51 protein-coding genes and 1 rRNA gene (1 of these 52 only partly in view) are annotated in these 56295 nt (G+C 66.1%); 19 read left to right on the forward strand and 33 right to left on the reverse strand.

What is annotated here, in order from left to right; translation table 11 throughout:
• Window positions 1-140: 140 nt before the first annotated feature.
• Window positions 141-254, forward strand: a 5S ribosomal RNA gene (gene rrf / locus BFD71_RS34470).
• A gap of 142 nt (window positions 255-396) precedes the next feature.
• Here rrf and BFD71_RS34475 read toward each other — a convergent pair.
• A complete protein-coding gene (locus tag BFD71_RS34475; protein WP_069268705.1) occupies window positions 397-1410 on the reverse strand; it encodes a LysR family transcriptional regulator in 1014 nt (337 codons plus the stop codon).
• A gap of 167 nt (window positions 1411-1577) precedes the next feature.
• On the opposite strand from BFD71_RS34475, the gene BFD71_RS34480 reads away from it, so the two are divergent.
• The 3 genes from BFD71_RS34480 (at window position 1578) to BFD71_RS34490 (ending at window position 5872) form a co-directional block, all read left to right on the forward strand.
• On the forward strand, window positions 1578-3797 hold the full coding sequence (locus tag BFD71_RS34480; protein ID WP_069268706.1) for an FUSC family protein: 2220 nt from the start codon (window positions 1578-1580) through the stop codon (window positions 3795-3797).
• Between the two features lie 130 nt (window positions 3798-3927).
• Window positions 3928-4149 carry a hypothetical protein gene (locus BFD71_RS34485; protein ID WP_028205643.1) on the forward strand — a complete coding sequence of 74 codons (222 nt, stop codon included), beginning with the start codon at window positions 3928-3930 and terminating at the stop codon, window positions 4147-4149.
• A 196-nt stretch (window positions 4150-4345) separates the two neighbouring features.
• Window positions 4346-5872: an acetyl-CoA hydrolase/transferase family protein gene (locus BFD71_RS34490; protein ID WP_069268707.1), complete on the forward strand. Its 1527-nt coding sequence runs from the start codon at window positions 4346-4348 to the stop codon at window positions 5870-5872.
• Between the two features lie 90 nt (window positions 5873-5962).
• On the opposite strand, the gene BFD71_RS34495 is transcribed toward BFD71_RS34490, so the two are convergent.
• Both BFD71_RS34495 and BFD71_RS34500 read right to left on the reverse strand, forming a co-directional pair.
• On the reverse strand, window positions 5963-6214 hold the full coding sequence (locus BFD71_RS34495) for a GlsB/YeaQ/YmgE family stress response membrane protein (protein ID WP_042265070.1): 252 nt from the start codon (window positions 6212-6214) through the stop codon (window positions 5963-5965).
• Window positions 6215-6400: 186 nt separating this feature from the next.
• Entirely contained in the window at window positions 6401-7108 is a 708-nt protein-coding gene (locus BFD71_RS34500; protein ID WP_069268708.1) for an MgtC/SapB family protein, read from the reverse strand.
• 229 nt (window positions 7109-7337) lie between these two features.
• On the opposite strand from BFD71_RS34500, the gene BFD71_RS34505 reads away from it, so the two are divergent.
• The 6 genes from BFD71_RS34505 (at window position 7338) to BFD71_RS34530 (ending at window position 16892) form a co-directional block, all read left to right on the forward strand.
• Complete coding sequence (locus tag BFD71_RS34505; RefSeq protein ID WP_083245630.1) at window positions 7338-8381, forward strand: LysR family transcriptional regulator; 1044 nt, start codon at window positions 7338-7340, stop codon at window positions 8379-8381.
• Window positions 8382-8634: 253 nt separating this feature from the next.
• Window positions 8635-11844: an efflux RND transporter permease subunit gene (locus tag BFD71_RS34510; RefSeq protein ID WP_069268709.1), complete on the forward strand. Its 3210-nt coding sequence runs from the start codon at window positions 8635-8637 to the stop codon at window positions 11842-11844.
• Between the two features lie 18 nt (window positions 11845-11862).
• The gene (locus BFD71_RS34515; protein WP_083245631.1) at window positions 11863-13110 is read left to right on the forward strand and encodes an efflux RND transporter periplasmic adaptor subunit; all 1248 of its coding nucleotides are present in this window, start codon (window positions 11863-11865) and stop codon (window positions 13108-13110) included.
• A gap of 2 nt (window positions 13111-13112) precedes the next feature.
• The gene (locus BFD71_RS34520) at window positions 13113-14618 is read left to right on the forward strand and encodes an efflux transporter outer membrane subunit (RefSeq protein WP_083245632.1); all 1506 of its coding nucleotides are present in this window, start codon (window positions 13113-13115) and stop codon (window positions 14616-14618) included.
• Window positions 14619-14766: 148 nt separating this feature from the next.
• Window positions 14767-15456, forward strand: coding sequence for a heavy metal response regulator transcription factor (locus BFD71_RS34525; protein ID WP_042265081.1), 690 nt, complete (start codon window positions 14767-14769; stop codon window positions 15454-15456).
• Window positions 15453-16892: a heavy metal sensor histidine kinase gene (locus BFD71_RS34530; RefSeq protein WP_069268710.1), complete on the forward strand. Its 1440-nt coding sequence runs from the start codon at window positions 15453-15455 to the stop codon at window positions 16890-16892. The genes BFD71_RS34525 and BFD71_RS34530 overlap by 4 nt, the downstream gene beginning before the upstream one ends.
• A 30-nt stretch (window positions 16893-16922) precedes the next feature.
• Here the strand turns inward: BFD71_RS34530 and BFD71_RS34535 are convergent, their stop codons facing one another.
• Both BFD71_RS34535 and BFD71_RS34540 read right to left on the reverse strand, forming a co-directional pair.
• Window positions 16923-18014 (reverse strand): AI-2E family transporter, encoded by a 1092-nt coding sequence (locus BFD71_RS34535; RefSeq protein ID WP_069268711.1) that lies wholly within the window; start codon window positions 18012-18014, stop codon window positions 16923-16925.
• Window positions 18015-18116: 102 nt separating this feature from the next.
• Window positions 18117-19274 carry a metallophosphoesterase gene (locus tag BFD71_RS34540; protein WP_069268712.1) on the reverse strand — a complete coding sequence of 386 codons (1158 nt, stop codon included), beginning with the start codon at window positions 19272-19274 and terminating at the stop codon, window positions 18117-18119.
• Between the two features lie 445 nt (window positions 19275-19719).
• On the opposite strand from BFD71_RS34540, the gene BFD71_RS34545 reads away from it, so the two are divergent.
• Window positions 19720-20055, forward strand: a complete 336-nt coding sequence (locus tag BFD71_RS34545) for a hypothetical protein (protein ID WP_069268713.1) — start codon at window positions 19720-19722, stop codon at window positions 20053-20055.
• A gap of 115 nt (window positions 20056-20170) precedes the next feature.
• Window positions 20171-20767: an alpha-ketoglutarate-dependent dioxygenase AlkB family protein gene (locus tag BFD71_RS34550; protein WP_069268714.1), complete on the forward strand. Its 597-nt coding sequence runs from the start codon at window positions 20171-20173 to the stop codon at window positions 20765-20767.
• Window positions 20768-20902: 135 nt separating this feature from the next.
• Here BFD71_RS34550 and mdcH read toward each other — a convergent pair whose 3' ends face one another.
• Genes mdcH through BFD71_RS34590 form a run of 8 tightly spaced genes read right to left on the reverse strand, consistent with a single transcriptional unit; the run spans window position 20903 to window position 27905 of the window.
• Window positions 20903-21841, reverse strand: a complete 939-nt coding sequence (mdcH, locus tag BFD71_RS34555; RefSeq protein WP_069268715.1) for a malonate decarboxylase subunit epsilon — start codon at window positions 21839-21841, stop codon at window positions 20903-20905.
• Complete coding sequence (locus BFD71_RS34560) at window positions 21838-22530, reverse strand: malonate decarboxylase holo-ACP synthase (RefSeq protein ID WP_370684336.1); 693 nt, start codon at window positions 22528-22530, stop codon at window positions 21838-21840. Before BFD71_RS34560 ends, mdcH begins: the two co-directional genes overlap by 4 nt.
• Window positions 22515-23330 carry a biotin-independent malonate decarboxylase subunit gamma gene (gene mdcE / locus BFD71_RS34565; RefSeq protein ID WP_069268716.1) on the reverse strand — a complete coding sequence of 272 codons (816 nt, stop codon included), beginning with the start codon at window positions 23328-23330 and terminating at the stop codon, window positions 22515-22517. Before mdcE ends, BFD71_RS34560 begins: the two co-directional genes overlap by 16 nt.
• On the reverse strand, window positions 23327-24208 hold the full coding sequence (locus tag BFD71_RS34570) for a biotin-independent malonate decarboxylase subunit beta (RefSeq protein ID WP_069268717.1): 882 nt from the start codon (window positions 24206-24208) through the stop codon (window positions 23327-23329). Before BFD71_RS34570 ends, mdcE begins: the two co-directional genes overlap by 4 nt.
• Window positions 24205-24507: a malonate decarboxylase subunit delta gene (locus BFD71_RS34575; RefSeq protein ID WP_042265098.1), complete on the reverse strand. Its 303-nt coding sequence runs from the start codon at window positions 24505-24507 to the stop codon at window positions 24205-24207. Before BFD71_RS34575 ends, BFD71_RS34570 begins: the two co-directional genes overlap by 4 nt.
• Window positions 24495-25451, reverse strand: a complete 957-nt coding sequence (locus BFD71_RS34580; RefSeq protein ID WP_069268718.1) for a triphosphoribosyl-dephospho-CoA synthase — start codon at window positions 25449-25451, stop codon at window positions 24495-24497. Before BFD71_RS34580 ends, BFD71_RS34575 begins: the two co-directional genes overlap by 13 nt.
• 5 nt (window positions 25452-25456) lie before the next feature.
• Window positions 25457-27130 carry a malonate decarboxylase subunit alpha gene (gene mdcA / locus BFD71_RS34585; RefSeq protein ID WP_069268719.1) on the reverse strand — a complete coding sequence of 558 codons (1674 nt, stop codon included), beginning with the start codon at window positions 27128-27130 and terminating at the stop codon, window positions 25457-25459.
• The gene (locus BFD71_RS34590; RefSeq protein ID WP_083245633.1) at window positions 27114-27905 is read right to left on the reverse strand and encodes a GntR family transcriptional regulator; all 792 of its coding nucleotides are present in this window, start codon (window positions 27903-27905) and stop codon (window positions 27114-27116) included. Before BFD71_RS34590 ends, mdcA begins: the two co-directional genes overlap by 17 nt.
• A 217-nt stretch (window positions 27906-28122) precedes the next feature.
• Here BFD71_RS34590 and BFD71_RS34595 point away from each other — a divergent pair, with 217 nt between their 5' ends.
• Window positions 28123-29424, forward strand: a complete 1302-nt coding sequence (locus BFD71_RS34595; RefSeq protein ID WP_069268720.1) for an MFS transporter — start codon at window positions 28123-28125, stop codon at window positions 29422-29424.
• Between the two features lie 21 nt (window positions 29425-29445).
• Here the strand turns inward: BFD71_RS34595 and BFD71_RS34600 are convergent, their stop codons facing one another.
• Window positions 29446-30372, reverse strand: coding sequence for a DMT family transporter (locus BFD71_RS34600; RefSeq protein WP_069268721.1), 927 nt, complete (start codon window positions 30370-30372; stop codon window positions 29446-29448).
• Window positions 30373-30506: 134 nt separating this feature from the next.
• Here BFD71_RS34600 and BFD71_RS34605 point away from each other — a divergent pair, with 134 nt between their 5' ends.
• Window positions 30507-31376 (forward strand): LysR family transcriptional regulator, encoded by an 870-nt coding sequence (locus BFD71_RS34605; protein WP_069268722.1) that lies wholly within the window; start codon window positions 30507-30509, stop codon window positions 31374-31376.
• On the opposite strand, the gene BFD71_RS34610 is transcribed toward BFD71_RS34605, so the two are convergent.
• From BFD71_RS34610 to BFD71_RS34635, 6 genes are all read right to left on the reverse strand, one after another.
• Entirely contained in the window at window positions 31364-32413 is a 1050-nt protein-coding gene (locus tag BFD71_RS34610) for an ABC transporter ATP-binding protein (RefSeq protein ID WP_069268723.1), read from the reverse strand. The two genes, BFD71_RS34605 and BFD71_RS34610, sit on opposite strands and share 13 nt — an antisense overlap.
• A 37-nt stretch (window positions 32414-32450) precedes the next feature.
• On the reverse strand, window positions 32451-34094 hold the full coding sequence (locus tag BFD71_RS34615) for an ABC transporter permease (RefSeq protein WP_069268751.1): 1644 nt from the start codon (window positions 34092-34094) through the stop codon (window positions 32451-32453).
• Between the two features lie 55 nt (window positions 34095-34149).
• Complete coding sequence (locus BFD71_RS34620) at window positions 34150-35169, reverse strand: iron ABC transporter substrate-binding protein (RefSeq protein ID WP_069268724.1); 1020 nt, start codon at window positions 35167-35169, stop codon at window positions 34150-34152.
• A gap of 42 nt (window positions 35170-35211) precedes the next feature.
• A complete protein-coding gene (gene efeB / locus BFD71_RS34625; RefSeq protein WP_069268725.1) occupies window positions 35212-36519 on the reverse strand; it encodes an iron uptake transporter deferrochelatase/peroxidase subunit in 1308 nt (435 codons plus the stop codon).
• A 2-nt stretch (window positions 36520-36521) separates the two neighbouring features.
• Window positions 36522-37682 carry a hypothetical protein gene (locus BFD71_RS34630; RefSeq protein ID WP_069268726.1) on the reverse strand — a complete coding sequence of 387 codons (1161 nt, stop codon included), beginning with the start codon at window positions 37680-37682 and terminating at the stop codon, window positions 36522-36524.
• A 94-nt stretch (window positions 37683-37776) separates the two neighbouring features.
• Entirely contained in the window at window positions 37777-39291 is a 1515-nt protein-coding gene (locus tag BFD71_RS34635) for a carbohydrate porin (protein ID WP_069268727.1), read from the reverse strand.
• A 321-nt stretch (window positions 39292-39612) separates the two neighbouring features.
• Between BFD71_RS34635 and BFD71_RS34640 the strand changes: the two genes are divergently transcribed.
• On the forward strand, window positions 39613-40479 hold the full coding sequence (locus BFD71_RS34640; protein ID WP_069268728.1) for an arylamine N-acetyltransferase family protein: 867 nt from the start codon (window positions 39613-39615) through the stop codon (window positions 40477-40479).
• Between the two features lie 46 nt (window positions 40480-40525).
• On the forward strand, window positions 40526-41230 hold the full coding sequence (locus tag BFD71_RS34645; RefSeq protein ID WP_083245634.1) for a methyltransferase family protein: 705 nt from the start codon (window positions 40526-40528) through the stop codon (window positions 41228-41230).
• 7 nt (window positions 41231-41237) lie between these two features.
• Here the strand turns inward: BFD71_RS34645 and BFD71_RS34650 are convergent, their stop codons facing one another.
• The 7 genes from BFD71_RS34650 to BFD71_RS34675 all read right to left on the reverse strand — a co-directional run bounded on the left by BFD71_RS34650 (window position 41238) and on the right by BFD71_RS34675 (window position 46826).
• Window positions 41238-42017 (reverse strand): hypothetical protein, encoded by a 780-nt coding sequence (locus BFD71_RS34650; protein WP_141710897.1) that lies wholly within the window; start codon window positions 42015-42017, stop codon window positions 41238-41240.
• A gap of 86 nt (window positions 42018-42103) precedes the next feature.
• Complete coding sequence (locus BFD71_RS41680) at window positions 42104-42259, reverse strand: hypothetical protein (protein WP_176732999.1); 156 nt, start codon at window positions 42257-42259, stop codon at window positions 42104-42106.
• Window positions 42234-43238 (reverse strand): cytochrome d ubiquinol oxidase subunit II, encoded by a 1005-nt coding sequence (gene cydB / locus BFD71_RS34655; protein ID WP_069268730.1) that lies wholly within the window; start codon window positions 43236-43238, stop codon window positions 42234-42236. Before cydB ends, BFD71_RS41680 begins: the two co-directional genes overlap by 26 nt.
• A gap of 37 nt (window positions 43239-43275) precedes the next feature.
• Window positions 43276-44715 (reverse strand): cytochrome ubiquinol oxidase subunit I, encoded by a 1440-nt coding sequence (locus BFD71_RS34660; RefSeq protein WP_069268731.1) that lies wholly within the window; start codon window positions 44713-44715, stop codon window positions 43276-43278.
• Window positions 44716-45120: 405 nt separating this feature from the next.
• Window positions 45121-45309, reverse strand: coding sequence for a 4-oxalocrotonate tautomerase (locus tag BFD71_RS34665; RefSeq protein ID WP_028205614.1), 189 nt, complete (start codon window positions 45307-45309; stop codon window positions 45121-45123).
• A 42-nt stretch (window positions 45310-45351) separates the two neighbouring features.
• Window positions 45352-45861 carry a class II aldolase/adducin family protein gene (locus tag BFD71_RS34670; protein ID WP_069268732.1) on the reverse strand — a complete coding sequence of 170 codons (510 nt, stop codon included), beginning with the start codon at window positions 45859-45861 and terminating at the stop codon, window positions 45352-45354.
• A gap of 29 nt (window positions 45862-45890) precedes the next feature.
• Window positions 45891-46826 carry an urea transporter gene (locus BFD71_RS34675; protein ID WP_069268753.1) on the reverse strand — a complete coding sequence of 312 codons (936 nt, stop codon included), beginning with the start codon at window positions 46824-46826 and terminating at the stop codon, window positions 45891-45893.
• A gap of 196 nt (window positions 46827-47022) precedes the next feature.
• Here BFD71_RS34675 and BFD71_RS34680 point away from each other — a divergent pair, with 196 nt between their 5' ends.
• A complete protein-coding gene (locus BFD71_RS34680; RefSeq protein WP_069268733.1) occupies window positions 47023-47604 on the forward strand; it encodes a putative glycolipid-binding domain-containing protein in 582 nt (193 codons plus the stop codon).
• 18 nt (window positions 47605-47622) lie between these two features.
• Here the strand turns inward: BFD71_RS34680 and kch are convergent, their stop codons facing one another.
• The 4 genes from kch to BFD71_RS34700 all read right to left on the reverse strand — a co-directional run bounded on the left by kch (window position 47623) and on the right by BFD71_RS34700 (window position 51366).
• Window positions 47623-48804: a voltage-gated potassium channel protein gene (kch, locus tag BFD71_RS34685; RefSeq protein WP_069268734.1), complete on the reverse strand. Its 1182-nt coding sequence runs from the start codon at window positions 48802-48804 to the stop codon at window positions 47623-47625.
• Complete coding sequence (locus BFD71_RS34690; RefSeq protein WP_069268735.1) at window positions 48801-49685, reverse strand: mechanosensitive ion channel family protein; 885 nt, start codon at window positions 49683-49685, stop codon at window positions 48801-48803. The genes kch and BFD71_RS34690 overlap by 4 nt, the downstream gene beginning before the upstream one ends.
• A gap of 123 nt (window positions 49686-49808) precedes the next feature.
• Window positions 49809-50345 (reverse strand): GNAT family N-acetyltransferase, encoded by a 537-nt coding sequence (locus tag BFD71_RS34695; protein WP_069268736.1) that lies wholly within the window; start codon window positions 50343-50345, stop codon window positions 49809-49811.
• Between the two features lie 97 nt (window positions 50346-50442).
• On the reverse strand, window positions 50443-51366 hold the full coding sequence (locus BFD71_RS34700) for a DMT family transporter (RefSeq protein ID WP_069268737.1): 924 nt from the start codon (window positions 51364-51366) through the stop codon (window positions 50443-50445).
• A 124-nt stretch (window positions 51367-51490) separates the two neighbouring features.
• On the opposite strand from BFD71_RS34700, the gene BFD71_RS34705 reads away from it, so the two are divergent.
• Window positions 51491-52909: an aminotransferase-like domain-containing protein gene (locus tag BFD71_RS34705; protein WP_069268738.1), complete on the forward strand. Its 1419-nt coding sequence runs from the start codon at window positions 51491-51493 to the stop codon at window positions 52907-52909.
• 18 nt (window positions 52910-52927) lie between these two features.
• Here the strand turns inward: BFD71_RS34705 and BFD71_RS34710 are convergent, their stop codons facing one another.
• Together BFD71_RS34710 and BFD71_RS34715 are read right to left on the reverse strand one after the other, a co-directional pair.
• Window positions 52928-54232 carry an MFS family transporter gene (locus tag BFD71_RS34710; RefSeq protein WP_069268739.1) on the reverse strand — a complete coding sequence of 435 codons (1305 nt, stop codon included), beginning with the start codon at window positions 54230-54232 and terminating at the stop codon, window positions 52928-52930.
• 259 nt (window positions 54233-54491) lie between these two features.
• Window positions 54492-56057 (reverse strand): MDR family MFS transporter, encoded by a 1566-nt coding sequence (locus tag BFD71_RS34715; RefSeq protein WP_083245635.1) that lies wholly within the window; start codon window positions 56055-56057, stop codon window positions 54492-54494.
• A gap of 97 nt (window positions 56058-56154) precedes the next feature.
• On the opposite strand from BFD71_RS34715, the gene BFD71_RS34720 reads away from it, so the two are divergent.
• Window positions 56155-56295, forward strand: partial view of a TetR/AcrR family transcriptional regulator gene (locus tag BFD71_RS34720; RefSeq protein ID WP_069268741.1) — the 5' end (the start) only. It continues 588 nt past the right edge of the window; only the first 141 of its 729 coding nucleotides appear in the window; the start codon lies at window positions 56155-56157; the stop codon falls past the right edge of the window.

Consider the following 56295-nt stretch of genomic DNA (forward strand, 5'->3'; position numbering starts at 1 on the left):
ATGCTTCAGCATTTACGCAGAACCCACACTATGTGTGTTGTGCCTGAAACAACACAACCCCAATTCAGCAGCACCCTCTTTACGCTTCTTCCCGATTGGCTGTGGCGCGAACACAAAGCGCGACGCAGCAACCCGTCATGCCTGATGACCATAGCGAGCTGGTCCCACCCCTTCCCATCCCGAACAGGACCGTGAAACAGCTCCACGCCGATGATAGTGCGGATTGCCCGTGTGAAAGTAGGTAATCGTCAGGCTCCTTATGCTGTAACGTCCAGAACCCCGGTGTCTCCGAAAGAGAGCCGGGGTTCTGGCGTTTGCGCTTCTTCAGATGCAGGAAAACAAAAAAGCCGTCCAATGGACGGCTTTTTGCGTTAACCCGCTTTCGCAAGCGCAGGCTTACTGCGCCGCTTTCTGCACAGCTGCTGCGACCCCAGCGTCCTTCGCCAAGGCCACCTCTTCTGCGACGTCCGTCAGCTGCTCTTGAGTCAGTTCTTCAAGCAGCGCCAGGTCGCGCTCGATGACTTGCGGGAGATGCGCGCGCAAGAATTCCACCCACGTCTTCGTCTTCGCATCGACGAACTTGCGCGACGGATAGAGCGCGTACACGTTCGTCTTTTGCAGCTTGTGCTGTGGCAGCACGCGCACGAGCGTCCCGTTACGCAATCCTTCTATTGCGGCGTAGACCGGCAACATCCCGATCCCCATCCCCTCGCGTATCGCCACGGCGAGCGATTCCGCGATGTTCACCTGCACCGGCCCGTCCACTTGCATCTCGACGCTGCCCTCAGGCCCCTCGAGCGTCCACTCATGCGCCGGGAACGCTGGCGATTTGAGAATCAGACAGTCGTGATGCGAGAGGTCGGCGGGAGTGCGTGGCGCACCGTGCGTATGCACATACCCAGGCGAGGCGCACAGAATGCTGTACGTCGAACCCAGCTGATGCGAAACGAGATCGGAATTCGGCAGCGATGACGCCGTGACCACCGAGACGTCGCTGCTGCCCTCGAAGAGATCCGGCATGCGTTGCGAGAGCGTCAGTTCGACGGTGACTTCGGGATGCAGCGCGCGATAGCGCGAGATCGCCGGCAGCACGTACTGCTGACCAATACTTGCGAAGCTGTGCATGCGCAGCGCCCCGACCGGGCGTTCGTGCGCGCAGCTCGCTTCTTCTTCCGCGCTATCGACGTCCGCGAGAATCTGCGAGCAACGCTTGAGATACCGCTCGCCGGCGGGCGTGAGCGCGAGCCGGCGTGTCGAGCGGTTGAGCAGACGGGTGCGCAAGTGCGCTTCGAGTTCCGATACCGCGCGCGACATCGCGCCGGTGGTCGAATCCAGCGACTGAGCCGCGGCCGTGAAGCTGCCCGCTTCCACGACGCGCACGAACACCCGCATGTTTTGTAACGTATCCATCAGACCTTCTTGACCTTCTTGTTCGGTACAGAAACGATATTGTCCGCCTGTATGGGCGCGCCATTGTTGAGTGATCTGGAACGGAGGTTCCCCGCGCGTCCCATTAATGCGGCGCAATGACGCTCCTACAATCGGCCCCTGTCTTTGAAACAGCCCGAGCGTTTGTCATGAGCCGCCAGCCTGCGATACATCGAGCGTTCGACTCGCGTCGGCGCGCGGAGATCATATGGCGCGCGGTCAGACGGGCGTTGCGCGACTGGCAGGGCAGCGACGGCGCGATCTGGCTCCATCTGCTGAAAACGGTCGCGGCTTGCTTGCTTGCCATGGGCATCTCCATGCTGCTGGACCTGCCGCAGCCGCGCATCGCGATGACGACGGTGTTCGTCCTGATGCAGCCGCTCTCGGGCATGGTGTTCGCCAAGAGCTTTTATCGCATCGTCGGCACTGCGGTGGGAATGGTCGCGGCGGTAGTACTGGGCGCCGTGTTCGTCCAGCAGCCCGAACTCTACATCCTCGGGATGACGGGGTGGGTGGCCGCATGTACGGCTGCCGCCATGAGGAATCGCCATTTTCGCTGGTACGGTTTCGTGCTTGCCGGCTACACGGCAGCGTTGATCGGCATTCCGCTCGTGATGCAGCCCAACGGTCTCTTTCTCGCCGCACTCGGCCGAGGCGCCGAAGTGGCCATTGGCATTCTCTGCTCGGGCATGGTCAGCGCGGTGATCGTGCCCCGGCAGTCGGGCTCGTTGCTCGGTCGAACCCTGCGCTCACGCTATCTCAATTTTACTGCGTTCGCTGCGGCGGTGTTGGCTGGGCGGCTCGAAAGGGGCGCATTCGAAGGGCGATTTGCGAGTCTCGTCGACGATGTCGTCGGCTTCGAGGCCACGCGTGCTTTCTCGTCTTTCGAAGATCCGACGATGCGCTCGCGCAGCGGCCTGCTTTCGCGTCTGAATTCCGAATTCATGGATGCCTGCGCGCGGCTGCATGCGTTGCGCCAGTTGCTCAAAAGACTGCACTGGCGCGACGCGGCGATCGCACCGCTCGCGCCGTATTTTGACGAACTCGCGGCGCTGCTCGCACAACGGCCTGGGCGCGACGAAAGCGATCGCGCCTATGCGCGGAGGCTCGCCGATGGGCTTGAGGCCTTCCAGCGCACGCTGCCGCGTCATGTGCGCGAGACGCGGCGGCCGCTCGAACATGCGCTGCCCGAAGCGCTGCCCGACTTCGACACCTCGGCCGAACTCATCTATCGCTTCACGACCGAGATCGTGCGCTACAGCCGCACCTGGGCAGCGCTCATGGAAGCGAGTCGTGCGCAGGCGCCGCGCGCCGCGCGCTACGTGCCTCGCACGAGCTGGTACGTGGTGGCGTTCACCTTCGTGCGTACCGCCGTGGTGGTGGCGGCGCTGGGCTGGTTCTGGGTCGAGACCGACTGGCCGAGCGGCGGCCTTGCGATGATCGCAGCCGCGCTCACGTGCGCGCTCACCTCGTCGGCGCCGAACGCGTCGCGCATGGCCGTGCAGATGGCGGTTGGCGCGGCCTTTGCCGCCGTGACGGGCTATCTCTTCACCTGCTATGTCTATCCCAATGTCGACGGCTTTCCGTTGCTCTGCGCGACACTCGTTCCGGTGCTAGCCATCGGCGCCTTTCTCGCCACCCGCTCGCGCATAGCGGGCTATGGCGTCGGCTTCTCGGTGTTCTTCTGTCTGCTGGCTGGTCCGGACAACGTGATCGTGTACACGCCGGATCTGCTGGTCAACAACGGCATCGCCGTCGTCGCCGCGATGCTGGTCGCCTCGCTCGCGTTCGCGGTGGTGTTTCCACCGCACATGAACTGGCTCGTCGAGCGCATGTGCGTGTCGTTGCGCGGCCAGGTCGTGCTGGCCAGCCATGGGGAACTCGATGGCCTCGGCCAGCGCTTCCAGTCCGGTACGCACGATCTGATGCACCAGTTGAGGCTCTTGCTGAACGGGCGCCGCCAGGCGCACCGGCGCGCGTTGCGCTGGATGCTCGTCACGCTCGAAGTCGGGCACGCCGTGGTCGATCTGCGCAACGAGGCGCACGCGGCAGCCTGGCTCGACCGTCATGACGCGCGCTGGCCTGCGGCTCTCGCGCGCGTTCAGGAGGACATCGCGCACCTTTTCGAGAGCCCGGACGGGATTGCGCTCGAACACGCGCTCAGCGCCGTGCGCGCGGCGACCTGGATCGCCCAGGAGGCGCTCGCCACCGTGCATCACGAGCGGGAAAGGCGGCACGAGGCGCAACGGCTGCTGAGTCATCTGCACTTCATCCGCAGCGCGCTGCTCGACCGCGACGCGCCGCTCGGGCCGCTGGCGCGCCGTGCACGCCGTACGCTTGCGCCGCGCAGATCGTTGAAAACACAATGAAAATGCGGGCCCCGCGCGATCTTGCTGCAGTCTGGAAAAATGCCTTCCACCCCGACTCCTTAATCTATTCGACCCTGAGTCATATAGTCACATCACTGCTTCGCAGTAACCGTTAGCACTGGAGAGTAAAATGAAGTCCCTGAAGATCGCTGTTGTTGCCTGTTCGCTGTTTGCCGCCGCCGCTGCTTATGCACAGAACGAAGCACCGGCAGCGAGCGTCCCTCAGCAGGTTGCGCAGTCCGCTGCCCCGCAGGTAGCGCAAGCGCCCGCCCACCGCGAAATCGTAAAGCCGGCAAAGAAGGATGAATGCGTCGGCCCGGTCAGCTTCTGCAATATTTATTTCGGTAGCTGAAATCGAGAGCACGCCAGCCATGTGCAGGCGCACGCTGAAATCTTGTGCCGCGACGCCTTCAAAAGGGCGCCGCGGCTTTGCGCATTGTGGCTGCTCAAAACACTGCAACAGTGTTTTGTGAAACTCACAGTGCACGACCGCCGATGCAAGACCTGAAAATAGGCACCAGGCGATCAGAGAGTTTGTGGAGACTTTGATGTACGAAGACCGTATTCGTTGTGCCGCCTTGCGCGGGAAAATCACTTCGGCCGCCGAGGCGGCCCAACTCGTGCGCAACGGCATGCGCGTTGGCGCAAGCGGCTTTACGCGCGCGGGCGACACGAAGGCCGTGCCGCTCGAACTGGCGCGCCGTGCGCGCGAAGAGAAAGAGCCGCTGCGCATTACGCTGATGACGGGCGCCTCGCTCGGCCACGACGTCGATCGCATGCTGACCGAAGCGGGTGTGCTCGAGCGCCGTCTGCCGTTCCAGGTGGACGCCACGCTGCGCAAGGCGATCAACCGCGGCGAAGTGATGTTCGTCGACCAGCATCTTTCGGAAACCGTGGAGATGCTGCGCGCGAACCTGCTCGGGAAACTCGATCTCGCGATCATCGAAGCCGCCGCGATCACGGAAACCGGCGCGATCGTGCCGACCACGTCGGTCGGCAATTCGGCGAGCTTCGCGATTCTCGCGGAGAAGGTGATCGTCGAGATCAATCTCGCACAGCCGCTCGCGCTCGAAGGCCTCCACGACGTGTGGATTCCTGGCCGTCGCCCGCATCGCGATCCGTTGCCGATCGTGCGTCCGCAGGACCGTGTGGGTACGACCGCCATCGAGATTCCGCCGGAGAAGATCGCCGCCATCGTCATCACGAACGAAGCGGACAGCCCCTCGACCGTGCTGCCCGCCGACGAAGAAACCGCGCGTATTGCCGGCCACCTCATCGAATTCCTGCAGCACGAAGTGAAGCACGGCCGCATGAGCGCGCAACTGCCGCCGCTGCAGGCCGGCATCGGCACGATTGCGAACGCGGTGCTTTCGGGCTTCGTGGATTCGCCGTTCGAAGCGCTTACGATGTACTCCGAAGTATTGCAGGACTCGACGTTCGATCTGATCGATTCCGGCAAGATGGTATTCGCCTCGGGCGCATCGATGACGCTCTCCGCGCAACGCCAGGCTCAGGTGCTCGCCGAACTCGACCGCTATCGCGACAAGCTCGTGCTGCGTCCGCAGGAAGTGAGCAACCATCCCGAAGTGATTCGGCGCCTCGGCTTGATTGCGCTGAACACCGCGCTCGAATGCGACATCTACGGCAACGTCAATTCCACGCACGTGGGCGGCACGCACATGATGAACGGCATTGGCGGCTCGGGCGACTTCGCGCGCAATGCGTCGTGCGCGATCTTCGCGACCAAGGCGATTGCGAAGGACGGCCGCATTTCCAGCATCGTGCCGATGGTGCCGCACGTCGATCACAACGAGCACGACGTGGACGTGATCGTCACCGAGCAAGGCCTGGCGGATCTGCGCGGACTTGCGCCGCGCGAACGTGCGAACCTCGTGATCGAGCGTTGTGCGCATCCGCTTTATCGCGACCTGCTGCGCGACTACTATCGCGACGCACTCCAGTTCGGCGGCCAGACGCCGCACGATCTCGCACGCGCGTATGAAATGCATCTGCGTTTCAATCAAACGGGTTCGATGCTGCCTGAAGCGACGGGCGGACTCGTCGCGAACGCCTAAGGTCCACGGCGCTCGCTATTTAGAAGCACACAAGACAAAGCGGGAGCACCGGCAACGGTGCTCCCGCTTTTCATTGATAGCGCAAATTCGCTACGCTCGTCGCACGAGGCGGATGATGAAGAGCAGAATGACCGCGCCGACAATGGCGGTAATGATAGAACTGATGATGCCGGCGCCGATATGAATGCCGAGCACCCCGGCAAGCCAACCGCCGATGAACGCGCCGACAATGCCGACAATGATATCGACGAACAATCCGAAGCCGCCGCCTTTGACGAGAACGCCAGCGAGCCAGCCTGCGATTGCGCCGATGATGAGCCAGGCAATGATGCCGTGTTGCATATGAGTAGACTCCCCTTGTTGGCGTGAACGAATCACGGTGAATGGAGCTTAGTCCAAGGGCGGATACGCGTCCATGAAACGCGGCCAGAATTGACAGTTCTTGAAAACCGCCGCCGATAGTTTCAAAAAAAGCAACGAATTAGAAATGCATTCGTAAGAAATGCCGGCCGATGCAATGCGCAAGGCTCATTCGGGCGCGATTTCGGGTTCCGCGGCGGTCCAGCTTATGCTCGAGACGCCTTTCTCCATGCTCAGGCGGTTCGCCAGGAGCTCCAGCTTCGACTGGTACTTCGGGTGCAGGCGCATCGTCGCCGTCACGCGCAGGCGCGGCGGATCGCCGGCCAGGTCCTCGCTCGTGAGGCTCTGGAACGAAAGCGGCGTGGAGTACAGAGAGTTCGAAAGCAACGTGCGGATATGGATTTCATCCTCTTCGCGGCAAACCACCGTAAGCACATAAGCGCGCACGAGATCCGCATTCGAAACAGGCGACGCGTTGATGATGCGGCTCACCTCGCGCAGCACGGTATTCGTGAGCAGCACGACAGCGGTGCCGGCCACCGCCGGGCCGTAATGGCCCGCTCCGCACAGCACGCCCACGGCCGCTGAGCACCATAGCGTCGCCGCGGTATTGATGCCCTGAATCGAGCCCTTCTCGCGCATGATGACGCCGCCGCCCAGAAAGCCCACGCCGGAGACGACATAGGCCGCGATCTGCGTCACGCCGGTCGAGCCATTGCCGGTCAGCACGCCGAGCGTGACGAACAAACATGCGCCGCTGGCGACGAGCGTGATCGTGCGCAGACCGGCCGTGCGTTGGCGAATCTGGCGTTCGAGGCCGATGGCGACGCCGCAGGCGAACGCCGCGAGAAGGCGCAGGGCGAATTCGAGAGTCATCGTTTTGTCATCAAAGCGCAGGGCGGCCGCACGCCAGGCGGCTCTCGCGCGAGGCGTCGGGATGCATCGCAGCACGCCCCGGGGGCCCGTGGATCATACGCGCGACGGGGCTTTGCGCCAAGCTGTCCGCGCTGTCATGTTCGAGTCAGGATCAGGCCACGGCTCGTCGGCGAAACTACCCTCATTCGTATGGAGATGGGAAGGCAGGTCGAATGAACGGGAGTTTCTGATGGATACGCTGCGCAATATGCGGGTCTTCGTGCGAGTGGTGGAGTCCGGCAGCTTCACGCGCGCCGCGGCGAGCGAAACGATGACGACGGCGCAGGTCTCGCGCGCGGTCACCGACCTGGAGTCACGGCTACGCACACGGCTTCTCAACCGGACCACGCGGCGCATGTCGCTGACCGAAGCGGGCGAGCGTTACTTCCAGAGCTGCAAGCGCATTCTTGCCGACATCGAGCAGGCCGAAGCGGAAGCCGCCGCTGCGCACGCGAACCCCGCGGGCAAGCTGCGCGTGTACGGCGGCACGAGTTTCGGGCAGCACTATGTGATGCCGCTCATCGCGCGCTATCAGCAGCATTTGCCGGAGGTCTCGGTCGATCTCACCATCGCGCAGCAGATGCCGGACATCATCGAGGAGGGCTTCGATGTCGCGGTCGTGGTGGCCGCCGAACTCGAGGACTCCGCGCTGATCTCCCAGCATCTGGGCAGCACCGCTGCCATTCTCTGCGCTTCGCCTGCGTACTTGCGCACGCGCGGCGAGCCGCAATCGTTCGATGACCTCGAAGCGCATACCTGTCTGCACCTGACCGATGCGAGCCTGCCCGCCGGCCAATGGGTTTCCGAGGGACCGCTTGGCGAGACCTTCCGGCATACGGGCGTGACGCCGTTCCAGGTGAACAATCCCGAAGCGCTTGCGCTCGCCATACGCGAAGGCATGGGCATCGGCCCGCTGCCGGTGCCGGTTGCGCTGCCCGGTCTCGCCGACGGCACGCTGGTGCGCGTGCTGCCCACGCACACCCTGCAAAAGCTCGACATCTACGCGCTGTACGCTTCGCGTCGCTATCTGGATGCGAAGATCCGCACCTTCGTCGAGTTTCTGCGCGAGAAGGTGCCGCTCGTCCTTGCCGAGCAGGAGGCCGCGCTCGCCACCTGCGACGAGCCGCTTCGCGAAATGGATGCACACGCGGGCCCGCGAGGCACGCGTGCGCGCAGCGGTCGGGGCCGCGGTCACAACACGCACGACCTGGAGCGCCTGCGTCTTGTGAACTGAAGCAGTTAAAGAAGTCTTCGCGAAGCGCGAGGGTGTTACGGCGCGTTTCGCGGCTGCGGATTTCCGGCGCTTCGCGACGCTACAGCGCCGATCTATCTGCGTTCCCGCGCGCTTTCGCGCGTCTCGCGCATTGCCTGTCAATTTCGCCATATTGGCGACAGCGACCTGCCACCGCCATTGCCTATGATGCGGCACCCGCTGGATGAATGCGTCGCCGTCTCAACCCCTCGCCTGAGTTGTCCGAAACACTGACATGTGGATTGTCAATCTCGCGCTGAAGCGACCGTACACGTTCATCGTGATGGCCATCCTGATCGTGCTGGCCACGCCGTTCGTGCTCATGTCGATGGCCACCGACGTGCTGCCGAACATCAACATCCCGGTCATCAGCATCATCTGGTCGTACAACGGCTTCTCCGCGAAAGACATGGCCGATCGCATCACCTCGGTCAACGAGCGCAGCTTGACGACCACGGTGAGCAATATCGAGCACATCGAGTCGCAGTCGCTGCCCGGCATCGCGATCATCAAGCTGTTCCTGCAGCCTGGTGCGAGCCTGCAAACCGCGATCGCGCAGGCCGTTGCATCGGAACAGGCGCAGGTGAAGCAGATGCCGCCCGGTGCGACGCCCCCGCTCGTCATCAGCTATTCGGCCTCGAGCATTCCGGTGATCCAGCTCGGCCTGTCCAGCAAGTCGATGAGCGAGCAGGCGCTCGCCGACGTCGCGATGAACTTCCTGCGCCCGCAGCTCATTACGATTCCCGGCGCGCAGGTGCCTTACCCGTATGGCGGCAAGACGCGCGTGATTTCCGTGGACCTCGATACGCGCGCACTCATTTCGAAGGGCCTCACGCCCGCCGATATCGTCAATGCCGTCAACGCGCAGAACCTGATTTTGCCGACGGGCACGGCCAAGCTCGGGCAAACCGAATATCGTGTGGACACCAATGCATCGCCCGATACGCTTGCCGGACTCAACCGCATTCCCGTGCAGACGGTAAACGGCGCGACCACCTATCTCGGCGACGTGGCGCACGTGCGCGACGGCTTCACGCCGCAGACCAACGTGGTGCGCCAGGACGGCCAGCGCGGCGTGCTGATGTCGATCCTCAAGAGCGGCGACGCCTCGACGCTGCAGGTGGTGGGCGCCCTCAAGGACCTGCTGCCGAAGGCACGCGACACGCTGCCCGCCGACCTCGTCGTCAAGCCGCTCTTCGACCAGTCCGTCTTCGTTTCCGCCGCCGTGCAGGGCGTGGTGCGCGAAGCGCTCATTGCGGCCGCGCTCACCGCGGCGATGATCCTGCTCTTTCTCGGCAACTGGCGCAGCACGCTCATCATCGCGGTGTCGATCCCGCTGTCGATTCTCTCGTCGATCATCGCCCTCTATGCGCTTGGCGAGACCATCAACATCATGACGCTCGGCGGCCTTGCGCTCGCTGTCGGCATATTGGTGGACGACGCCACGGTTACGATCGAAAACATCGAGCGGCACCTGCATCTGGGCGCGAAACTGCACGACGGCATTCTCGAAGGCGCGGGCGAAATCGCGGTGCCCGCACTCGTCTCGACGCTGTGCATCTGTATCGTGTTCGTGCCGATGTTCTTCCTCACCGGTGTAGCGCGCTTTCTGTTCGTGCCGCTCGCGCAAGCCGTGGTGTTCGCGATGATCGCGTCGTACATCCTCTCGCGCACGCTGGTGCCGACGCTCGCCATGCTGCTCTTCGAGGGCCACGATCCCACCGCGCATGCACAGCGCGCCCAAGGCTCGCTCTTCGCGCGCATACACTGGCGCTTCAATCATGCGTTCGAGCGCTTGCGCGCCAATTACATCGCGCTGTTGAGCCTGCTGCTCGCGCGCCGCAAATTCTTTGGCGGCACCTTCCTCGCGTTTTGCCTGCTTTCGCTCGTCCTCGTGTTTTTTCTTGGCCGCGACTTCTTTCCTTCGGTCGATGCGGGCAATATTCGTTTGCACATGCGCGCGCCAACGGGTTTTCGCATCGAGGAAACCGCGCGCCTGGCCGACCAGGTGGAGCAGGTGGTTCGCGAAGTCGTGCCGGCCGATCAACTCGAAACGATCGTCGACAATCTCGGCCTGCCCTATAGCGGCATCAACCTCTCGTATAGCAATGCGGGGACGATTGGCACGCTCGACGGTGAAATCCAGATCGCGCTGAAGCCCGATCACGATCCCTCGCGCATTTATATCGACAAGCTGCGGACCTTGCTGCCGCAACGCTTCCCGGGCGTCGAGTTCTTCTTCCAGCCCGCCGACATCATCACGCAGATTCTGAACTTCGGTCAGCCCGCGGCGATCGACGTGCAGGTCGTGGGCGCGAACCTGAATCAGGACATGGCGCTTGCGAGCACGCTGCTCAAGCAGGTGCGGCAACTGCCGGGCGCTGTCGATGCGCACATCGAGCAGCGTAACGACGAGCCCGCACTCACGCTCGCCATGGACCGCACGCGTATGCAGCAGTTGAACCTGAGTCCGCAAAACGTTGCGCAGGACGTGCTGATCGCGCTTTCGGGCAGCACGCAGACGTCGCCTGCGTTCTGGGTGAGCCCGCAAAACGGCGTGGAATATCCGCTCACGGTGCAAACGCCGCAGTATCGCGAGACCTCGATGAACGAGGTGATGGGCACGCCCGTTTCCGCACGCGCGACGAATCCCAATGCGCCGCTGCAACTCGTGAGCAACCTCGTGCAGCTCAATCCGCATAGCGGGCCGGCCATCGTCACGCACTACAACATCCGTCCTGTGATCGACCTGCTCGTGAGCGTGGAGGGCAGCGACCTGGGGTCCGTGGGCGTGAACATCAACGACATCATCCGGCATGTGCAGGCGCACGCGCCGCGCGGCACGACCATCACCATGCGTGGGCAGATTGGCACGATGCGTTCGTCGTACGTGGGTCTGGGCGTCGGCATTGCGATGGCGGTGGTGCTCGTGTATTTGCTGATCGTCGTGAACTTCCAGTCGTGGGCCGATCCGCTCATCATCATCAGCGCGCTGCCCGCCGCGCTCGCGGGCATTGCGTGGATGCTCTTCATCACCGGCACGCACTTGAGCGTGCCCGCGCTCACCGGCGCGATCATGACCGTGGGCGTCGCGACCGCAAACAGCATTCTCGTGGTCTCGTTCGCACGGCAGCGTCTTGCCGCCGGCGCGTCGCCGCTTGCCGCCGCGCTCGAAGCCGGCGCCACCCGCATACGCCCGGTGCTGATGACGGCGTTCGCCATGATGATCGGCATGGTCCCGATGGCGCTCGGCCTCGGCGAAGGCGCGGAGCAGAATGCGCCGCTCGGACGCGCGGTGATCGGCGGCCTGCTGTTCGCTACGGTCTCCACACTATTGTTCGTACCCCTGATGTTTGCGACCGTGCATACCCGGCTCGCCCACCGCGCCGCCACGAAACGCGAGCGCGAGGCGCAGCGCCGGGCTACGCGAGGCGATACCCATTAAGTCAAATTGGCCGAAGACATGAACGAACCTCACCACCATTCATCTCTCGACATCACCGTGGGCAGCGAGCAGGGCATGGACCTGCCGGCGCGCGGCCAGGCGGGCAAGCGCGCACGCTTTGCGCTGATCGTGGTCGCGCTGCTGCTGGCCGCGGGCGCCACGCGCACGATCGTGTCGAACCTCATGAACGGCCACCATCTCGCAGATGTCACGAAGCAGAACGCGAAGCAGTATGTGAGCGTCGTCCAACCGGTAGCGGCGGGCGCGGACGGCCGCATCGTGCTGCCGGGAACGCTGCGCGGCTTTGTCGAAGCGCCGATCTACTCGCGTGCGAACGGCTACGTGCGGCGCTGGTACGCCGATATCGGCGCGCACGTGCAACAAGGGCAGTTGCTCGCGGAGATCGATACGCCCGAGATCGATCAGGAACTCGCGCAGGCGCAGGCGCAGCGCGATCAGGCCGCCTCGACGCTCGCTCTCGCAAAGACATCGTTCGATCGGGCGCAGCAATTGCGCCAGCGCGATGCGGTCTCGCAGCAGGAACTCGACGACCGCCAGGGCGCCTTCAACACCGACCAGGCGAATCTCGCCGCCGCCGATGCGAACGTGCGCCGCCTCACGGAGATGAAGTCGTTCCAGCGCATCGTCGCACCGATCACGGGCATCATCACGCAGCGCAACGTCGATATCGGCGACCTCGTGAACGCGGGCAACGGCGGGGCGGGTCATGCGCTCTTTTCGATTGCGCAGTCCGACCCGCTGCGCCTCTACCTCGACGTGCCGCAGACCTATGCGCAGCAGGTGGCGGTCGGCCAGCACGTGAGCGTGACCGAACAGGAGCTGCCGGGCCTGACGTTCGCCGGCACCGTCACGCGCACGGCGCAGGCCATCAACGTGGCCACGCGCACGCTGCAGGCCGAAATCTCGCTGCCCAACCATGACGGCAAGCTGCTGCCCGGCGCGTACGTGCAGGCCGCCTTGCAGACCGACGCGAAGGGCCTGCTCACGGTGCCGGGCAACACGCTGCTGTTCCGCTCGGAAGGTCCGCGTCTTGCAGTCGTCGATGCGGATGGCAAGATCAAGCTCAAGCCGGTGGAAATCGCGCAGGACCTCGGGCAGACGCTCGAAATCAGCCACGGGCTCGCGCCGACCGATCGCGTCGTGCTCAACCCGAGTGACTCGATCGCGGATGGCGACAGCGTCGTCGTGGTCGCGCCGAACAAGACCGAAGCGGCGCACGAGGCCGCCAGGCGGAGCGCGACGTGACGATGCGGAATAACACGCGGCAACGGCCGCTCGCTTGCGTCACGGCGCTGGGCGCGCTCGGTCTCGCGGCTTGCACCGTAGGCCCCGACTATCACGCGCCGCAAACGCAAAGCCCCTCGGCCTGGCGCGTCGATTCCGCCGATTCATACTGGCACGCGGCGCAGCCCTCGCATGCGCCGCTCGATCCGCAGTGGTGGAAGGCATTCGACAACGCCGAACTCGACACTCTGGAAACCGCGGCGCTCGCCGAGAACCAGACGCTGCGCGTGGCCGCCGCGCACTACGCGCAGGCACGCGCGACGCTCGCTTCGGTGTCCTCGCAGCAAAGCCCGCAGGTCGGGCTCGACGCGGGCCTCGCGCGCGAGCGCATTTCGGCGAACCGGCCGCTCACGAACTACGCGACGCCCAACACGTCGACCGTGCAGAACCAGGTCACCGTCGGCGCGACCGTGAGTTACGAGCTGGATCTGTTCGGACGCATCCGGCGCATGGTGGAGTCGGCGCAGGCGTCGACGCAGCAGGCCGGCGACGATCTCGCCAACGCGCGCCTCGTGCTCAGCGCCGAACTCGCCACCGACTATTTCGCCATGCGCGAACTCGACAACGAGATCGACGTGGTGAATCGCTCGGCGCAACTGCAGCAAAAGGCGCTCGATTTCGTGACCGCGCAGCACGATCTCGGCGCGGTTTCGGGTCTCGAACTGCTGCAGCAAAAGGCCCAGCTTGCGGCGACGCAAACTCAGGTGCATCTGCTCGAAAACCAGCGACAGCAGGAGCAGAACGCCATTGCCGTGCTGGTCGGCAAGCCCGCGCCCGAATTCACGATCGCGCAGAAGGTGACGCCGCTGCCGGTGCCGGCGCTTCCCGCCGGGCTGCCGAGCGAGCTGTTGCAGCGGCGGCCCGACGTGGCCTCGGCCGAGCGGGCGATGGCCGCGGCCAATGCGCAGATCGGCGTGGCACGTTCCGCGTACTTTCCGGACATCACGCTTTCGCCCACTTTCGGCTGGGAATCGACGCGTTTTGGCGGCCTTTTCTCCGTGCCGAGCCTGATGTGGTCGGTGGGCGCGACGGCCAGCGAGGTGCTGTTCGACGGCGGCAAGCGCGCGGCGGGCGTGGATTTCGCGCAGGCGGGCTACGAGTCGGCGCAGGCGTCTTATCGTCAGACCGTGCTCACCGCGTTCCAGGAGGTGCAAAATGCGGTAACGGGCCTTTCGGTGCTGGAACGTGCTTCGACCGACGGCCAGTCGGCCGTGGACGACGCACGCAAGTCCTTCGAACTCGCCAACGACCGCTATCAGGGCGGCCTCGTCGCGTTCATCGACGTGCTCAACGCGGAGCAGCAGTTGCTTGCCAGCGAGCGCCAGGAAGTGCAGATTCACGGCCAGCAGGTCGCCACGGTGGTCTTTCTCGCGAAGGCGCTGGGCGGTGGCTGGAGCGCCGACGACCGCGAGCTGGCCTGCAGCGCGGGCACGTGCCGCGAAGTGCCGAAGGCCGAGGGCAGAAGCTGAGTCGCACGCAAGGGCTGAAAACGGGGCATACGAGAGCTACAAGAGGGCTTGAGCGGGCCCGGCACCAGGGTATATAAAAGCGCGCAACGGCGGTCGCGGGCCGCGTCGGCCGGCACCGCCAGGGCAGCGCGCGAAGAGGAGGGCGGGCATGAAAGTATTGGTAATCGAAGACGAGCGCAAGGTCGTCGACTACTTGCGGAGCGGACTCACGGAGCAGGGCTGGGTCGTGGATGTCGCCATGGACGGCGAGGAAGGCGCGTGGATGGCCACGGAGTACGACTTCGACGTGATCGTGCTCGACGTCATGCTGCCGAAGCTCGACGGCTTCGGCGTACTGCGCGCCGTGCGCACGAAGAAGGACACGCCGGTCATCATGCTGACGGCGCGCGACCGCGTGGACGACCGTGTGCACGGTCTGCGCGACGGCGCCGACGACTATCTCACCAAGCCGTTCTCCTTCCTCGAGCTCGTCGAGCGGCTGCGCGCGCTCACGCGGCGCGCACGCACGCAGGAATCCACGCTGATTTCGGTGGGCGATCTGCAGGTGGATCTCATCAGCCGCCGCGCGACGCGTGACGGTGTGCGCCTCGATCTCACGGCGAAGGAATTCCAGTTGCTTTCGGTGCTCGCGCGTCGGCGCGGCGAGATTCTTTCCAAGACGCTCATCACCGAGCTGGTCTGGGACGTGAATTTCGAAAGCAATGCGAACGTGGTGGAAACGGCGATCAAGCGGCTGCGTGCCAAGCTCGACGGCCCGCACGCGGCAAAGCTGCTGCACACGATACGCGGCATGGGCTACGTGCTCGAAGTGCGCGAGGAAGGAGGCCAGACGTCATGAAACGCTCGATCTCGCTGCGGCTTTCGGCGATGTTCGCAGCGGTGTCGCTCATCGTGTTCACGCTCACGGGCGCGGGCCTCTTCTTCCTGATGCAGCGTCAACTCTTCAACGAGTTGCGCGAAACGCTCGACACGCGTGCGCGCATTGCGAGCCTGATCGTTTCGCACGCACCGGACGTGCAGAAGTGGGCCTTCGTGCAGGAAAAGCTGCGCGACCTCTCGCCTGCTGATAGCCGCATGCATTACTACGTCGAAGGCCCCGATCCGCGCTTTCGTTTCGGTACGCCCATCGTCGGCAAGGTCACCGGCGACGTCGGCCCGAATCATCTGCTCGTGCGCCCGCCCGGCTGCAGCTACGACATCATCACGACGACCTTTATCGTACCCGCGAGCGGCGACCGGCCTCAGGTGAAACTCGTGGTCGGCAGCGACTGCGTGCGCACCGAAGGCATGCTGCGGCGCTTCGGCATTGCGCTCGGCGTGCTGATCGCGCTGTCCACCATTGCAGTCGCGCTGCTGAGCCGCGCGGTGACGCGCTTCGGACTCGCCCCGCTCACGCGCCTCTCGCGCGAGGCCTCGCAGTTGAGCCCATCGAACCGGCGCCAGCGTCTGCACTCGGACGAACTGCCCGAGGAGTTGCACGAACTCGCCACATCGTTCAATGGCGCGCTGGAGCGTCTCGACAAGGCCTACGAGCGGCTCGAATCATTCAACGCCGATGTGGCGCACGAGCTGCGCACGCCGGTGAGCATCCTGATTGGCCAGACCCAGGTGGCACTCACGCGCGACCGTTCGGTCGAACAGCTGCAACAGACGCTGCAATCGAATCTTGAGGAATTCGAACGATTGCGCGTGATCGTGAACGACATGCTGTTCCTCTCGCGCAGCGATCGCGGCGAACGCGCGACCGACCTCACGGAAGTGTCGTTGCGCTCGGAGATCGAACGCATGCTCGATTTTCTGGAGATGCCGCTGGAAGAGGCACAGCTGCGCGTGGAAGTGCAGGGCGATGCGCGGGCTTGGGTGAATACATCGCTGATCGGCCGCGCCGTGAGCAATCTGTTCGTCAACGCGATCCAGCATTCGCAGCCTGGCACGACGCTGCGCGCCACGGTCGCGCCGCAGAACGGTCACGTCGAGATCGCCGTGTCGAACCCCGGCGAGCCGCTCGATCCGGTCACGCGCGAGCATATTTTCGACCGCTTCTACCGCATTCAGGAGGCGCGCTCGAACAGCCACGAAAATCACGGGCTCGGGCTGTCGATCGTCAAGGCCGTGGCGGAAATGCACGGCGGCACGGTGTTCGTGCGCAGCGCGGACGGCATCAACACGTTCGGTTTTTCGGTGGCCGTGGACGGCGCCGAAGCGCCCGAAGCGCCTGTTGCCGGTATTGCACGCCAGGGCCGCGCCGGCGTGCCGCTGCACGTTTCGCCATAGCGCAGCCCTAATGCTGCCCGAAAGCCGCGCTTAGACGGGCTCGTCTTCCACGGGCGTGCTTTCGTTTTCGATGTTGTGCTGGTCCTTGCGCAGCAGGTCCCAGCAGCTGATGAAAAGCGCGGCGACGAGCGGCCCGATCACGAAGCCGTTGATGCCGATGAGCGAAATGCCGCCGAGCGTCGAGATCAGCACGACCCAGTCGGGCAGGCGCGTGTCCTTGCCCACGAGCACGGGGCGCAGCACGTTGTCGACGGTGCCGATCACGACGGAGCCGAAGACGATCAGCCCGACGCCCTTCGCCACCGCGCCCGTGGAAAGGAAGTAGATCGCAATGGGCCCCCACACGAGCGCCGCGCCCACGGCGGGCAACAGCGAGAGCAGCATCATCACGAAGCCCCACAGCAGCGCCCCCTGAATGCCGAGCACCCAGAGCGCGATACCGCCCAGGCCGCCCTGCACGACCGCCACGGCCACGTTGCCCTTCACCGTTGCGCGGATCACCGTCGTGAACTTGCGCATGAGATGCAGCTTGTGCTGCTCGTCGAGCGGAATGGCGTCGCGCACGAGCCGCGAAATTTCGCGGCCGTCGCGCACGAGGAAAAAGAACAGATAGAGCATCACGCCGAAACTCACCAGAAATTGCAGCGTGTTCTGCCCGAAGGAGAAAGCACGCGTGGCGACGAACTGGCTGATCTCCGCGGCGCCCGCCGAAAGGCGCTGCTGCAGCCCCGGCAGATCCATGAGGTCGTAGCGCGCTAGCAGGTTCTGAATCGACTCGGGCATGGCATGGACGATCTGCGTGAAGTAGGCGCCGAAGTCGAGGCTGCCGCTTCGCACCCCCTGATAGGCCAAGGCGACCTGCTGCACCAGCGTGGCCGTCACCAGCGTGAGCGGAAAGATCACGATGACGAGGCAGATGGTGAGCGTAATGAGCGCGGCGATATTGCGCCGCCGCCCGAGCCGGGCGACGAGCCGGCGCTGCACGGGCTGGAAGATCAATGCAAGTATGGCGCCCCAGAGCACCGTGCTGAAGAACGGCGCGAGGATGAAGCAAAGCGCGATGGACACCGTGAACAACAGCAAATAGAACGATGTCTGGTGAAGCTGCTTGTTGCCTTCCATGTGCGATGGATTCCAGTTAAAGCGGCAGGCGGACGAACGGCGGCATCGTCCGATGATACCGGCAAGGCCGCGCGGGCCGTCGGGCGCAGCGCGCCCAGGGGTTCACTGTGCGCCCACCAGCCGCACGCGCGTGATTTCCGAAGGCGCGCCAAGGCGCTTGGGCGGCCCCCAGTAGCCCGTGCCGCGGCTCGTGTAGACCCACAGGCTGCCGAGTTTTTCGAGGCCCGCAGTGAACGGCTGCTGCAGCCGCACGAGAAAATTCCACGGGAAAATCTGGCCGCCGTGCGTGTGGCCGGAGAGTTGCAGCGTGAAGCCCGCATCGACGGCGGCGTGGGCCGTGCGCGGCTGGTGCGCGAGCAGCACGCGCGTGTTGACGTCGGCGGGCGCGCCGCGCAGCGCTTCGGCCGGATCGCTGCGGTGCGCGGGATCGAACTGGCCGCCCGTGTAGTCGGTCACGCCGGCCAGCACGAGCCGCGCGCCGCCATGCTCGATCACCACATGCTGGTTCATCAGCACCGTGAGGCCGATGCGGCGGAACTCGGCAATCCAGGCGTCCGCGCCCGAGTAGTACTCGTGGTTGCCGGTCACGAGATACACGCCGTGATGCGCGTTGAGCTTGCCGAGCGGCGCGGTGTGCGCGGCGAGATGCGCCACGCTGCCGTCCACCACGTCGCCCGTGATAGCGACCACGTCGGCGTCGAGCTGGTTCACGGCGCGCACGATGGCGTCGACGTAGCCGTGCTTGATCGTCGGGCCGACGTGGATGTCGCTCAGTTGCACGATCGTGAAGCCGTCGAGCGCGGCGGGCAGGCCGCGAATCGGCACCTCGACGTTGCGCACGCGCGCGCGCCGCCGCGCGTTGAAGAAGCCGAACCCGGAGGAGAGGAACGCAAGCGCGATCACCGCGGCGGCGCTCACGGTGCGCCAGCCGGCGAGATCGATGGCTTTGGGCCACAGTGCCTCCACGGTCATGGCCGAGGCGAGCACGATGTCGCGCGCGATCGTCAGCATGAGCAGCGACGAGAAGAAGCCCATGGCGAGCATGCCGATCCAGGCGAGGCGGTCGCCGAGCGGCTGGCGCTTGAAGCGCCGCGCGAGCATGCCGGGCGGGATGAACAGCACCGAGAGCACGAGCCACAGCACGGCGAGCCACTTGCCGGCGGCTGGCACGCTCAGGTCGGGAATCAGGCGAAAGCCGACATAAACATGCAGCAGCACGCCGATGGCGATGAAGCGGACCAGAAAGGAGAGTCGGGGCATGGCGGCGCGAACGGATGGGAGCGGACCGGCGTGGGCTGGCGTGCCGGGCTCGGCGCGCTGCAGCAAAGCCCAACCATCGAGGCCCGGTCGAAACCCGGCCGACCGGGCAGTAGAGGTAGGCTGCGTTGCATTTTACCGGCGCAGCAGACTTCGTGCCGATAGATGGCGGCGGATTGGGGTTTGCGCGCTGCGATGCATCATCGACGGCTTTACCTCTCGTGCATCGACATACATGCATGCGTGTATGCGTGGGCCTTGACGCTTTCTCGCCTCCGACTGTGGCAGTGCGGCATTTCCCTGGATTGCCAGCGCGATCTCACCCGTCGCACTATGTTCCCGTTGGGGCCGAGCGCACTCTATTAAACGTCCATTGAATCGGCCCTTGCGATGGACTATGCTCGAAATGAGGCCCGCGTGGTTTCGGGCGCTCTGGGGGAGACGGATCATGAAAGGAATCCGGCCGGTCGCACATGGGCTGCATGAGGGTTTGCATGGTCGTCACGTCGGGCACGAGGGCAGCCATGTCATGCTGCCGATGGTCGTTCTGTCGATCATGGCCATCGCGCTGTATATCGCGGTCAAGAACATCGACATTCTCGAAATTGGCCGAAGCGCGTTGTTCGATGTCGTGATGGTGTTCGTCGCGCTCGGTATTGCGGGTATGTTTGGCGTGCTGGGCGCCTGGCTGCGATCCCGCACCACCGACGAACCCGCCGAAGGCTTCTGCTTCGTCGGCGCGCTCATCGGCGCGGCGGTGTTCTACATCGCACTGCTCACCTGATTCGCCTGTTTGTCGTTTCTGTTGATTCGCAATCCTGCGGGAGGCGAGGGCGGGCGGCGGCCGGGTCCGCGCCATGCGAAACTGTGTGCTTTCCCGCTCGATAGAAGCACTCCCGATGTTCGATCTTTTCGACGATACGCCTGCCCCTGACGTGGCATGGCATCCGGCATGGCTCGCACCAGAGCCGGCTGCCGAGGCGCTCGCGCGCATCATCGCCGAGGCCGACTGGCGCCAGGAACGTATTCGCACGCCCGGCGGCTGGGTGGACCAGCCGCGCCTCACGGCCTGGCAGGGCGACGAAGGCGCGGTGTACGTCTATTCAGGCATCCGAAACATCCCGCAGCCGTGGACGAGCCAGGTAGCCGAGCTGCGCGACGCCATCTCTGCGCTTTGCGGCGTTCGCTTCAACAGCGTGCTGCTCAACCGTTACCGCACGGGAACGGACAGCATGGGCTGGCACGCGGACCACGAACCCGAACTCGGCCCCGAGCCGGTGATTGCCTCGCTGAGCCTCGGTGCGACGCGGCGCTTCGACTTGCGCCACAACGCGACGGGCGTGGTGCGTTCTTTTCAGCTGACGAGTGGCAGCCTGCTCGTGATGCAGGGCAAGACCCAGGCGCAATGGCGGCATCGCGTGCCGAAGGAGCCCGCCGTGAGCGGCGAACGCGTGAACCTCACGTTTCGCGTGATCACGCCGGGTTTGCGGAAATAGACGTCTAGATCGCTGTGGAAGGGCATTAAATCGCCGATGTTCATTGCGCGGATTACGCTCGCGCGAGTAGCTGGGCGCTAAAAATAAAATAAGAATTTATGCGCATAAACGCCAAACTCGGCATTTGCGCAGCGATCAGAGGTCCTGGCCGAGCCGGCGCCGCACGATTGCGACGAGACGCTCTAGCGGCAAACTCGAGCCCGCGAGCGCGGTCACCTCGGGATACTGCTCGCGCGCGATGTCCGTGAGCACCGGGCCGGGCGGCGCTTCGACCAGCACGCTCGCGCCGGACTCGATCATGACGGTGAGCGCGTCGTACCAGCGCACCGTGTAGCGCATATTGGTGGCAAGATCGGCGCGAACGGCGTCGGCGGTGTAGAGGGGCCTGCCGCCGCGATTGTCGACGTAGACGCTGCGCGGCGTACGAAACGGTATGTCGCGCGCCCACTCGGTGAGCGCATCGGCGGCATCGGCCAATAGTTCGCAATGCGAAGGAACGGCCACCGCGAGCCGTTGCGCCTTGCGCGCACCAGCTTCGAGCGCGCGGGCCGCGAAGGCTTCGAGCGCGCCGTCGGCGCCGGCCACGACGATCTGGCGCGGCGCGTTGACGTTCGCCACATACACTCGCTCGCCGCCTTCGCGCGCATGCGCATCGGCGAGCGTTTCGACCTGCGTCTCGCTCAGCCCCGCGACGGCCGTGAGGCCGTAGCCCGAGGGCCACGCGTTTTCCATCAACTCGGCGCGTTTGCGCACCATCCGCAGTGCGTCGCCAAACGCCAGGGCCTCGCAGCTTACCGCGGCCGCATAGGCGCCCACGGAAAGCCCTGCGCTGAATTGCGGCGCGAGTCCTTCGTGCGCGAGCGCACGCGCCACGGCCACGCCCGCGACCACGAGGCCGATCTGAACGGCAATCGTGGAGCGCAAGGCGTCGCCGCTATCGAGCGTGATGACGTCGAAGCCGAGTGCCGCCGACGCCTCGTCGAGCGTGGCCCGCACGGCGTCGTGTTGCGGCAGCCTGTGGAGGAAGCCGGCGTTTTGCGCGCCCTGGCCCGGAAAGAGCAGGGCGAGCGTCATGCTGCTTGCCACGGGTCGGCGACAAGTTGCGCACCGCTGGAAGCGCGCGCGAGCACGCGCGGCTTGTGGGCAGCGAGTTCGGCGAGCGCGACACCGCCTGCGGGCGTTTCGAGTTGCGCGTCGATGCGTGTGCCTGCGCGGCTGGCGGCCTGCGCGAGCGACTGCGCAAGCGACTCGATCGCCGCGCGTGAGACGCGTTGCGGCAGGCGAATCAGGATGTCGAGATCGCTCGATGCGGTGAGGGTGGGTACGCCCGTGGCGAGTTCGAAGCCGGCGCTGCCCGTTGGGCCCCAAACGTAACTGCGCAATGGCGAGGCGCCCGTGCGCAGGGTAGCAAGCGCGATGAACGCAGGCAATGCGCGGCGTGCGCGAAGCGGCTCAACGCCGAGCAGATCCTCCGGACTGGCGGATGATTCGATATCCTCAGTATTGAGCCAGGTGCCGAAGCGCTCCGAACGTACGCTGCCGCGCACGCCCACAGCCACGAAACCCGACGCCGCGCACGTGCGCCGCACGACCACCCAGGGCGCGCGCGCAAGCGCGCCGCGTACCCAATCCGGCTCGTCGCCTGATGGGGTATGGCGCGCGATGCGCAGCAGGTCGTGCGCGCGCCAGCGCGTGTCGTCCACGCGCGGCGCGTCGGCAGCGAACGGCGGGGCGGCGCACACGCGCATCAGCTGGCGCCCCACTGTTGCGCGAGGCGCTTGCGCACCTCGATCGATGCCGCACGCGTACGCTGCGCCGACGCGCCTTGCAGACGATGCGCGAGGCCGCTCTTGTCGCCGCGTGCTTCCCGCACCCTCTGTGCGAGCACATCACGCACGCGTGCAATCTGCGCATCGCTCGGCGCGTCGGCATCGACGCCTTCGATCAACTCGTCGAGCAGACCGAGCTTCGCGAACGAAGCCATCGAATACGACATCGGCACGATCTTTTCGCCCAACTCGTCGAGGTCCTCGACGCTGCGCCGCGTGACCCGCGCCGCCGCTTCCTTGCCCATGGCGTGGACCATCGTGCCGGGCGCGTCGAGCGCGACGATGCGGTTGGCCTGATAGCCGTGCGCGAGGAACGCGCCGGACATGGCGGGCCCGACGATCAGCGCCACTACGGGATGCCCCGCGAGCCGCGCGCTCGCGTAGGCGTCCACGGCCGAGGCGCAGGCGAGGTGAATGCCGAGCATCTCCTCGCGATAGCCGTAGGCCTGGCTCTTCACATCGACGATCGCAATGATGGGGCGGCGCTTGCCGCTCGCGGCGTCCTCGGCAATCGCTTCGCGCACCGCCTTCGCGAGACGCCAGCCCTGTTCGAGGCCCACCACGTTGTCGCGCGCACGCGGAAAGCGGTTCGCGGGATCGGGTGCGACGGTGATGAAGCGCGCGGTCTCGTCGTCGAGCGGCGCGTCGGCGTATTGCACGCACGCGCCTTGTGTGTCTACGCCCGCGAGGGCGCGCAGCCAGCGTGAACCGCGGCTCGTCGTCGTGTCGTTCATGCGTTTTCTCCGCGCAGGTTCAGGGGCGAAGCGGTGAACACCGCACGCATCGTTTCTGGGGTGACGCTGGCGGGATCGATCTGCGCGAGTTTCGCGAGCGTGGCGTCTACATCCGCCGAGCGCGGCGTGTGCGGCGCGCCTTGTGCAAACGCCGCGCGCACGGCGGCGCGCACGTCGTCCACGGCGTCTTCGACGAGCGCATCGGCGAAACCGGTTTGCGCGCGCTGCTCGCCGCCGATCAATTGCCACACCTGACGGCGATCGCTCGAATCGAGTTCCTCGATGCCGGCTTCCTGCTCGATCACCTCAGGGCCATTCATGCCGAGGCGCCCTTGCTTCGTCATCACGAGCGTCGAACACAGGGCCGCCGCGAGCGACATGCCGCCAAAACAACCCACCATGCCCGCGATCACGCCGACCACGGGCACATGCGCGCGCAACGCGACGATGGCCGACTGGATCTCCGCAATCACAGCGAGGCCGAGATTGGCCTCCTGCAAACGCACGCCACCGGTTTCGAACAGGATGACGGGCCGCACGATCTTGCCGCGCTCGCAGTCGGCGAGCGCCAGTTCGAGTGCGGCGGCGATCTTGCTGCCCGACACTTCGCCGATGCTGCCGCCCTGGAATGCCGATTCGATCGCGGCTACGACAGCGGGCTGCCCGTCGATGGTGCCGCGCGCGATCACTGCGCCGTCGTCGGCCTGGCAGACGATGCCCTGCAACGGCAGCCACGGCGATTCGATACGGTCGAAGGGCCCAAGAAGTTCTCGGAACGTGCCCGCGTCCAGCACGGCGGCCGCGCGTTCGCGCGCGCTCAATTCGATGAAGCTCTCGCGCAGCAGCGCGCCGGGCGTCAGTTGATTCGTGCTGCTCATGACTGCGCCTCCTGCGCGGCTTCCACGGCTTCCGCGAGACGGAGCGCCACCACGCCGGGCGTGGCGCCGAAGTCGTTGATCTCGATGAGCGCCGCGCCGTCGTAGCGCGTGAAGAAGCGGTCGAGCACGCTCTTCCAGATGTGGCTATAGCCGTCCACGCTCGTATGCACGACCACGCGTGCCTGCATGTCGCTCGCGGGCTGCAGCAGCACTTCGAGATCGCCCGAGCCCACCACGCCCACGTGGGCGCGCGTCGTCACGGCGCGTTGCGCCGGATAGTCGAATGTCAGTTGTTCCATGAAACCGTCCTCCCGCCCATGCGGTGCTGAACCAGTCTGTCGATGAAAAGCGTCGCGGCAAGCAGATCGGCCGCGCCACCCGGCGATGCGTTGAGTGCGAGCAACGCGCGTTCGAGCGCATCGAACGCGGCGCGGCCGGCTTGCGTGGCAAGGCCGCCCGCGTCCCGTACGCGCTGCGCGCCCGCTCGAGCGGCCTCGCGCCCGGCGAGCCCCGAGCGATGCAGCACGCAGGTGTCGTCGAGCGAGGCCATGATCGCGAGCAAGGCGTCCACGCGCGCGTGGGCTTCGTCGTGGCCTCGCGCGCGCGCGGCGTGCAGTGCGGGCAGGCCCACGCGCACGACATGCGGAAAACCCTCTTGCGCTTCGCTGCGCGCACCGCCTACGTTGTAGCGCTGACGCACGCGCTCGCCGTTGCTTTGCACGGGCTGCGCGAGCAGGTCGTCGAAGCGCGCGATCTGTGCAGCCGTTTCGCAGATGTGCGCCGCGTGGGCAAATTCGCTGTCGCTGCTTTGCGGCGTATGCACGATCGCCGCGCCCGCCACCAGCAGACCGACAATCCAGATCGCGCCGCGATGCGCGTTGCTGCCTTGCGTCGCGCGCATCATCGCGGCTTCGCCGGCACGGCCGATGCGTGCGAGATCGGTGCGCAGCGCGGTGCCGGGCGCGGCCCGGCGCGAAGCGCGCGCGAGCGCTTCGAACGTGGGCTCGAGCGCATGCGCCGAGCGCAGCATCGTCGCGAGATCGAGATCGCTGTGCGCGCCGCTACCGCGTGCGTCCACGAGCGCGGGCTTGGGCGTGAGGCGCGCCTCTTCGATCAGCGCGTCGCGGGCGAAGCGGGCGAGCTGCGCGTCGCAGGAGGACGGCCGCGAGTCGCTGGCGCACGGGAGCCGCCGCGCGAGACCCGCCGAGCCCTCGGCAAGCACCGTAAGAGGAAGCGTACGCATCGCGCTTACCAGCTACGGAATCGGGCCGGCGGCGTATAGAGCCCGCCCGACCACGTCACCAGATCGTCGATGCTGCGTGCCGCGAGCAGCGAGCGCTTGGCTTCGCCGCGCAAAATGCCGAGATCCTCGGGGAACTGCACGATGCCGCGGCGGCGCAGTTCGTCGGTTTTCTGCTGCTGGGCGCGCAGGCCGATCGGCGTCACGCCCGCCACGGCCGCGAGCGCGGCGCGGCGCTCGTCGATGCCCTCTGCGCGATGCAGGTGCGCAATGCCTTCTTCGGTCACGACATGGCTCACGTCGTCGCCATAGATCATCACGGGCGCGACAGGCATGCCGCTCTTCTGGCCCACGGCGATGGCGTCGAGTTCGTCGACGAAGGTCGGCTCGCCGCCTTTCTTCCACGTTTCCGCCAGTTGCACAACGAGCTTGTGGCCGCGCGAAACCGGGCCGTTGTCCTTGAGCAGCTTGAGCCATGCTTCGCTCGCATGGCGCCGACCACGCGGATCGTGGCCCATGTTCGGCGCGCCGCCAAAGCCCGCGAGCCGGCCGCGCGTGACGGTGGACGAATTCGCGTCCGCGTCGATCTGCAGCGTCGAGCCGATGAAGAGATCCACTGCGTATTGCCCCGCGAGCTGGCACAGCACGCGGTTCGAGCGCAGGCTGCCGTCGCTGCCCGTGAAGAACACATCGGGCCGCGCGGCGATATAGGCTTCCATGCCCACTTCGCTGCCGAAGCAATGCACACTCTCCACCCAGCCCGATTCGATGGCGGGAATCAGCGTGGGGTGCGGATTGAGCGTCCAGTTGCGGCAGATCTTGCCCCTGAGGCCCAGCGATTCGCCGTACGTGGGGAGCAGCAATTCGATCGCGGCGGTGTCGAAGCCGATACCGTGATTCAGCGCGGCGATGCCATAGGGCGCGTAAATGCCCTTGATGACCATCATCGCGGTGAGCACCTGCAAGTCGCCGATGTGGCGCGGATCGCGCGTAAAGAGCGGCTCGACCGCGAACGGGCGGTCGGCCTGCACGACCACGTCGACCCACGAGCCGGGAATGTCCACGCGCGGCAGTTCATCGACAATTTCGTTGACCTGAACGATCACGATGCCCTGGCTGAACGCGGCGGCCTCGGCGATGGTCGGCGTGTCTTCGGTGTTCGGGCCGGTGTAGAGATTGCCGTGGCGGTCGGCTTTCTCGGCGCACAGCAGCGCGACCTGGGGAATCAGGTCGACGAACATGCGTGCGTACAGCTCGACATAGGTATGGATCGCGCCCACTTCGAGCTGGCCGTCTTCGAGCAGTTGCGCGACGCGCAGGCTCTGCGGCCCCGCGAACGCGAAGTCCACGCGGTGCGCGATGCCGCGCTCGAACAGCGTCAGATGCTCGGGGCGGCTGATGCTCGAAATGAGCAGGTGAACGTTGTTGACCTTGGCCGGATCGGCCTTGGCCAGCGAGCGCGAGAGGAAGTCGGCCTGCTTCTGGTTGTCGCCTTCGAGCGCGACGCGGTCGCCCGGGCGGATCAGCAGTTCGAGCGCATCGGTCATGCGCGAGGCGGGCAGGACGCCGTCCTCGAGCCAGCCCGACACGGCGGCGAGGCGGCGGGCCTTGTCGTCGCGGCGTGTGGTCCACGAACGCGGCGCGAGGTCAGGCGAGGTTGGCGTATCAGCTTGAGGCTTCATCGGCAGTTCGGCTCCGTGAGCGGGAAGAGGCGGTGCGCGGTTTTGCGGCGGCAGTTTGCACCGAAGGTGGCACTGAAGTTGCCACTGCAGGCAGCGCGGCGCGCTCGGTCAGGAAACGGTAGATGAGTTCGCCCGTGCCGAGCAGGTGCTTGGCCACGAGCTTTTGCGCGGTGGGCACGTCGCCGCGCTTCACGGCGGCGAGAATTTCGGCGTGCTCACTATCGGATTCGCCCTTGTATTCGGGAAAGCCGAATTTCAGGCGCAGATAGCGTTCGCCGCGGCGATGCAGGGCGGTGAGCATCTCCATGAGCTGCGGGCGGCCGGCGGGCGCGTAGAGGTTCATGTGAAAAGCCTCGTTGCGCGCGACATAGAGCGACGGATCGCGTTCGCGTTTCGCGGCGGCGGCCAGCGCGGTCACTTCGCGCAGCGTGGCGCTCGTGTGATTCGGAATGGCGAGGCCGAGCGCGAGGCTTTCGAGCGCGGAGCGGATCTCGTAGATCTCGCGCGCTTCGTCGGCGGAGAGCGAGGCCACGCTCGCGCCCTTGTTTACCTCGATCTTCGCCCAGCCTTCGCTCGCGAGCTGGCGCAGCGCCTCGCGCACGGGGATCGCGCTGACCGAGAAATGCCGCGCGATCGCGTCCTGGCGCAGCGGCGCATTGGGCGCGAGCTTGCCCTCGACGATCGCGCTGCGCAGGGCGTCGGCGATCATGCGCGAGGTGCTGGTGCGAGGCGCTGCCGCGCCTTCCAGGGGAAAACCATTCGTTGCGTCGCTCATGAGATCAAATATTATATATAAAACGACCAAGGCGAAAGCCTCGAAAACCCGCAACGCAGAAACACCAGATTCACTATAGACGGGTAAGAAGAACGGGGGCTTACAGGGAGTTCCTGAAGAGGGCCGGCACTGCCGCGGCCTGCATTTCCGCGTTTCGCGGCGTGCGTGCGCATCTTGCTGCGTGGGCTGGCGAGGCATTAATGGAGAGAGGAGCATCATGAATTCGATCACCGAGTCCGCACGGCGAACTCGCACCAAGACACCGCTCAACCGGTCGCAGATCGCCGGTTTCTGGGGCGCCTGGGCAGGCTGGACGCTCGACGGGATGGACTCGTTCATCTACGCACTCGTGCTCACGCCCGCGCTCACGGAGCTGCTGCCGCGCTCGGGCTATGAGGCGAGTGCGGCGAACATCGGGCTTGCCGGCTCGATCCTGTTCGCGCTCTTCCTCGTGGGCTGGGGGCTGTCCTTCATCTGGGGGCCGCTTGCGGACCGCTTCGGGCGCACGCGCGTGCTGGCCGGCACTATCTTCATGTTTGCGATCTTCACGGGACTTTCGGCTACCGCGCAGAGCGTCTGGTCGCTCGGCATCTATCGCTTTCTCGCGGGCGTGGGCATCGGCGGGGAGTGGGCGCTCGCGGGCACTTACGTGGCCGAATCGTGGCCCGAAGACCGTCGCAAGATGGGCGCGGGCTATCTGCAGACGGGGTACTACGCGGGCTTCTTCATTGCGGCCGCGCTCAATTACACGGTCGGCGTGCACTTCGGCTGGCGCGCCATGTTCCTCACGGGTGCGGTGCCGGTGGTGGTGGCCATTCTCGTGCTCACGCGTGTGGAGGAGCCGGCCAAGTGGCAGAAGTCGGAGGCGAGCCATGTGCACCGCGGCCACCCGCTGCGTGAAATCTTCGGCGATGTCTACCGCCTGCGCACCGTGGTGGCGTGCGCGCTGCTGACCATCGCGATCATCGGGTTGTGGGCAGGCGCGGTTTATGAGCCGTCCGCCGTGATCCAGCTGGCGACGAAGGCGGGCGCGAACAAGTCCGAGGCGATCCGCACGGCTTCTATCGCCACGGGCATCCTGTCGATCGGCACGATTCTGGGTTGTCTCGCACTGCCGCCCATGGCCGAGCGCATCGGCCGCAGGTGGACGCTCGCCGTCTATTTCGCTGGCATGGCCGTGACGATCGCGGCGAGCTTCGGCTGGGCGTTCTACCTGCAGAACGGGCTCGTGCCGTTCATCGCGCTGCTCTTCGTGCTGGGCTTCTTCGGCGGCAACTTCGCGCTGTTCAGCCTGTGGCTGCCCGAACAGTTCGAAACGCGTGTGCGCGCAACGGCGTTCGCGTTCTGCACGTCGTTTGGCCGCTTCGTGGGCGCGGGCGTGAACTTCCTGCTTGGCGCGGCCGTCCTGCGTATGCATACGCTCGGCGTGCCGGTGGCGCTCACGGCGCTGGCCTTCGTTCTCGGGCTTCTGATCATTCCGTTCGCGCCGGAAACGAAGGGTCAAACGCTGCCTTCATGAGCCCGATATGCGGCGCGTTGGTTAGCGCCGCGCCTTCACGAGCCTCGGCGGCAACAGGCGCCAGCCGAGATTGACCCCGAGGCTCGCCGCCACGATCAGCGCCATGCCCGCAAGCTGCGGCACACTCAGTGCGCGACCGTAGACGATCGCATCGACGGCGATCGCAGTGAGCGGATACACGAACAGCAGCACGGCGATCACGGGCGTGGTCAACATCGGCAGCGCGCCGTAGATCAGCACGTACGATAGCCCCGTGTGCAGCACCCCCATGCCCACGAGCCAGCCCCATTGCGTGGCCGAGATATGCACGAGTTCGAGCGGCGCAAAAAATGGCGCGATGAGCGGCAGGCACACGGAGCCCACCACGCATTGCGTCAGCGTGAGCAGATGCGGGCGAAAGTTGCGCAGGCTCTTGGCGATCAGTGTGACGCTCGCATAGAGCACCGAACCGCCCAGCGACTCGCCAATGCCGATCATGTAGCTCGTGCGATCGGCCACATGGGCTTCGGCGAGCACGCCGGAAGCGAGCACGAGCCCCACGAACGCGATGCCGATCCAGCCCAGCCGGTCGGCGCCGAGCCGCTCATGAAAGATCGCCGCGCCCATCAGCACGACCCAGAACGGCTGCACATGGAACACGACCGTCGAAACGGCAATGCTCGTGCGATGGATCGCGTCGAAGAAAGCCACCCACTGCGTGACCATCAGCACGCCTGAAATCACCGCGAGCGCGAGCGTGCGGCGCGTGAACTGCCGCGGCGAGAGCCAGCCCTTGTACGCGCAGTACCCGGCGAGCGCGAGCATGCCGAAAAAGCAGCGGAAGAACACGAGCGTGAGGGCGCCGAGACGCGCCTCCTCGACGAACACGCCGATCGTGCCCATCAGGAGGCCGCCGCCCGCGAGCATGAAGACGCCTTGCTGACGGTTGCCGTGATGTTCGGATTGCATGGCCGGAGCGGGGGATCGAAAGGGGTTGGAGACAGGTTAAGTATTCGCCGGTTGCGGGGCGCGGGCAAACGAATTAAATTGAAGAATTCCATCAACGCAGCTTATGAATAGGCCGCTACCCGGCCACCCAGCGTATGAACCCCGAATTCGACATCGATTTGCTGCGCACCTTCGCCGCCGTCGCGGACGCGGGCAGCTTCACGAAGGGTGCCGTGGCCGTGCATCGATCGCAGGCGGCGGTGAGCATGCAGGTCAAGCGGCTCGAGCAGATGCTCGGCACCACGCTATTTACGCGCGATACGCGCAATCTCGCGCTCACGCGCCCGGGCAACACGCTGCTCGAATATGCGCGGCGCGCGCTCGATCTGCAGGAGGAGGCGTGGGCGGCGCTGGTGCGGCCCGAGGTGACGGGGCGCGTGGTGCTCGGCGCGCCCGACGACTATATGGCGTCGCTGCTGTCACCGGTGTTGCGGCGCTTCTCGACGCTCTATCCGCATGTGGAGATCGAGATCGTCTGTGCGCAGAGCGTCGCGCTCGGGCCGATGCTGGCGGACAACAAGATCGACATCGCGTTCGTCACGCGTGACCGCAAGATGCGCGGCGAGTTCGTGCGCGCCGAGGAGATGGTCTGGGTGGGGTCCGCCACCGACCCCGCGCCGCTTGCCATGTCGCCGTTGCCGGTGGGGCTCTACGAGCATGGCAGCGTGGCGCGCGCGCATACCGTGGCGGCGCTCGACGGCGCGCACATCCGCTACCGCGCTGCATATAGCAGTGCGAGCTTGATGGGTTTGACGGCGACGGTGGAGGCGGGCATTGCGATCGTCGCGCTCACGCGCTGCAGCGTGCCGGCGCGCTTCGCGATCCTCGGCGAGGCGCAGGGTCTGCCGAAGATCGAGCCACTGGAAATCGTGGTGGCGCGCAGCGTCAAATCGAACCGGCCGACTTGCGACTACCTCGCGCAGCAGATGGTGCAGGACCTTTCGGTGCCGCGTCAGCGCGGATAGACGCTCACTTCGCCGCCCACCGCGAGCCGCACGCGCTCGCCTTCGCGCGGCGTGCGATAGCCGGGCACCCGCGCTCGGATCGTTGCGTGCGCATCGATCAATTGCAGCGTGAGCGCGGCATCCTGGCCCTCGAAGGTGATGGCCTGCACCACCGCTTCGAGCGCGCCGTCGCGCTGGTCGGTTTCGGGGAGCACGTCGATCTGCTCGGGGCGCAGCATCACATCCACGGCGCCTTCTGCCGCATGCTGGTCTGGCTGGATCGGCAGCGCGCCGAGCACGCAATGCGCCCGCCCGTTGGCCACCGTTCCCCGTAGTAGCACCGCCTCGCCGATGAAGGCCGCGAGTTCGCGCGTGGCCGGGCGGCGATACAGCGTTTGCGGCGGCCCGCTCTGCAGCAGCTTGCCGCGCCACAGCACGGCGACCTCGTGGCCGAGCGAGAGCGCCTCGGCCTGGTCGTGCGTGACGAGCACGGCGGTCGCGCCGGCGGCGGCGAGCGCGCGCGCCACGGCTTCGCGCGTTTCGACGCGCAGCGCGGCGTCGAGCGACGAGAATGGTTCGTCAAGCATCACGAGGCCGGGCGAGGGCGCGAGCGCGCGAGCGAGCGCCACGCGCTGCTGCTGGCCACCCGAGAGCTGTTGCGGCGCGCGCAAAGCATAGGATTCCGGAAGACCGACGAGTTCGAGCAATTCGGCCACGCGATGCTGCGTGCGCCGCTGCGCACGCGGCAGGCCGAACACGATGTTCTCGGCAACCGTGAGGTGCGGAAAGAGCGCACCCTCTTGCGGCACGTAGCCGATATGACGTTGCTCGGTCGGCAGATGCAGCCGGTCTGCGGCGACGCGGCGGCCGTCGATCTCGATCGTGCCGGCGTCGGCGCGTTCGAAGCCGCACAGCACGCGCAGCAGCGTGGTCTTGCCGCTGCCCGACGGCCCGAGTAGCGCGACGAGCGAACCCGAGCGCACGGAAAGATCGATGCCGTGCAGGACCGGATGGCCGTCGAAGGCCTTTTTCAGGCCGGAAATGCGAAGTGTGCTCATGGGCTAACTTGGGGCTAACTTTCGGGCTAACTGAGGCTCAGGCGTCGTCGGGCGGCGCGTTGATCGTATCGACCGGCATATTGACCGTTGCATGGCCCGCGAGCGCGGAGCGGCCCGCAAACGCGAACAGCAGACCCGAAGCGGCGAGCGAAAGTGCGGTGAGGAGCGCGGCATAGGGCGCGGCGGCCGCGAAGGCGAGCGTCGAGGTGTCGGTCCAGACCTGCGTGGCGAGCGTGTGCGTGCCGATGGGCGCGAGCAGCAGCGTGGCGTTCAGTTCGGTGACCACCGAGATGAATACCATCGAGGCCGCCGCGCCGAGGCCCGGACCCGCGAGCGGCAGCACGACGCGGCGCAACGTTGCGAACCATCCCAGGCCGAGCGCGCGCGCCGTATCTTCGAGGCGCTGCTGTGCTTGCAGGAGCGCCGCGCGCACACTAACGAGAGCCAGCGGCAGACAGAGGATCGCGTACGCCGTAATCAGCAGTGTGGTGCCCTGGTAGAGCGGTTCGAGCGCGCGCACCGCGAGGGAAACGATGGCAAGCGCAATGACGAGACTGGGCACGCCCTGCGCGATGAAGGCCGTGCGTTCGAGAAACGTGGCGGCGCGGCCGGGATGGCGCGCGAGCAAATACGCGAGCGGCAGCGCGAGCAGCGTGGTGAAAAACGCGGCCGTGAGTCCGAGGCGCAGCGAGGCGAACGTGGTCGAAACCAGCAACTCAGGCGAGACATCGGCGGGCGTGATCGCGGCTGCGCCGGGCTGCGTGAGCCAGTAGCCGATCATCGCGAGCGGCACGCCTAGCGTCGCCACATTGAGCGCGACGAAACCCGCCGCCATAGGCCAGCGCCAGCGGCCGAGCGCATGGCGCACGCTCACGCGGCGCGCGCCGCGATCCACGCGCTCGTAGCGCGCGCGTCCGCGCACGCGGAACTCGAGCACGAGGCACACGAGGCAGAGCAGGATCAGCACGCAGGCCAGCAGCGAGGCGCCGCCGCCATCGAAGCTCGTGCGGTATTCCGCGTAGATTTCGGTGGTGAACGTGCGAAAGCGCAGCAGCGTGAATGCGCCGAATTCGGAGAGCACGCCAAGCGCGACGAGCAGCATCGAGCCGAACAGCGCGGGACGCAGTTGCGGCAGCACGACGCGCACGAAAACAGCCCAGCGGTTGCAGCCGAGCGCGCGCGCCGATTCTTCGAGTGCGGGATCGAGGCCGCGCAGCGCGGCGGCCACGGGCAAATAGACGAGCGGGAAGTAGGCCGTCGTGATGACGATGAACGCGCCGAGGAAGTCCTGCAAATCGAGGCTCAGCGAGACCCACGCGAAGCTGGTGACGAACGCGGGCATGGCGAGCGGCGCGGCGGCGAGGAGCGCCCAGGCGCGCCGCCCCGGCACGTCAGTACGCTCGACGAGCCACGCCACCGCGGTGCCGAGCACAGCACAGGCGAGCGTGGCCGAAACGGTAATCGAGAGCGTGTTGACGAGCAACTCGCCAACCAGCGGCCGGAAGATCAGTTCGGCGGCGTCGGCCAGACCAAAGGACAGCGCGCGCCAGAACGTCAGCGCGAGCGGCAGCAGCACCAGCAGCGGGCCGAGCGCGGCGGCGGCGAAGAGCGCGCGCGGCGCACGCCGCCGCGCGCGCAGGGGCGGGACCCCCGCGACATCGACTTGATGAGACTTTGGCACGGCTTGTGCCGTCGTCACTGCTTCGCTCACGATATTGCTTCGTACTCCATGCCGATTACAGCAGGCCAGCCTGACGCAGCAGCTTGCCCGGCTGGCTGTCGTCGCCGAGCTGCTGGATGGTCAGCGCGGGCGGCTTCAGCTGCTCGAACGGCTTGTTGATGGGGTCGCTCGCCACGCCGGGACGCAGCGGGTACTCGTAGCTGATGTGGTCCTGCGCCATCAGCTTCTGCGCGCGTTCGCTCACGAGATAGGCGAGGAACTTCTGTGCCCCGTCCACATTGTGCGCGGACTTCATCACGGCGGCACCCGAAACATTGACGAGCGCGCCCACGTCGCCATCGGCGAAGTGCGCGACGGCGCTTTGCGTCTTCTTGTCGCCGATCTGCGCGTGCAGGCGGTCCCAGTAGTAGTTGTTGATGATGCCGGTGGCGACCGCGCCGCGATTCACGGCAGCGACCACGCCTTCGTCGTCGTCGAAGATCTGCGAGTTGGTCTTGAGACCCTTGAGCCATTCGAGCGTGACGGCCTCGCCCTTCACGGCGAGCACGGCGTCGACGAGCGGCAGGAAGTCGGCGTCGCTCGGCGCGATGCCGACCTTGCCCTTCCATTCGGGTTTGGCGAGATCGAAAATCGACTTCGGCAATTGCGCGGGCTGCACCTTGGCCGTGTTGTACGCAAGCACGTTCTCGCGCGCGGTCACGCCCACCCATTGCCCTTGCGGTGAGTTGAAGCGTTCGGGCACGACCGCCAGCGTCGCTTTCTGCACGGGGGCGAGCAGACCCTTTTCTTCCAGCAGCATCAGTTCAGGCGAGTTCTCCGTGAAGTAGACGTCAGCGGGCGTCTTTTCGCCTTCGGCGACGAGCTGGGCCGCGAGCGCCGGGCCTTCGCCGCTGCGGATCTTCACGTCGATGCCGGTCTGCTGCTGGAAGTCTTTCGCAAGCTGGTTCACGACCTGCTCGTGCTGTGCGTTGTAGAGCGTGATCGAGGCCGCGTGCGCGGCGAGCGGCAGCATGCCGGCAAGCGCGAGCGAGAGGGTGGCGGCGCACAGCGGCGCGCGCATCATGGATAATTTCATATTGCTTCGTTGTCCGTTGTTATCGATTGAACTAAAGCGATCTCAGGCGCTGAACAGCTCCGCGCCGATGAACGAGCCCGCCTTCGCGCCGGGCGGGCACGCGAAGATCGCGCTGCCCACGTGCGTCGTGAACTGGTTCATCATGTCGAACTTCGCGAGCTTTTCGTTGATCGGAATGAAGCCCGTACGCGGGTCGCCCTGGTGGGCAATGAAGATGAGGCCCGCGTCATATTCGGTTTCCTGGCGCCACGGCGGCCAGCGCTCGATGTAGAAGTCCGTGCTGTCGTTGTACGAGTACGAGCGGCGCAGGATCTGCGCGCCGTTGTTCGACGCGCGGTTCGAGAGACGCACGTGCGAGTTCTCGGGAATCTGCGGATTGCCGTCCTTGTCTTGCGCCTCGAGATCGACGTTGTCGAACTCCTTCATCTGGCCGAGAGGCGCGCCGCTGTATTTGTGGCGGCCGAACACCTGCTCCTGGAAGCCCAGTTCCATCTGGTCCCAGTGCTCCAGCGTGATGCGGATGCGGCGCACCACGGTATAGGTGCCGCCCTGCATCCAGGACGCGTCGGCGGCGGTGGCCCAGACGAACTGGTTCATCGCCTTCGGGTCCGTGGTCGGCGGGTTGTTCGTGCCGTCCTTGAAGCCCATGAGGTTGCGCGGCGTTTGCGCGCGCGGGCCCGAGAGAAAGCCCGCCTGGCCCCAGCGCATCGTCAGGATTCCATAGCCTTGGCGCGCTAGCTGGCGCACCGCGTGGAAAGCGACTTGCGCATCGTTGGCGCACGCCTGCACGAAGAGATCGCCGCCGGTTTTTTGCGCGATCAGCTGGTCGCCGTTGAAGCGCGGCAGGTCGACGAGCGCGGCGGGGCGCTTGCGCGCGAGACCGTAGCGATCCTTGTCCTGCGACGTGAAGATGCCGGGGCCGAAGCCGAAGGTGACCGTGAGGCCCGCCGGGCCGAGACCTAGCACGTCGCCGGAGTCGGCCGCGGGGTGGTCGTCGCCGGTGTAGTCGAGCGCGGCAGCGGGCTGCGCCTGGCTCATGCGCGCCGCAGACTCGGTCCACTTGCGCAGCAGGTTGATGACGTCGTCGCGCGAGGTCGTCGTGAGGTCGAAGGCCGCGACATACGTGTGCGCCTGCTGCGGCGTCACGATGCCGCCCTGGTGTTCGCCGTAGAACGGCTCGACGGCGAGCATCGGGTCGGCGGCCATCGCGTGATGCTTTGCCTCGGCGGCCTGGGCGAGGCCGCTCGTGGCCGCGCCTGCGCCGAGGCTCGCGCCGAGCGCGGCGCCGGCTTTCAGGAAGCCGCGACGCGCGGGGCGCGATGGTTGGTTAGGGGTATCGTCGGAGGACATGATTATTTAGCCAGCACGAGAGTGTTCACGTCGTCTTCCACGTAGTAGAAGCCGTCGCCTGCCGGGGTCAGCGCGATGCCGAAAAGATCGCCGTTGCCCGGAGGCGTTTGCGCCTTGTCGGTATCGATCCAGCGCGCGTACAGCTGCTTTGCCGCGGCCGGGTCGATCTCGACGACCTGGCCGTTCAAGGCATTCGTGACGAGCAGGTGGCCCTGCGGCGTGGTGATCATGGCGAGCGGACGGTGCAGCAGGCCGTCGGCGGTGAGCTGGCGGCCGACGCCCGCGCTCGTGTCGCGCGTGAGCGGGTCTTCGATCACGTTGATGCGGTTGCCGATCGCGTCGGACACGTAGAGCAGCTTGTTGTCCGCCGAAAGCGCGAGGCCGGTCGGGCCAACGAGGAACACGCCCTTGTCCGCCTGCGCGCCGAAGCCGCTCGCCACCACGGTTTCGCTCTTCAGGACCGGCGCCTGGCCGCTCGGGATGTCGAGGTCGAGCCGCAGCACCGTGGCCTGCTTGAACACGGGCGGATTGCCGTCCGCGCCGCCCACGCCGAAGCCCGCATTGCTCACGAACAGCGTGGCGTGGTCGCCGTTGTCGACCACGGCCATGTTGCCCCACGGGTCATTGATGTTGGGACTGCTGATGACCTTGGCAATCTTGCCGCTGCTGTCGAGCACGATCATGCAGCCCGCGCCCTTGGTGCCGGTCGTGCCGTCGTTGCTCGGCGTGCTACCCACGATGACCCAGCCCGACTTGAGCATCGTCATCGCGGTCGAAAGGCCGACGCCGCCCGGGCACTCCTTGAGATCGCGCGGAATCGTCGCGAACAGCGACATCTGCTTCGTGTCGGGGTGATAGTCGATGATCGTGCTGCCGGTGCCCTGCAGGTTGGCCGCGTTGTTGAAGTTGTCGACCAGCACGTCGCCTTCTTTCACCGCGCCGGAGGAAACCGGCGCGACGAAGATCGCATACGGGTTCTGGTCGCCGTTGTCGGGCACGGTGTTGATGAGCGTGGTGTGATGCTTGACGGTCTCGAGCAGGCCCTGCGGGTCGGCGTGAGCGGCGAGCGGCGCGCCGGCGAGCGCCGCCGCGGCGGCAAGCGCGAGCGCGGAGCGGACCGCGTGGGCCGTGCATTGCAGGAGCGTGCGCGTAGCGTGTTTCATACTGAATCTCCGTGCCTCGCGCGGCCGGCGCGCACGCCGGCGGGAAAACGCGAGGACTTGGGGTTGAACATGGGTCGGTTGCGCTTGCGTGGGCTTAGAACGTGATGTTGGTCCGCACGCCGATCACGAACGTATTGCGCAGCGGCGCGGTCGGATCCTGCGGATTCTGGCCGGCGCCTGCGTTGAACGTGTATTGCGCGTCAGCCTGGAGAATCCACCACGGCGTGACCTGATACTGATAGGTGGCTTCGAGCGCGGTTTCCTGCGTGCGCACGCCGTACGGACCGCCAGTAAACATCTGCTGGTCGAGGTCGAGGTTGTGCACGTTGTTGCCGACCTTGATGTAGGTGGCGGCAAGGCCCACGCTGTCGTTATCGCGTCCCTTGAACGGCGCCTTCATGACGATGCCGAGGTTGGCCGCGAGGCTCACGAGATTGCGGTCGCCGGGCGCGCCCATCACGCGCGCGAATACGCCGATGCTGCGCGGCTCGTCCGGATCGGGACGCCAGATCATCTGGTCGGCCACCGCATAGAAGCTGTAGTTGCCCTGGTGCTGCGCCGGGATGCCGGTCGAAGCCGGATTCGCGAGCGAAAGGCCCGTGTTGTCGAAACGCTGGTCGGCAAACGAGTTGGTGTTGTACCAGAAGCCAACCTTGTAGGTGCCGGGCAGGCCGTGATTGTCCGCACTGACCAGCTCGCCTTCGGACGGCTGGTTGATGGCGTACTGCAGCTCGCCGATCCACAACGTGCCGTTGCGCAGATTGAAGTTCGTACCACTAAGGTTGTTCGGATCGTTGCCGAGCGGGTCGCCTGAGAACACGCCTGCGAGTGCCGTCAACGAAGGTGTGATCTGCCCGCGCACGCGCACGCCGAGACCGGCGAGCGGATAGGCGGGACCGCCCGAGGGCATGTCGTACGAAGGCAGCGCCGGCCAGCCGAACATCGTGTTGATGAAGAGCGCCCCGTACTGGCTCACGATGAATTCCTGGTCGAGACTCTGCTGACCGATCTTCACGTCGAGGCGCTTGTTGAAGAACGATTGCTGGTACCACAGCTCCCACAGGCGCGTGGTCGGCGTCGCTTCGATGCCGCTCGCCGTGTTCAGCGTGCCGAGATTCGATGTGCTCAGGTTGGTGCCGTGGATCTGCAGGGCGCTCACGTTGAAGAGGCCGCCCGGAATGCCGAGCGCCTTGCTCGTGTCGACCTGAACCGTTGCCGTTGTGAGGCCGTCGTACGCGCCGCCGGTCTTGAGGCCGCCGCGCAGGTTCGCGAGGTACTCGCTCGTCTCCGTGAGCTGGAACGTCACCCCGTATTTGCCGAGCCACGGCCGCAGGCCGCCCATGTCGCCGAGCATGTTCTGGCGCGTCCAGAAGCCCGTCCAGAAGTTCGACGGCTGCGCCTGAATGGCTAGGTCGGCTTCCGGCGCTTCTGGCGCGGCGTCGGGGTTCGCGTTGCTCTGGGCGCGTGCGGCTCCGCTCGCGAAAGTCACGCTCGCGGCAAGCACGGCAATGGCGCGCCACGCCGGTGCGCGCCGACGCGCCGGGCGGCCCGGCGCTGCGCTGCGCGAGCAGGCGAGCGCAGGCACGCGGACGGTTCGGGTCAATTCCATCGTATTCCTTACTTATTGAAATGTTTGCTTGATTGATGGCGTTGGCGTTTGTTATTCGCAAGCCGCTGAATCCCCGACATCTCCAGACGGCGCCATCGTACTAACAGTAAATGCGAGCGTCAACAAAAACGAGAATGATTCGCAACTGTCTTACGCCTGTTTTACGCAGGATCACAGGCATTCTTGCGAAATGCTTTCATTTGTGTATTTGCAGATTACAGATCGTTAGCGTTTGATGAATCAGTCAGGCGAATGAAGTCGCTTATCATCGCGTGTGTGTACGCATGTTTTGCCGCACAAACTTCAAGACAAGCTGGCTCCATGACCGACATTTCCCCAGGCTACGAACTCGATCTCGACGCGTACTTCGCCCGCATCGGCTACGACGGTCCACGCACCGCGACACTCGCCGTGCTGCGCGAACTGCAGCGTCTGCACCCGCTTGCCATTCCTTTCGAGAATCTCGATCCGCTGGCGGGACGGCACGTATCGATCAAGCTCCCGGACATCGTCGCGAAGCTCGTGACGAAGCGGCGCGGCGGCTACTGCTTCGAGCACAACACCTTGCTCGCGCACGTGCTCATGCAACTGGGTTTTACGGTCACCCCGCTCGCCGCACGTGTGCTGTACGGTCGTGAGCCCGGCGCGCGCACGCCGCGCACGCATATGCTGCTGCGCGTGGAGGCGCAGGGCGATACCTGGCTCGTCGACGGCGGCTTCGGTGCCGCGACGCTGCGCGCGCCGCTCTCGTTCTCGACCGATGCGGAACAGCCGACGCCGCACGAACCGGCGCGGCTCGTGACGTTGTCGGCGAACGAGCGCAAGCTGCAATTGCACGATGGCGAGAAGTGGTTCGATCTCTATCGCTTCGAATTGACGCCTGCCGAGTGGGTCGATTACGAAGTGGCGAACTGGTACACGTCGGCGTCGCCCGAGTCGTTCTTCACGTTCAGTCTGATCGCGTGCATCGCGCGCGAAGGCGGCCGCGCGATCCTGTTCAACGAGCGTTTTACCGAGCGTGATGCGCAAGGCCAGGTGAGCGAGGAGCGTAACCTCGCCAATGGAGCGGAACTCGCGCACTGTCTGCGCGAACGCTTCGGCATCGATCTCGCGGGCGGCGACGCGGCGCAGCGTATCGATGCCGACGCGCTATATGCGCGCATGACGTCGCACAGCGCCACGCAGTAGGCGCGAGCGAACGCGAGTCAGCGTCCCCGCGCGCAAGGAGGGCATCATGACTGAGCTGAAAATGACGAAAGCGCTAATGGCGAAGCTGTTCGTGCAAGTCGTAGTCTGGTTCGGATTGATGGGCGTGCTGTTGTTCGTTTCGGCGGGCACGCTGGCGTGGACGGCGGCGTGGCTCTGGCTCATCGAGTGGGCGTTGTGCGGCGTGTGGATCGGCCTGTGGCTCGGGCGCGAAGATCCGGGTCTCCTGGTCGAGCGGCTCGCGCCGTTCGCGCAGCGCACGCAACAGCCGTGGGACCGCGTGTTCATGCTGTGCGTTTCGGTGGGCTTTTGCGCGTGGCTCTGCCTGATGGGAATCGACGCCGTGCGCATGGGCTGGTCGCGCGTGCCGCTATGGCTCAGCGTGCTCGGCGCCATCTTCATCTTCGTCGATATCTACGCGACGCGCGCCGTGTTCGCGGCGAACCGCTTTGCGGCGCCCGTGGTGAAGATTCAGAGCGAACGCGGGCACACAGTCAGCGATACCGGACCGTATGCCTATGTGCGCCACCCGATGTATGGCTTCGCGTTGCTCTTTCTCGTCGGCACGCCGCTCATGCTCGGTTCGTGGTGGGGGCTTGCGTGCGTGCCCGTGATGGTCGTGGGGATCGGCTATCGCGCGGTGCGCGAAGAGCAAGCGCTGGCGGAAAATTTGCCCGGCTACCGCGAGTATCTGGCGCGTGTGCGTTATCGCTTCGTGCCGGGCATCTGGTAGTGAGAGATTAGCTCGTCGAGGGCGAAGTCAAGGCTTGCGCGTAACGCCGATAAAGCCAGGCAAGTGCCGTGGTGGTGAGCAGCGCAAACACGATATTGCCGATGCTCTGGCCAATGGCGAGCGCGGTGAGCCACCCCGGCTGCCGCACGATTTCAGGCGTGACGCCCGCGAGGCCCATACCGATCAGCACGATCAGGCCGCACACCGCGATGGGCAGCGCGGCGACGAAGGTGACGCCAAAGAGGCTCCAAAAATGCCCGCGGCTGTCGCGCCAGGCGGCGCTGAAGGCGATCTTGCTGCCGACGGCGAGCGCCGGAAAGAGCAGCGAGAGGCGCACCGCCACGAACATCCAGATCGCAATGACCACCAGAAAGAGGAACGCGGCGCCGCCCTGGTATTGAGGCCGCAGCACGACCCACAGCAAGAGCGCGAAGGCGCCGAGCGCGACCGCCAGAATGAGACCGACCGCGAAAATACGCAGGAACGGCCTGGCCCCGGCCGGCATGAGCGGCGCGCTGCGCTCGCCTAGCAGCACGAAGCGCGAGATCTTGAGCGTGAACCAGAGGTAGAGAAGCGAATTCAGGAGCGAGGCGAGATTGCCGAGCGCAATGAGTCCGGCGGAAGGCGTTGCGCCTTCCGCCGGTACGGGCCGCCCGGCAAGCCCGAACCAGCCGAGCGCCGCGTAGATCACAAACGTTCCCGCAAGGAGAACCGGCATTTGCACGGCGGCCTGCCAGGCGCTCGCCCATGCGCGCTTGACGCATTCCATGAAGGTCATCTGTTGCATGAGGTTTTCGCACGGGTAACAGAGAGCCTACAGTCTAACGCGGCGCCGCGAAATCGAGGGCGCTCGTGCGAATCCGCGCGTGCAACTCACTTCACGGCGAACAGCGTGAGGTTCATGAAGACCTTGAACGCGAACCCGAGCGAGACCGCAGCGCCCACGCCCGCACACCAGAGGAATACGAACCATAGCCAGCCGGGCAGCGCGCGGCGCACCGTGTTAGTGGTAGTGATGGGTGTCGCCATGACGCACCTTGCCTCTAAAGACCCAGTAGCCGAGCATCGTGTACGCGAGGATGATCGGCAGAATGAACGCTGCGCCCGCGAGCGTGAACATCTGGCTCTCGCGCGGCGCGGCCGCTTCCCACAGCGTGAGGCCCTGCGGAATCGCATACGGCCACAGGCTCACGAGCAGGCCCGCATAGCCGAGCAGCACGAGACCGATAGCTGCGATGAAGGGCGTCTTGTGATGGCGCGCATGCACGGCCCAACGCATCCACGCGGCGCAGGCGAGCACGAGCAGCGGCACCGGCGCGAGACGCCAGAAGAGGCCCGAACGGAACCAGCGTTCAGCGATGGCCGGGTCCTGAAGTGGCGTCCACAGGCTCACGAGAGCGATGAAGCCGAGCAGCATGACCGTGAGCGGCCAGACGAGCTTGCGCAGGCGGCGCTGCAGGTCGCCCTCGGTCTTCGCCACGAGCCAGCAGCAGCCGAGCAGTGCATAGGTCGCGACGAGCCCGAAACCCGAGAGCAGGCTGAAGGGCGTGAGCCAGCCGAAAGCGTCGCCGGCGAACTGGCCGCTGTCCATCGGAATGCCTTGCAGGAACGCGCCGAGCGCGATGCCCTGGAAAAACGCCGCGCCCGTCGAGCCGCCGATGAACGCGAGGTCCCACAAGTGCTTCGTGCGATTGGCCTTGGCGCGGATCTCGAACGACACGCCGCGGAAGATCAGGCACGCGAGCATGAACACGAGCGGCAGGTAGAGCGCGGAGAGCACGGTCGAGTACACCACGGGGAACACGGCGAAGAGCCCCGCGCCGCCGAGCACGAGCCAGGTCTCGTTGCCGTCCCACACGGGGGCGACCGTGTTCATCATGAGATCGCGCTCATCCTCGTCGGGAAAGAGCGGAAACACGATGCCGATGCCGAGATCGAAGCCGTCCAGCACCACGTAGAGAAGAACGCCGAGCGCGATGATCGCGGCCCAGATGACGGTGACATCCATTTGCTTGCTAGCCTCGTAACGATGAATGCGGGGAGCCTCAGGCGTCGATCAGCTGATCGGCGGCGGACATGGGGCGGCGCGCGGTCTGACTCGCGCTGAGCGCAGGGTGGGCCACGCGCGGTTCGCGTGGCTCGCGGGGCGCATGCGGCTTCGGGTCGGGCAGCGCGGGACCTTTGCGCAGAAGTTTGAGCAGATAGTAAATTCCCGTGCCGAACACGAGGAAGTACACCGCCACGAACGCCATCAGCGAAATGCCAACTTGTTGCGCCGTGAGCGGCGACACTGCCTGTGCCGTGCGCATTACGCCGTAGACCACCCAGGGCTGACGGCCGGCTTCGGTCGTGACCCAGCCCGCGAGCAGCGTGATGAAGCCCGTCGGTCCCATGGCGAGCACGAAGCGCTGGAACCAGCGCGATTCGTAGAGCGTGCCGCGGCGGCGCAGCACCCAACCGATCACGCCGAGCAGGATCATCAGGATGCCTAAACCGACCATGACGCGGAAGCTCCAGAACAGCAGCGGCGAATTGGGCCGCTCGTCGGCGGGGAAGGACTTGAGTCCCTTGATCTCGCCGTCCCAGCTATGCGTGAGGATCAGGCTGCCCAGGTGCGGAATGGAAACGGCGTAGCGCGTCGTCTCGGCCTGCATGTCGGGAATGCCGAACAGATTGAGCGCGGTGCCGCCTTGTTCGGTGTCCCAGATGCCTTCGATCGCGGCGATCTTGGCGGGCTGATATTCGCGCGTATTCAGGCCGTGCGCATCGCCCACGAAGGCTTGCACCGGCGCGAGCACGAGCAGCAGACCGAGCGCCATCGAGAACATCTTCTTGATGGCGGGGTCGCGCCGCCCCTTGAGCAGATGCCATGCGCCGCTCGCAGCCACCACGAGCGCGGCCACGATGAACGCGGCGATCGCCATGTGCGCAAGGCGGTACGGGAACGACGGATTGAAGATGATCTTGAACCAGTCCACCGGTACGACATGGCCATCGACGATCTTGAAGCCTTGCGGCGTCTGCATCCAGCTATTCGAGGCGAGGATCCAGAACGTGGAGATGAGCGTGCCGATGGCGACCATCAGCGTCGCGCCGAAGTGGGCACGCGGGCTCACGCGGTTCCAGCCGAACAGCATGATGCCGAGGAAGCCCGCTTCGAGAAAGAACGCGGTCATGACTTCGTACATCAGCAGCGGCCCGGTGATGGGGCCCGCGAACGACGAGAAGCCGGACCAGTTGGTCCCGAACTCATAGCTCATGACGACGCCTGAGACGACGCCCATGCCGAAGGCCACGGCGAAGACCTTCGACCAGAACAGGCAGAGGTCCTTGTAGAACGGTTGGCGCGTTTTGAGCCAGCAGGCTTCGAGCACGGCGATGAAGCTCGCGAGGCCGATGGAGAGCGCCGGAAAGACGATGTGAAACGAAACGGTGAAGGCGAACTGCAGCCGGGCCAGGTCGAAGGCGGAAAGTGACGTGTGCATGTACGTGCCTGTTGCTTGCTTACCGGGAAAAGCGCGGAAGAAACGTCGCACGGCGAGGCAGTGGGGGCGCTGCGCTCTCGTGCGATGGACGTAAGCGTAGGGGAACGGCGAAGGTTTTGCTGCGCTGCGACGTGCGCCAGCGTGTCGCAGTCGTCAATATCAAAGGGACGAAAACCTGCGCTAACGCATTGATACAGATCAATTTAGATTAAACACTCGTTGCGCAGCGGGGATGTGCGCAGAGCGTCGCGATGCGTCAATACACCGCGCTGCCGCACGGGGTGTGGCAATGTGCCCTGGCGTACGGCTTCGGGATTCGTGCGGGGGAGAATTCAGGCGCGCTGGCGGCGCGAGCGAGGTGTGCGACGCCAGGCGGAAAAGATCAGGAATGCGATGGACATGGCGTCAGCGCGGATCGCTCCACAGCTTGCCGGCCGTCGCCCAGTTTTCCGGCTTCACGTCGTGGAAGATGATGTCGACGGATTGCGGCTCGACGCCGAGCACCTTGCAGGTGGTCTCGGTCAGGGCGGCGGCGAGCTGGCGTTTTTGTTCGACGCTGCGGCCTTCGAACATTTCGATGTGGAATGTCGGCATGCGGGTCTCCTTGAAAGTGAGTGAAGCGATGGATGGGCGCGATCAGTCGCGGTATGACGAATCGATGCGATCGAGCTTGCGCAACAGCGCGGGCCATTCGAGCACGCCTTCGATCGCGCCGCCGTCGCGCAACTGCTCGGCCGTGCGTTCGGCCACCCCGGGCGGCGGCACGACGAGCGGCACGCCGCCGGCCTGAGCCTGCAGCTGGATTTCGCAGGCCTTGATGAGCGTCGCCATCAGCACGTAGGCTTCGGCCACTGTGCGGCCGGTGGTGAGCGTGCCGTGATTGCGCAGCAGCATGGCCGGTTGCGCGCCGAGGCTTGCCGTGTTCGAGGCGCGCACTTCGTCGAAGGCGAGGCCGAACGGATTGATGAGAAAGCGGCCCGCCTCGCCTGGTATGGCGGCGGAAACATGCGTGTAGATGAGGTCGTCCCAGCCGTTGAGTGCGATGAGGCGGTAAGCGGCGGCGAGATCGACGCGCAGTTGCTGCTCGGCGGTGGAGCGCGGCGCGGTCTCGGCGCAGGTGCTCGTCGGACGATGGGCGAAAGACATGGCGATTCCTTCAGCGGACGATGGGCTCTTCAGGCGGCGTCGATGGCGCAGGGCGCAGGGCGCAGGCGTCGCGCTGCCGCGTGCACACTCCAGCTTGCCAGCACGAACGGCGCGGTCAGCGCTGGCAGTCCGCAGCGCACGGCGGCCAGATGCAGGGCTGCGGCGAGCATGGTCGCATAGATCGCGGCGCGTGTGCCGAGCGCGCAGACCGCGAGCGCGGCAAGCGCGCCGTTGAAGCCGGCGAGGCCCGCGCCGAAGGCGTCCGGGCTCGCGCCGCACGCGAGTTCGAGCGTGCTCGCGAGCGCCGCGCCGCCGAGCGCATAGGCGGCCGCGCGCCGCGACGACCAGGCGAGGCCCGCGAGCACGCACAGGCCCGCCGCTGCGCCCGAGGCAAAGATGGTCTGCGCGAGGCCGCTCAACACGCCGGCGGCGGCGTGTGCGGCCGCGGCGAGCGGTGTGCCGCGCGGGGCCAGCGGGGCTGCGGCGATTGCGCTGGCGACGGGAGAGCTGCCCGGGTGCAGCGGCAGCCAGATCCAGGTCGCGATGAGGCAGGGGACGGAATACAGCCCGAGCCGGGCGCGCGCGAGGTGGCGGTCCAATGGCCCGGCGATCCACGCGCTCGCACCGCCCGCGATGAGGGCAAGCGCGGCCGCCGTGCCCGCATCGCCGACGAAGGTGAACGCCGCGAGCGCGGCGAGCGCGCCGTTGTAGCCTGCGAGGCCGTCGCGGATCGCCGCGTCTGCATGGCCCGCCACGACCGCGCAGACGTTGGCCGCCGCGGCGCCGAGCAGGGCGGCGAAAGCCAGCCGCCAGTCGGTGAGCGCGAGCGCTGCGAGCAGGCACGCGCCCGTTCCCGCATGCGCCTGCAGCACGATCTGGCCGAGGCTGCGTAAAAGGGCACCGACGGCGGCGGTATCGGCGCTACGGGCGGTGGCGCCGGAAGCGGCGCAAAATCGGGCGGACATGGCGAAGGCGTGGCGGGCGGGTACGGGCCGGTGCGGCCCCGCTGAGAGGCGCACGGCCGGCCAGAGTGCGAGCATAGGCGATGCGGACCGCCTCGCGCATGCGCGTGGGTTGATAGTCGCTATTTGTTGACGGGTTACGATACGCGCAAGGCGGTTGTCGTGATTATCCAGAGACAGTCTGCACGGGAGGCGAACGATGCGTGAAGTGCGTTGGGCATCCGAGACGGGCGAGGGTATCGAGCATCTGGCGTTCGATGCGCATTGCGGCCCGAAGTTTGGCGAAAAAGGCGACACGATCCGCGCGGAAAGCGTGGTCATCGGCGAGCGCTACGGCAAGTCCTATGGACTGTGCTACGCCATCGAGTGCGACGCGCAGTGGCGCGTGCGCTGGGCGGCGTTGCGCGTGATGGGCGGCGGCTCGCTCGTGCTCCACAGCGACGGCAAGGGCCACTGGACCGATGGCGAGGGGCGCGCACTGGAGGCGCTCGACGGCTGCATCGACATCGACATCGCCGCGACGCCGTACACGAACACGCTGCCGATCCGGCGTCTGGGCCTCGCGCGCGGCGAGCGCCAGCCGATCCGTGTGGTGTACATCGCCGCGCCCGAACTGGAGCCCAAGCCTGTCGAGCAGGCCTATGTGTGCATCGAGCGCGACCGCGAGTATCGCTACGAAGGCATCTTTCGCGACTTCACGGCGAACCTGCGCGTGGATGAAGATGGGCTCGTGATCGACTATCCGACGCTGTTCCGGCGTCTGCCGCCGCCGGACCGATAGCACGCGGCGACACCACGCTTACACCGCGCCGCCTGGACTCTTGCCGAACAGCAGTTGTTCGACCAGCGTGTTGTCGATGGTTTCGTTGTTCAGCGTGCGAGCGAGCAGTTCGCCCGCGAGCAGTTGCGGCGAAAACACCATATCCGGCTGCAACAGGCGCAGCCGCTGCAGGTTGCGGCTGTCGTTGACGAGCGCCACGGTGCGCACCTTCGGCGCGATCTCCTTGATGGCGAGAATCACGAAGGCATTCTCGGCGTCGTCCGAGCGCAGCGCGAGCGCAGCGAGCGCGGTTTCCGCGCCCGCGTTGTGCAGCGTGGCGGTGTCGCTCGCATCGCCGACGATGAGATCGGCCTCCGGTGGATAGTTGTGCGGAATATTCGGCGCGACGATCACGGTCGCCGCGTAGCCGCGCTTGAGGAGCCCTGCGTACACGCTATGTGCGAGCGGCGACGCACCGACGATCAAATAGTGGTTCTTGCGGGTCACGTTGGAAATGCCTCCCTTCACGATGCGTTTCAAATGGCCGCCGATCACGGGCCCGATCACAGCGCTGATCGACGTCGCGAACACGGTGATGCCGAGCACGATGATCGAAGCCGTAAAGAGCTGCGCGGTGTCCGAGCGCGGCACGATATCGCCGTAGCCGACCGTGGACATCGACACGATCGAGAAGTAGAACGCCGTGACGAGGTTGCGGATAGGCGGGTCGAAATCGTCGCCGAGATACAGCGAGCCGAACACCGCATAGACGATCAATGAGCCAATGCTCAGGAATGCGAACAGCGAGCCCGCGGCGACGCTCGCGCGATCGAAATGGCGCCAGTAGTAGATCAGCGCGCAGGCAAGCGCGAGTGAGAAGCCGGCGAGCGCGTGGCTGCGATAGTCGCCCCACAGACAGATGCTGGCCGCGCCGGCGAGCAGCACCAGTGAAAGCACCCAAGCCACGCGCGCCCGCAGCGCGATGCCGAACGACATCATCGTGAGGCCGGTCGCGACGAGCGCCTGGGGCAGCGCGAGCACGCCGAACGCGTTGATGAGCGTGATCCAGTCGTCGAACCAGTTGCCGCGCGCGTGTTCGAGCGCTTTCTGCGCGACCGGGCGCACCAGCAGCCGGCCGTCGATCACCAGCAGCACGGCCAGGTAGCCGTGCGGCACGAGCCCTCTGGCGTAGCCGCGCGGGCGGCGCGCGTACGCGCTCATTGCTGCGCGTGTTGCGTCGGCTGCGTCGGTTGCTCGGGCTGCGCCGGTTGCGTCTGCACGATGTGCAGCTCGCGCGTGCGCAGGGGCAGCGAGCAGTGCGCGTCATTGAGCACCTGGCGGACCTTGCGCGACAGCTCCCAGCGCATCTCCCAGAAGGTGTCGATATTCGACCACACGCGCACATTGAGCACGGCGGTGCTGTCGTCGAAACGCGTCACCATCACCTGCGGCGCGGGCGAGGCCAGCACGCGCGGGTCGGCGGCGGCGAGCGTGCGCAATGCGTCGATGGCGCGGTTCACGTCGTCGCGCACCGACACTTCCACTTCGAGGTCGAGCCGACGCGTGGGATTGCGGCTGTAGTTGCGGATCGAATTGCTCCACAGCGCGCTGTTCGGCACGTATTCGCAGATGCCGTCCGGTTTCGTGAGGCGCGTGGTGAAGAGGTTCACTTCCTCGACGGTGCCCGCGACGCTGGCGCCAGCGCTGCCATCGATATAGTCGCCCACCTTGAACGGCCGCAGCAGCAACAGCATGATGCCGGCCGCGATGTTCTGCAGCGTGCCTTGCAGCGCGAGACCGATGGCGAGACCGGCTGCGCCGAGCACCGCGACGATGCTGGCGGTCTGGATGCCGATTTGCGAGAGCGCGCCGATCACGGCAACGAGGCGCACGCCCCACACTGCGGTGTCGCGCACGATGGGGCGCAGCGTGGGATCGATGCCGCCGCCGCGCCGCTTGATCCAGTTGCCCACGCGCCGGGAGAGCCACCAACCGAACCAGAGGATCGCGAAGGCCGCGCACAAGCGCAGCGCGAGCGCGGAGAGCGCGTCCCACAGGAAGCCCCAGTTGGACGGGTGCAGGTGTTCGAGGAGGGGTTGCATGGCGAATCAGTCCTTGTCTGCGGAGCCGTGGGTCCGGCTCCGTTGCGAAAGGACGTATTGTACGAGCGGCGTTTCGCTGGCGGCGCGCGTGTGGCGTGCCGCCATGCGTTTGAGCGCCAGGCGTCAGCCCTTGGGCGGTGTGTCCGCGCCCGGCCCGAGCGTGCGCTGCATGAGCGCGGTGTCGCGCCACTCGCCGTGCTTGAAGCCGACACCGCGCAGCGTGCCGGTCAGCGAGAAGCCCAGGCGCTCGTGCAATTTGAGCGAGCCGCCGCGCGGGTCGGCGACCACGGCGATCATCTGCCGCCACGGGCCCGCCTCGCAGCGCTCGATCAGCGCGTTGAGCAGCGTGTGGCCGAGTCCGCGGCCGCGAAACGCCTCGTCGATATAGATCGAATCTTCGACCGTGAAGCGGTACGCCGGACGCGGCCGGTAGGGCGTGGCGTAGCAGTAGCCCGCCACCTGGCCGTCGATCTCGGCGACGAGCCAGGGCAGGCCATGTTCGCGCACGGCGGCGTGGCGACGCAGGAGTTCGTCGAGCGTGGGCGGCGTCTCCTCGAACGACGCCGTGCCGTGCAGCACGTGGTGTGCGTAGATCGCGGCGATGGCGGGAAAGTCGTCGGCGGTGGCGTCGCGTACGTGCGCGTCGGGGTGTGGGTTCATCGGTTGGAGTGAGCGCGAAGGCAAAGGAGAAGGAGGTTTGCGTTCCTCACTATGCCTCGCGCAGGCGCGCTTTTGAAGCGTGCCAAAAATGCCCGGTCTAGACGCGCTGCGTGCCCGCGCGATTCGCGACAGCGGAAGCGCCGCCTGCGCGCCCGAAGCGCCGTGCGCCGGCCACGCACGCGATCACCACGGCGGTGACGGCGATCATCGCGGGCGGCACGGCTTCGTGCAGCAGCAGCGCCGCGAGCACGAAGCCGAAGAACGGCTGCAGCAACTGCAACTGCCCGACGCCTGCAATGCCGCCGAGCGCGAGCCCGCGATACCAGAACACGAAGCCGATCAGCATGCTGAAGAGCGACACATAGGCGAGCCCCCACCACGAGGCCGCGCCCACCGCGGCGAACGACGCGGGCCGCAGCCACCACGCGAGCGGCGCCATCACGGGCAGCGAGATCACGAGCGCCCAGCAGATCACCTGCCAGCCGCCCAGGCGCCGCGAGAGCCGCGCGCCTTCCGCATAGCCGAGCCCGCACACGATGATCGCGCCGAGCATGAGCGCGTCGCCGAGCGGCGAAGCGTCGATGCCATGACGCAGCGCGAACGCCACCACGGCGGCGCTGCCCGCCGCGGAAAAGATCCAGAAGGCCGGCTGCGGACGCTCGCCCGCACGCAACACGCCGAACACGGCCGTGGCGAGCGGCAGCAAGCCGACGAACACGATGGCGTGCGCCGAACTCACGTGCTGGAGCGCGAGCGCGGTGAGGAGCGGAAAGCCCACCACCACGCCCAGCGCGACGATGACGAGCGGCCAGACCTCGGCGCGCGCGGGCCGTGCGGCGCGCAGCGCAAGAAGCAGCAGCACGCTGATCATGCCCGCGATGGTCGCACGCACGCTGGTGAGGAACACGGGGGCGAAGCCGAGCACGGCGAGCCGCGTGGCGGGCAGCGATCCGCTGAAGATGAGGACGCCTGCGAGGCCGCAGAGCCAGCCATCGGTGGTGGAATCGAGCGTTTTGCGCATGGATGGGCTTGGGCAAGAGGAAGCATCGGTGATCGGTCCGCTGATGATGCGCGCCGCGCCGCGGGAAGGTAAGCTACAGATCAGTACAATTTGTTCAAACTGTATTGAACACGGAGCAGTACAGATGAAAGACAGAGCGAGGACGCAAGCCTTGCCCATGACGCGCGTCGAGCAGGTGATGCAGGCGCTGCGCGAGCGCATTGCCGCGCGCTCGCTGGCTGCGGGCGCACGCGTGCCGTCCATCCGGGCGATGAGCGGGCAGCTTGGCGTGTCGAATTCGACGGTGGTGGAGGCCTACGAGCGCCTCGTCGCCGAAGGCGTGCTCGTCGTGCGGCGCGGCGCCGGATTTTTCGTGGCCGGGCACGCGCCGCCGCTCGCGCTCGCCGCGCTCGGGCCGCAGCTCGACCGCGAGATCGATCCGCTCTGGCTCACGCGCCAGTCGCTGCAGACCGAGGCCGACGCGCTGCGTCCCGGCTGCGGCTGGTTGCCCGCCTCGTGGCTGCCGCAGGACGCCGTGCGGCGCGCGCTGCGCGCCCTTGCACGCGACCCGCGCGCGCCGCTCACCGATTACGCGTCGCCGCTCGGCCTGCCGGCGCTGCGCCAGCAGCTGGCATGGCGGCTCGGCCAGCACGGCGTGGAGGCCGCGCCCGAGCAGATCGTGCTGACCGATGGCGGCACCCAGGCGCTCGACCTGCTGTGCCGCTTTCTGCTGGAGCCGGGCGATACCGTGCTCGTGGACGACCCGTGCTACTTCAATTTCCAGGCGCTGCTGCGCGCGCATCGCGTGCGCGTGGTCGGGGTGCCGTACACGCCGACGGGCCCGGATCTCGCCGCGTTCGAGCGCACGCTGGCCGAATCGCGCCCGCGCCTTTACGTGACGAACTCGGCGGTCCACAACCCCACCGGCGCGACGCTCGCGCCCGCGGTCGCGCATCGCCTGCTCAAGCTCGCGGAGGAGCACGACCTTCTGATCGTCGAGGACGACATCTTCGCCGACTTCGAAATCGAGCCCGCGCCGCGCCTCGCGGCCTTCGACGGGCTCGCGCGCGTCGTGACGATCGGCAGCTTTTCGAAGGCGATGTCTGCCGCGGCGCGCTGCGGTTTCATCGCGGCGCGCGCCGACTGGATCGAGCCGCTCGTGGATCTCAAGCTCGCGGTCTCGTTCGGCAACGGGGAGATGGTGGCGGAACTCGTGCACCGCCTGCTCGTGGACGGCACGTATCGGCGGCACCTGGACGGCTTGCGCGCGAAGCTCGCCGACGCCATGGGCGAAACGCTGCGGCGGCTTTCGGCGCTGGGCCTGAGCGCATGGACGCGGCCGCAGGCGGGCCTATTCGTATGGGCGCAGTTGCCGGACGGACTCGACGCGGCGCAGATCGCGCGCGAGGCGCTGGTGGAAGGCGTGGTGCTCGCGCCGGGCAACGTGTTTAGCGTGTCGCGCAGCGCGAGCGATTTTCTGCGTTTCAATGTTTCGCAGTGCAATCGTCCGAAGGTCTACGAAACATTGCAGCGTGCGATGGAGCGCGTGGCGCAGCCGGCATGAAGCGGCTGCACCCGAGCATCACGGTTCGTGACGCAGATAGCCTTCCTTCGACGGATCGCGCATGCGCCACGAGACGATCAGCGAAATCGCGCACAGCGCGGTCACGTACCAGTAGAACGTGGACTCGCTGCCTGCCGACTTGAACCACAGCGCGACGTATTCGGCCGAGCCGCCGAACAGCGCATTTGCTACCGCGTACGAGAGGCCCACGCCCATCGCGCGCACTTCGGGCGGAAACATCTCCGCCTTGATGAGGCCGCTGATCGACGTGTAGAAGCTGACGATCGCGAGCGCCACCGTGATCAGCGCGAACGCGGCCACGGGGCTCGCCACGTCTTTGAGCGCATGCATGAGCGGCACTGTGCCGATCACTGCGAGAGAGCCGAACAGGATCATCGACGTGCGGCGGCCGATCTTGTCGGACAGCGCACCGAACACCGGCTGCATCAGCATGTAGACGAAGAGCGCGCAGGTCATCACGCTGCTCGCGGTTTTCGCGTGCATGCCGGCCGTGTTCACGAGGTACTTCTGCATGTAGGTCGTGAACGTGTAGAAGATCAGCGAGCCGCCTGCGGTGAAGCCCACCACCGTCAAGAACGCGCCCTTGTGTTGCCAGACGCCGCGAATCGTGCCTGCGTCGCGTTTGTGGCGCGACTCGCTCGTCGAGGTTTCGTCGAGCGATTTGCGCAGATAGAGCGAGATCAGCGCGGCGAATGCGCCGACCACGAACGGAACGCGCCAGCCCCAGGCCTTCAGTTCTTCGGTGGAAAGCGTCTGCTGCAGGATCACGAGCACGAGGAGCGCGCAGAGTTGGCCGCCGATCAGCGTGACGTACTGGAACGACGCGAAGAAGCCGCGTCGGCCCTTGAGCGCGACCTCGCTCATGTAGGTCGCGCTCGTGCCGTACTCGCCGCCCACCGAAAGCCCCTGGAAGAGCCGCGCGACGAGGAGCAGGAGCGGGGCGAACGCGCCGATCTGCGCGTAGGTGGGCAGCATGGCGATCACGAGCGAGCCGCCGCACATCATGAGCACCGAGATCATCATCGCGCTGCGGCGGCCGTGGCGGTCGGCGATGCGGCCGAACAGCCAGCCGCCGATCGGGCGCATGAGGAAGCCCGCGGCGAATACGCCGGCGGTGTTGAGCAGCTGCGTGGTGGTGTTGCCGCTCGGGAAGAACGCGGGCGCGAAATACAGCGCGCAGAACGAGTAGATATAGAAGTCGAACCACTCGACGAGATTGCCCGACGAGGCGCCGACGATGGCGAATACGCGTCGCCTCGTGTCTTGCGCGGATAGCGTGGTTGGGTCGGTTTGGACGTCCATGGGCGGGTCTTCTCCTGGTTTGTGTGTTTTATGGCGAACGGCCGTCATGCGGCCGTCGCAGGAGTTGCATCGCGCGCCGCCGGGTCCCGGCGCGCGATGCCCGCGATTTTAGCTAACTGTAATTAAATGTGTGGAAAATGTAATGATGTCGCGAACGGGTCCGAGCAGGCCCCATCAGGCCGGCGTGATGCGGGCTCGCGAGGCACAAAAAAGCCAGCGGGGAGCCGCTGGCTGGAGGGGAAAAGCAGGCGAAGCGCGCTCAATGCTGCTTGCGCAGCGGCACGTCACGCAGCAGCCACGACAGCGCGAACGAGAACACCACCACGACCGCAGCCGAGAGATAAACCGTGTGCAACGCCCCGGCGAACGCATCGAGATACTGCGCGTGCAGCGCGGGCGGCAGATGGTGGATCACGTCGGGCGTGAGCGGCTGCGGTAGTTCCACGTCGGCCGTGAGCACCCTTTCGAGCCGTGCATGCAGCCCATGCGAGAACACGGCGCCGAACGCGGCCACGCCGACCGAGCCACCGATCGAGCGGAACAGCGTCGCACCCGATGTGGCCACGCCCATATGGCGAAATTCCACCGCGTTCTGCACGGCGAGGATCAGCACCTGCATCACCATGCCGAGGCCGCAGCCGAGCAGGCCCATATAGACATACATGAGGTGAATCGGCGTGTCGATCTGCAGGCGCGCGAGCAGCATCATCGCCACGGCCACGAGCGCGGTGCCCACGATCGGGAATATGCGGTACTTGCCGATCTTGCTGATGATGCGGCCCGTGATGATCGACATCACGAGCACGCCGCCCATCATCGGCAGCATCTGCATGCCGGCCTGCGAGGGCGTCGAGCCCTTCACCACCTGCAGATAGAGCGGCAGGAACGTAACCGAGCCGAACAGCGACACGCCCACGATGAAGCCGATCAGGCTCGCGAGCACGAAGGTGCGCTGGCGGAAGAGTTCGAGCGGCATGATGGGCTCGGCGGCATGCTTTTCCTCGTGGATGAAGCCCGCGACAGCGACGATGCCGAGCAGCAGCGTGAGCCAGAGCGTAGGCGACGTCCACGGCAGCAGCGAGCCGCCCTCGCTCGTGAAGAGGATCAGGCAGGTGAGGGCGGCGGCGAGCCAGCCCGCGCCCATGTAGTCGATCACATGCTTCACGTGCGCGGCGCGCGGCTTGAACACCGCGCCGATTACCACGAGCGCGATCGCGCCGAGCGGCAGGTTGATGTAGAAAATCCAGCGCCACGACAGATGCTCGACGAGAAAGCCGCCGAGCAACGGCCCGATCACCGTGGCGATGCCGAACACGCCGCCGAACATGCCCTGATACTTGCCGCGCTGAGCGGGCGGAATCACGTCGCCGATGGCGGCCATCGTCACGACCATCAGGCCGCCGCCGCCAATGCCCTGCAAGGCGCGCAGCACGATCAGCTGCTCCATGTTCTGCGCCACGCCGCAAAGTGCCGAACCGATCAGGAAGATCACGATGGCGGCCTGCAGCACGATCTTGCGCCCGAACAGGTCGCCGAACTTGCCGTAGAGCGGCACGACGATCGTCGAGGTGAGCAGGTAGGCCGTGACGACCCACGAGAGCCGGTCGAGCCCGCCCAGCTCGCCGACGATGGTGGGCAGCGCCGTCGAGACGATGGTCTGGTCGAGCGCGGCCAGCAGCATCACGAGCAGGAGCGCCGGAAACAGCAGCCGGATCGGTGGATGGCCGCCGGTATCGGCAGCCGGGCCCGACGCCAGCACCGCTGCATTCGCGTGAGTGCCGACCCCCGCCGTAGCGGGCACAGGGTGTTTCGTGCTGGGTTTCATCGTGTCCGTCTATCTTGAAATTAATTAATTCGGAGGTTAATATTAGGACAATTATTCCAGTTGGTCAAAATTCATTTTGTTACCGGGCAGGACACCTATGAACGCGCCAGAACCTTCCCTCGACAGCGCAGGCGGCACGCCAGGCCGGGCCGCCGCGCGCCGTCCCGGCCGGCCGAGCGGCGGCGTCGGCGGGGCGGAACAGCGCGCGCGTCTGATCGAAGCCGCACTCGCGCTGTTC

Origin of the sequence: Paraburkholderia nodosa (genome assembly GCF_001718195.1) — a bacterium.
GTDB lineage: Bacteria > Pseudomonadota > Gammaproteobacteria > Burkholderiales > Burkholderiaceae > Paraburkholderia > Paraburkholderia nodosa_A.

Bases quoted from the DNA above. Each gene is read 5' to 3' on its own strand.
- BFD71_RS34475 (WP_069268705.1), bottom strand. From the start codon at position 1,410: ATGGATACGTTACAAAACATGCGGGTGTTCGTGCGCGTCGTGGAAGCG.
- BFD71_RS34480 (WP_069268706.1), top strand. From the start codon at position 1,578: ATGAGCCGCCAGCCTGCGATACATCGAGCGTTCGACTCGCGTCGGCGC.
- BFD71_RS34485 (WP_028205643.1), top strand. From the start codon at position 3,928: ATGAAGTCCCTGAAGATCGCTGTTGTTGCCTGTTCGCTGTTTGCCGCC.
- BFD71_RS34490 (WP_069268707.1), top strand. From the start codon at position 4,346: ATGTACGAAGACCGTATTCGTTGTGCCGCCTTGCGCGGGAAAATCACT.
- BFD71_RS34495 (WP_042265070.1), bottom strand. From the start codon at position 6,214: ATGCAACACGGCATCATTGCCTGGCTCATCATCGGCGCAATCGCAGGC.
- BFD71_RS34500 (WP_069268708.1), bottom strand. From the start codon at position 7,108: ATGACTCTCGAATTCGCCCTGCGCCTTCTCGCGGCGTTCGCCTGCGGC.
- BFD71_RS34505 (WP_083245630.1), top strand. From the start codon at position 7,338: ATGGATACGCTGCGCAATATGCGGGTCTTCGTGCGAGTGGTGGAGTCC.
- BFD71_RS34510 (WP_069268709.1), top strand. From the start codon at position 8,635: ATGTGGATTGTCAATCTCGCGCTGAAGCGACCGTACACGTTCATCGTG.
- BFD71_RS34515 (WP_083245631.1), top strand. From the start codon at position 11,863: ATGAACGAACCTCACCACCATTCATCTCTCGACATCACCGTGGGCAGC.
- BFD71_RS34520 (WP_083245632.1), top strand. From the start codon at position 13,113: ATGCGGAATAACACGCGGCAACGGCCGCTCGCTTGCGTCACGGCGCTG.
- BFD71_RS34525 (WP_042265081.1), top strand. From the start codon at position 14,767: ATGAAAGTATTGGTAATCGAAGACGAGCGCAAGGTCGTCGACTACTTG.
- BFD71_RS34530 (WP_069268710.1), top strand. From the start codon at position 15,453: ATGAAACGCTCGATCTCGCTGCGGCTTTCGGCGATGTTCGCAGCGGTG.
- BFD71_RS34535 (WP_069268711.1), bottom strand. From the start codon at position 18,014: ATGGAAGGCAACAAGCAGCTTCACCAGACATCGTTCTATTTGCTGTTG.
- BFD71_RS34540 (WP_069268712.1), bottom strand. From the start codon at position 19,274: ATGCCCCGACTCTCCTTTCTGGTCCGCTTCATCGCCATCGGCGTGCTG.
- BFD71_RS34545 (WP_069268713.1), top strand. From the start codon at position 19,720: ATGAAAGGAATCCGGCCGGTCGCACATGGGCTGCATGAGGGTTTGCAT.
- BFD71_RS34550 (WP_069268714.1), top strand. From the start codon at position 20,171: ATGTTCGATCTTTTCGACGATACGCCTGCCCCTGACGTGGCATGGCAT.
- mdcH (WP_069268715.1), bottom strand. From the start codon at position 21,841: ATGACGCTCGCCCTGCTCTTTCCGGGCCAGGGCGCGCAAAACGCCGGC.
- mdcE (WP_069268716.1), bottom strand. From the start codon at position 23,330: ATGAACGACACGACGACGAGCCGCGGTTCACGCTGGCTGCGCGCCCTC.
- BFD71_RS34570 (WP_069268717.1), bottom strand. From the start codon at position 24,208: ATGAGCAGCACGAATCAACTGACGCCCGGCGCGCTGCTGCGCGAGAGC.
- BFD71_RS34575 (WP_042265098.1), bottom strand. From the start codon at position 24,507: ATGGAACAACTGACATTCGACTATCCGGCGCAACGCGCCGTGACGACG.
- BFD71_RS34580 (WP_069268718.1), bottom strand. From the start codon at position 25,451: ATGCGTACGCTTCCTCTTACGGTGCTTGCCGAGGGCTCGGCGGGTCTC.
- mdcA (WP_069268719.1), bottom strand. From the start codon at position 27,130: ATGAAGCCTCAAGCTGATACGCCAACCTCGCCTGACCTCGCGCCGCGT.
- BFD71_RS34590 (WP_083245633.1), bottom strand. From the start codon at position 27,905: ATGAGCGACGCAACGAATGGTTTTCCCCTGGAAGGCGCGGCAGCGCCT.
- BFD71_RS34595 (WP_069268720.1), top strand. From the start codon at position 28,123: ATGAATTCGATCACCGAGTCCGCACGGCGAACTCGCACCAAGACACCG.
- BFD71_RS34600 (WP_069268721.1), bottom strand. From the start codon at position 30,372: ATGCAATCCGAACATCACGGCAACCGTCAGCAAGGCGTCTTCATGCTC.
- BFD71_RS34605 (WP_069268722.1), top strand. From the start codon at position 30,507: ATGAACCCCGAATTCGACATCGATTTGCTGCGCACCTTCGCCGCCGTC.
- BFD71_RS34610 (WP_069268723.1), bottom strand. From the start codon at position 32,413: ATGAGCACACTTCGCATTTCCGGCCTGAAAAAGGCCTTCGACGGCCAT.
- BFD71_RS34620 (WP_069268724.1), bottom strand. From the start codon at position 35,169: ATGAAATTATCCATGATGCGCGCGCCGCTGTGCGCCGCCACCCTCTCG.
- efeB (WP_069268725.1), bottom strand. From the start codon at position 36,519: ATGTCCTCCGACGATACCCCTAACCAACCATCGCGCCCCGCGCGTCGC.
- BFD71_RS34630 (WP_069268726.1), bottom strand. From the start codon at position 37,682: ATGAAACACGCTACGCGCACGCTCCTGCAATGCACGGCCCACGCGGTC.
- BFD71_RS34635 (WP_069268727.1), bottom strand. From the start codon at position 39,291: ATGGAATTGACCCGAACCGTCCGCGTGCCTGCGCTCGCCTGCTCGCGC.
- BFD71_RS34640 (WP_069268728.1), top strand. From the start codon at position 39,613: ATGACCGACATTTCCCCAGGCTACGAACTCGATCTCGACGCGTACTTC.
- BFD71_RS34645 (WP_083245634.1), top strand. From the start codon at position 40,526: ATGACTGAGCTGAAAATGACGAAAGCGCTAATGGCGAAGCTGTTCGTG.
- BFD71_RS34650 (WP_141710897.1), bottom strand. From the start codon at position 42,017: ATGCAACAGATGACCTTCATGGAATGCGTCAAGCGCGCATGGGCGAGC.
- BFD71_RS41680 (WP_176732999.1), bottom strand. From the start codon at position 42,259: ATGGCGACACCCATCACTACCACTAACACGGTGCGCCGCGCGCTGCCC.
- cydB (WP_069268730.1), bottom strand. From the start codon at position 43,238: ATGGATGTCACCGTCATCTGGGCCGCGATCATCGCGCTCGGCGTTCTT.
- BFD71_RS34660 (WP_069268731.1), bottom strand. From the start codon at position 44,715: ATGCACACGTCACTTTCCGCCTTCGACCTGGCCCGGCTGCAGTTCGCC.
- BFD71_RS34665 (WP_028205614.1), bottom strand. From the start codon at position 45,309: ATGCCGACATTCCACATCGAAATGTTCGAAGGCCGCAGCGTCGAACAA.
- BFD71_RS34670 (WP_069268732.1), bottom strand. From the start codon at position 45,861: ATGTCTTTCGCCCATCGTCCGACGAGCACCTGCGCCGAGACCGCGCCG.
- BFD71_RS34675 (WP_069268753.1), bottom strand. From the start codon at position 46,826: ATGTCCGCCCGATTTTGCGCCGCTTCCGGCGCCACCGCCCGTAGCGCC.
- BFD71_RS34680 (WP_069268733.1), top strand. From the start codon at position 47,023: ATGCGTGAAGTGCGTTGGGCATCCGAGACGGGCGAGGGTATCGAGCAT.
- kch (WP_069268734.1), bottom strand. From the start codon at position 48,804: ATGAGCGCGTACGCGCGCCGCCCGCGCGGCTACGCCAGAGGGCTCGTG.
- BFD71_RS34690 (WP_069268735.1), bottom strand. From the start codon at position 49,685: ATGCAACCCCTCCTCGAACACCTGCACCCGTCCAACTGGGGCTTCCTG.
- BFD71_RS34695 (WP_069268736.1), bottom strand. From the start codon at position 50,345: ATGAACCCACACCCCGACGCGCACGTACGCGACGCCACCGCCGACGAC.
- BFD71_RS34700 (WP_069268737.1), bottom strand. From the start codon at position 51,366: ATGCGCAAAACGCTCGATTCCACCACCGATGGCTGGCTCTGCGGCCTC.
- BFD71_RS34705 (WP_069268738.1), top strand. From the start codon at position 51,491: ATGAAAGACAGAGCGAGGACGCAAGCCTTGCCCATGACGCGCGTCGAG.
- BFD71_RS34710 (WP_069268739.1), bottom strand. From the start codon at position 54,232: ATGGACGTCCAAACCGACCCAACCACGCTATCCGCGCAAGACACGAGG.
- BFD71_RS34715 (WP_083245635.1), bottom strand. From the start codon at position 56,057: ATGAAACCCAGCACGAAACACCCTGTGCCCGCTACGGCGGGGGTCGGC.